The organism is Nocardia sp. NPDC102475, from assembly GCF_055584605.1.
Window position 1 is genome coordinate 54930 of the sequence record NZ_JBVJLS010000019.1, and the last position, 57318, is coordinate 112247.

Sequence of the window (57318 nt, forward strand, 5' to 3'; positions counted from 1 at the left end):
ATCGTGAATATCGACGCGATGCAGCTCTATCGCGGCATGGATGTCGGCACGGCGAAACTCCTGCCCACCGAACGCCGGGACATCCCGCATCACCAACTCGATGTCCTCGAGGTCACCGCAACCGCAACCGTCGCCGCCTATCAGGCCGCGGCCAGCGTGGACGTGCGCGAGATCATGGCGCGTGGCCGTACGCCGATCATCGTCGGCGGCTCGATGATGTATGTCCAAGCGCTGCTGGATGATTGGGAATTTCCGGCCACCGATCCGACGGTCCGCGCACGCTGGGAGACACTGTTGGCCGAGCGCGGCGTCGTTGCGGTGCACGAGGCGTTGAAAGCGGCCGATCCGGCGGCCGCGGCGACCATCCTGCCCACCGACGGCCGCCGCATGGTGCGTGCGCTCGAGGTCGTCGAACTCACCGGGCGCCCCTTCGCGGCCTCGGCGCCGGTAATCGGAAAACCGCGCTGGGACACCGTGATCATCGGAGTGGACCGCGACACCGCCGAACTCGACGAGCGCATCGAACGGCGCACCGCGCTGATGTTCGAGGCCGGTCTCGTCGACGAGGTCCGCGGACTGATCGATAAAGGTCTGCGGGAGGGCGTCACGGCGCGCCGGGCGATCGGCTACGCACAAGTCCTGTCGTACCTGGACAACGAATACGACCTGAACCACGCGCAGGAACGCACCCTGATCGGCACCCGGCGCTATGTCCGGCGGCAGCGCTCGTGGTTCCGCCGCGATCCCAGGGTGCGGTGGGTGGACGGCGCCGATCCCGATCTGGTCGTGAGCGCGTTGTCCCTGCTCGAGAAGGAACGGACCCCGCAGTGACACGTCGTGTGAGTACCCGAAATGCCTCGGTCCAGGTGTGGCAGGCGTATCTGAACAACCGGACCAAGCGCCACCGCGACGGCCGCTTCCTGGTGCAGGGCGTGCGCCCGATCACTCAAGCGATCGCCAACGACTGGCCGCTGGAGACGATGCTCTACCGCCTCGGCGCGCCGGAGCTGTCGAGTTGGGCCCGCGAACTATTGGAGACCAGCGGCGCGCCGCAGGTCGGCCTGGTTCCGGAGCTGATGGCCGAACTCGGCGAAAAGTCCACCGGCATACCGGAATTGGTGGCTGTCGCGATATCCAGGCAACCCGAGCTCGACACCTTCGAGCCCGGCGAACCCGGTGACGCCGTGCCACCTGTCGTGGTGGTTTTCGATCGCCCCAATTCGCCGGGCAATCTCGGCACGCTGATCCGCTCGGCCGACGCCTTCGGTGCCGGCGGCATCATCGTGACCGGGCACGGTGCCGACCAATACGATCCGCAGGCGGTCCGCGCATCCACCGGTTCGCTGTTCGCCATGCCGATCTTCCGTGCCGCCGGCCCCGCGCAGGTGCTCGAATTCCGTGACCGGCAGATCCAGCGCGGCATCCCGACCCGCATTGTCGGCACCGATGAGCACGGCGCGGACGCGGTTTTCGACTATGACTTCACCGAGGCGACGATCCTGGTCGTCGGCAATGAGACCAGCGGCATGAGCGCGGCCTGGCAGGAGGCCTGTGACGATATGGTCTATATCCCGATGGGGGGCACCGCCAGCTCGCTCGGTGCTCCCTCGGCCGCCGCGGTCGCGCTGTACGAAATTTCGCGGCAGCGTCGTACGTTGGTTCGAGGACGATAAGCAGGGAGAATGCGCGACGTGTCGAATATCGAGTTCACCAAGGGCCACGGCACCGAGAACGATTTCGTGGTGCTGCCCGATCCGGAGGTCCGGCTGGACCTGACGCCGGACCGGGTCGCCGCGCTGTGCGACCGTCGCCGCGGACTCGGCGCGGACGGTGTGCTGCGGGTGGCGCGCGCGGGCGCGCTGCGCGACGCGGGTGTGCTCGCCGAAATTCCCGAGGGTATCGCCGATACCGACTGGTTCATGGACTACCGCAATGCCGACGGCTCGATCGCCGAGATGTGCGGCAACGGGGTGCGGGTTTTCGCGCACTACCTGGCGGCGAAGGGACTCGAATCGCGTACGGAGTATGTCGTCGGTAGTCGCGCGGGGGCGCGTCCGGTCACCGTGCATTCCGGTGGGCCTGCCGATGGTGAGGTGACCGTTGGGATGGGGGTCGTTCGCGAGCTCGGTTCCTCGAACGCGACCATCGGTGGTTGGGCGCTGCCCGGCATCGGCATCGACGTCGGCAATCCGCACCTGGCCTGCGTCGATGCGAGCCTGTCCGTGGACGCGCTCGCCAAACTCGACCTCACCGTCGCACCCGGCTTCGACCCGGACCTGTTCCCACACGGCGTGAATGTCGAGATCCTGACCGGATTGGTCGACGGCGCGGTCGATATGCGCGTCTACGAACGCGGTGTCGGCGAAACCCGTTCCTGCGGAACCGGAACCGTCGCCGCCGCGGCGGCCGCTCTGGCCGCCGACGGTTTCCGCATCGCCACCGACACCGGTGAGGTGCGCGTCCGGGTACTCGGTGGTGAGGTCACCGTCCGCCTCGCCGAGGGTGCGGCTTGGTTGCGCGGCCCGTCGGTGCTGGTTGCGACCGGTCGAATTGCCGAAGACTGGTGGTCGTCGCATTCGCCGAGCTGAGCTCGCTGATACCCCTCGCCTGCGCAGCAGCCAGGACCGGCCTCGGCTGTGTCCAGGGATAACCGAATGCGCATTGGTCAGTACTCGTGGCAGCATGGATGGTGTATGACGAAATCGAAGACTTTTGAATTCACTCCGGCCGCCGACGACAACGACCACGTCGAGGCCGTCGAGGACACGACGGAAGACACCGGCGATGTAGTCGCCGAGCACGCCGCGCGGATGCGGCGGTCCGGGTGGACCGCCGACCCCACTGTCGGCGAGATGCAGCTCGACGAGCGCTCCTCGCTGCGGCGTGTCGCGGGTCTGTCGACCGAGCTCACCGATATCACCGAGGTCGAGTACCGGCAGCTGCGACTCGAGCGGGTCGTGCTGGTCGGGGTCTGGACCACGGGCACCGCCACGCAGGCCGAGGCGAGCATGGCCGAGCTGGCCGCACTCGCCGAAACCGCGGGTTCGGAGGTGCTCGAAGGACTGATCCAGCGTCGCGACAAGCCGGACCCGGCCACCTATATCGGTTCCGGCAAGGCCGACGAACTGCGCGCCGTGGTGCTCGAAACCGGCGCGGATACCGTGATCTGCGACGGTGAACTGACCCCGGCGCAGCTGACCGCGCTGGAGAAGGTCGTCAAGGTCAAGGTGATCGACCGGACCGCACTGATCCTGGACATTTTCGCCCAGCACGCCACCTCCAGCGAGGGCAAGGCGCAGGTATCGCTGGCTCAGATGGAATACATGCTGCCGCGACTGCGCGGTTGGGGTGAGTCCATGTCCCGGCAGGCCGGTGGTCGCGCGGGCGGCAACGGCGGCGGTGTGGGTCTGCGTGGTCCCGGTGAGACCAAGATCGAAACCGACCGTCGCCGCATTCGCGAGCGGATGGCCAAGTTGCGCCGTGAGATTCGCGAAATGAAGACCGCGCGCGATACCAAGCGGGCCCGCCGCACCTCCAGCGGCATCCCGTCGGTCGCCATCGTCGGCTACACCAATGCGGGCAAATCCAGCCTGATGAACGCGCTGACCGGCGCGGGCCTGCTGGTCCAGGACGCACTGTTCGCGACCCTGGATCCGACCACCCGCCGTGCCGAACTGGACGACGGCCGCGAGGTCGTCTTCACCGATACCGTCGGATTCGTGCGGCATCTGCCGACCCAGTTGGTCGAGGCGTTCCGGTCCACCCTGGAGGAGGTCACCGGCGCGGATCTGCTGCTGCACGTGGTCGACGGCTCTGACCCGCTACCCGCTGAACAGATCAAGGCGGTCCGCGAGGTGATCACCGATGTGATCAAGCAGTCGGGGGCATCGGCGCCGCCGGAGCTGTTGGTGGTCAACAAGATCGATGCGGTCGACCCGGTCGAGCTCACTCGGCTGCGCGCGATGCTGCCCGACGCGTCCTACGTTTCGGCGCACAAGGGGACCGGCATCACCGAACTGCGTGAGCGCCTCGCCGAGGTGCTCGGCGGCCTCGACGTCGAAATCAGTGTGCTGCTGCCCTACACCCGTGGCGATCTGCTCGCCCGCATCCATGCGGACGGTCGCATCACCACCTCCGAGCACGAGGAGGGCGGCACCCGGGTGCGCGCCCGCGTCCCGCACGCACTGGCGGCGGCGCTGTCGCAGTACGCGCATGCGGGTGGATCGTCCGAGACGAACGGCACGGATTCGTCCGAAGCCAATGGTTCCGCGAACTGAGTCGCTGAACGAAGGGCGGAGTCGGCCGGGTTCGCTTGCGAACCGGCCGGTCGGTAGCGAATGCCCGGCACATCCGGTGCGACACAGGCGAATTCGTTGCGCTATCGTCATCGAATCGACATCAGGAGGGTCAAATGTCGCATGACCACTCCGGTGCGGCTGATTCGGGTGATCGGCGCTCCGGTGATTCGTCGCTCGCCGCCCCGGTACTGAGTGACGGTGCGCCACTGTCGGTTTCGCTCACCGATACCGATGTGCGGGTGCTCGACACGCTGCTCGCGCCGCTGCGCGCGTGGACGAGTCCGCGGTTCTACGGCCTGGAGAACATTCCGGCCGAGGGTCCGGTGCTGCTGGTCGGCAACCATAACCTGATGGGCGGCATCGATGCGCCGCTATTGCTGCCCGAGGTGCTGCGCAGGCGCGGTCGACTGATCCGCGGGCTGGCCGAGAATGTGCTCATCAGTGTGCCCGGCATCCGTCAGTTGCTGCACCACTTCGGCACGGTGCGCGGCAACCGTCGCAACTGCCTGGCGTTGCTGGCCCGCGGCGAGGCCGTGATCGTGTTTCCGGGCGGTGGTCGCGAAGCGGTGCGCCGCAAGAACGAGAAGTATGTCCTCAAGTGGGAGGGCCGCTCCGGCTTCGCGCATATGGCGATCGAGGCGGGCGCGCCGATCGTGCCGGTGGCGATGATCGGTGTCGACGATGCCTACGACATCGTTTTCGACGGCGACCATCCGGTCATGCGACCGCTGCGCTGGGCCGTCGAGGCGCTCGGCCTGAACCGGGACCTGACCCCGCCGCTGATCCGCGGCGTCGGACCGACCGGCATCCCGCGTCCCGAGCGCTTCTACTTCTCCGCCGGTGCGCCGATCGACCCGGCGCCGTGGCGTGACGCGCCGGATAAGCATGCCGCCGCGGTGGAACTGCGTGACGTGGTCCGCAAGGAGCTGGAGGAGGAACTGAAGTTCCTGTTCAGCGAGCGCGATCGTGATCCAGGTCGCACCCTGTTCGGCCGACTGCGCAGTCTGTTCTGAGTCTGCTCTCAGCTATTTGTCAGTAACTCTCCATATTTTGGCTGAATGGCTGGAACGAGAGTACGTATGGCGGCGGTAGCGGGTGTAGCAGCAGTTCTGGTGGGTTTTCCAGCCGCATCGGGTGGCTTTTTCGCGTCCGCGGCTACGGGCGCCGATCCGGTCGTCGCATCCGGCAAAATGCTTACCTCGTCGCGCTCGTCCGATGGCTCGTATGTCGCCGATGTCGCGGTCGAGGACGACCGCAATCTGACGCTGCAGGTGTACTCGGCCGCCATGGGCAAGAACATCGAGATCCAGGTGCAGCGCCCCGCCGACACGTCCGTACCGCGCCCGACCCTGTATCTGCTCAATGGCGCGGGCGGCGGCGAGGATTCGGCGACCTGGCAGGCGCGGACCGATGCCGCGCAGTTCTTCGACGACAAGGATGTGAATGTCGTCACACCGGTCGGCGGCCATTGGAGCTACTACACCGACTGGCGCGCCCCCGATCCTGAGCTCGGCGTGAACATGTGGAAGACCTTCCTCACCGAGGAACTGCCCCCGCTCATCGATAGCGGACTCGGCGCCAACGGCACCAATGCCATCGCGGGCCTATCGATGTCGGGAACTTCGGTACTGCAACTTCCCATCGCCGCACCTGGCCTCTACAAGTCCGTGGCCGCCTACAGTGGTTGCGCGCAGATTTCCGACCCGGTCGGCTACAACTTCGTCAACGCCGTGGTCGCCGTTGGCGGTGGGGATTCGGCGAATATGTATGGGTCGCAAGGTGATCCGATGTGGGCCGCCAATGATCCGTACCTTCACGCCGACCAACTGCGCGGCCTGAACCTTTTCATCTCCGACGGCAGCGGCATCCCCGGCCAATGGGACACTCTCAACGGCGAGCACGCCCTGTCGGGCATGGGCGGTCTTGCGAACCAGGTCGGCCTAGGCGGCGCACTCGAAGCCGCCACCAACTACTGCTCACACAACCTGCAGTCCCGCCTGAACCAACTCGGCATCCCCGCCACCTACGACTTCCAGTCCACCGGCACACACTCCTGGGGCTACTGGGAAGACGCCCTGAAGGCCTCCTGGCCCGTCCTCGCCCAGGGGCTCGGCCTGCCCGCCTGACCGGACGAGCGGTCGCCATGCGATTGTGCGCGAACGTCGACAGCGAATCTCCATGAGCGCATTCTCGCCGCGGCGGGCAGCTGGGGTGGCAGGTGAGGGTGGGATTTCGGGGTGGGAAGTGAACGGGGGTTCTTGTTGCGGGTAACGTATGGGGGAACGACGGGTCGGTGTGGACCGGCCGTGGGGTCACTAGGAGGTTGGCGTGGAGCGCACACTGTTCGAACCCGAACACGAGCTGTTCCGGGAGTCGTTCCGCAAGTTTCTCGATCAGCACGTCGCGCCGAATCATGCGAAGTGGGAAGAGCAGGGCATTGTCGACCGCGAGGTCTGGCTCGAGGCCGGTAAACAGGGATTCCTCGGCATGGCCATGCCGGAGGAGTACGGCGGCGGCGGGGTCAAGGATTTCCGTTACAACGCGATCGTCGCCGAGGAGTCGGTGCGCGGCCAGTACTCCGGCCTCGGCTTCGCCCTGCACAACGATGTGATCGCGCCTTATCTGCTCGAACTCGCCAACGATGAGCAGAAGCAGCGCTGGTTGCCCGGCTTCTGTTCCGGCGAGATCATCACCGCCATCGCGATGACCGAACCGGGCACCGGCTCCGACCTCCAGGGCATCAAGACCCGCGCGGTCCGCGACGGCGACGACTGGATCCTCAACGGCGCCAAGACCTTTATCACCAACGGCATCAACTCCGATATCGTCATCGTGGTCGCCCAGACCGATCCGGACAAGGGCGCGATGGGCTTCAGCCTGCTCGTCGTGGAACGCGGCATGTCCGGTTTCGAACGCGGCCGCAACCTCGACAAGCTCGGCCTCAAGGCGCAGGACACCGCCGAGCTGAGCTTCACCGATGTTCGCGTTCCGGGTAAGAACCTGCTCGGCACCGAGGGTATGGGCTTCATCCACCTGATGAACAATTTGCCGCAGGAACGCATGTCGATCGCCGTCATGGCGGCCGCGGCCATGGAAGCCTGCCTGGAGATGACCATCCAGTACGTGCGCGACCGCAAGGCCTTCGGCAAGCCGATCGGCGCCCTGCAGAACACCCGCTTCGTGCTGGCCGAACTGGCCACCAAGACCACCGCCGTCCGCGTCCTGGTCGACCGCTTCATCGAGGACCTCGATGCGGGCAAGCTGTCGGTCGAGGACGCCGCCATGGCCAAGTGGTGGAGCACCGAGGAGCAGCTCTACCTCATCGACCGCTGCCTGCAGCTGCACGGCGGGTACGGCTACATGAAGGAATACCCGATCGCCAAGGCCTACATGGACGCTCGCGTCCAGACCATCTACGGCGGCACTACCGAAATCATGAAGGAAATCATCGGTCGTTCGCTGAAACTGAGCTGATACCAACCGATTTCGCGCTCCAGCCGCAGGCTCAGGTCTGCGGCTGGGCAATCGAGCCTGTTGCGCCATTGGCCGAAGTTGTCTAGTCCTGTTATCGGGCCACCGCGGCTCGAGGGCGAGCAGAAGGTAGGTTGGGCACAGTGACGGAGCAGGCCCTCGGGCACGAGCACACCTTCGGTACGAGCGCATTCGCGACCACATCCGATGGCCGTCGACTGCACTACATGGTGCGCGGAACCGGCGGGCCGACCGTGGTTTTCGAATCGGGTATGGGCTTTTCGCGGTCGATCTGGGGTTTGGTGCAGCCGGTGGTGGCCGAGCGCGTACGCGCCGTTGTCTACGATCGCGCCGGGAGCGGTCGCAGCGATGACGATCCGAACCCACGCACCCTCACCCGGATGGCCGGCGACCTCGCCGCGGTGCTGGCGGAACTGGGGGACGGCCCCTTCATCCTCGTCGGACACAGCTGGGGCGGTCCCATCGTCCGGGTCGCCGCGACCGCGGATCCGACCCGCATCGAGGGAATCGTGCTGGTCGATCAGAGCGACGAGAACTGCGAACTGTATTTCCTCCCCTCGGCGGAGAAGCGGTACGCGATGACCAGGGTCCTGCTGCCCATATTCGCCCGCTCCGGCCTCTACCGCCTGCTCGGCAGCCGGATCGGCAGTAAACAGCCCGCCGATATCGCCGCCGATCACCGCGCCGAGGATTTCACCCCGCGCGCCGCGCGCACCATGCTCGCCGAACAGGACCAATTCAGCGCAGGCCTGCGAACCCTCCGCGACCAACCGCACGAACTCGGCGCGGTGCACGTCAGCGTCATCACCGGCACGAAACTTCCGCGAACCGACAAGACCACCCGAATCGCACTGACCGCCGCCCACCGCCGCACCGCCGCCGCCTTCCCCAACGGCCGACTGGTCGAGGCCGAGCGCTCGGGTCACCTCATCATGTTCACCGAACCCGACCTGATCGTCGATGAAATCCTCCGCATCGCGGACCACGCCTAGGGTCGGGGTCTCGAGGGCAGCAACGGAATACGCGCTGTCAGATAGCACGAGTGACCGCCCGGGTCAGAGTCGGTAGTAGTCGATACAAGGTCCCTACGGCCCTTTCGGCTTCAGGCGCGAAAACCCTATGGTCAGAGCGTGGTAGGAGGGTGGGCCGGGGGGCTCGATCCCGCGGAAATTCGAACTCGCGAAGAATTCGCCGCTGCGCTGTCGGCCTTGCGCGTCGCGGCGGAGCTGACTGTCCGTCAGACCGTGGAACTTTCGGGATGTCCGCAGGGCACACTCAGCGGATGGTTTGCGGGACAACATGTTCCGACCGACGGCAATGAAAAGATGTTTCGCGCGGTGCTCGCCGTCTGCGGCATCGACACGCGGGCGGAGCAGGAGCCCTGGCTGACCGCGGTCCGTCGGGTGCGCGGCACCACCGGACGTCGCCGCCGCGATGACGAGAGTCCGTATCGGGGGCTGGAGCCGTACCGATTCGATGATGCCGGTTGGTTTTTCGGACGCGCCGAACTCACCTCGGAATTGGTGGTCAAGGTCGATGTACTGCTGCGCGCGCGGGGACGACCGCGCATTCTGTTCGTCATCGGAGCGTCGGGATCCGGCAAATCCTCCTTGCTTTCGGCGGGTCTGCTGCCCGCGCTGCACGAGGAGGGACTTACCGCCGGTGTCGCGCTGCCGGGCACACATCCGCTGGACGCACTGCGCGAACTCGAAGAGACCGAGGTCGTCGTACTCGATCAGTTCGAGGAGACCTGGACCCAGTGCGAGGACGAGGTGCGGCGGGCCGCATTCCTGGAGGCGATCGCCGACCATCAGGGCACCCGAACGGTTTTCGTGCTCGGCCTGCGTGCGGACTTCTACCGCCACGCCGCGGAGGAATCGGTACTGCACGATGCGCTGGCCGCGAATGCGGTGCTGGTCCGGCCGCTGAGCAGTGACGGCGTCCGCGAGGTCATCGTCGAACCGGCGCGCAAAGCGGGCTGGACCGTGGACGAAGACCTGGTGCAGTTGCTGCTGCTCGAACTCGCACCGCACGGCTCCCGCGCGGCACACGATGCGGGTGCCCTGCCACTGCTTTCGCACGCGCTGTTGCAGACCTGGCAGCGCGGCACACGGCGGCGGATGACCGTCCTCGACTACAACGCGGTGGGGCGGATCGGGGGTGCGATCCAGCGCAGCGCCGACGCCGGCTATTCCGATCTCACCACCGCGCAACGTCAGATCGCGCGCCGCACCTTCCTACGGTTGGTGACCATCGACGAGGAGAGCGTGACCCGGCGGCGGGTGCATCGTTCGGAACTGTTCTTCGACGACGACTCCGCAGCCGACGTCAATGCCGTGATCGATCGCTTCTGCGCCCAGCGCCTGCTCACCTGTGAGGAGGAGACCGTCGAGATAACCCACGAGGCCATCATCGGCGCGTGGAACCGATTGTCGGACTGGGTGGACAGCGATCGCGGCGGACTCATCGTGCACCGCAGACTCACCCACGCCGCCCAGGTCTGGCACGACAGTGGTTGCGATCCGGGCGAACTGCTCGGCCCGGCAAGGCTGCCGCTCGTGCGGGAATGGGCGAGCACCGGCGGTCACCAACGCGATCTGAATCAGCGCGAACGCGACTATATCGCCGCCAGCTCCGCCGAACAGCAAGCCGCGATCCTCGCCCAGCGCCGCCGCACCCGCATCCTGCAGCGGCTGGTCGCGGCATTGGCGATGGCCTCGGTGGTTGCCCTCGTGCTTGCACTGGCGGCCTACGCCCAGCAGCAGGGTGCCGTGCAGGCGCGCGATGACGCGATGTCCCGGCAGATCGCACTGCAGGCAGTTCGATTGCGGGACAAGGACCCCGCACTGTCGGCGCAACTGGCCTTGGCGGCCTATCGGGTCGAGCCGACATTGGAAGCGCGTTCGGCGCTGTTGGATTCGAGTGCCGTGCACACGCCGGTGCGGTTCGTCGGGGAACACGCGGGGCGCACGGTCGTCGCCACCGATTCTCGCGGCACGCTGCTGGCCATCGGTGCCGTGGATGCGACGGTCGGCCTGTACCAGGTGAGTGGCGGCACTACCCCGGCGAGCGAGGTCGGTCAGATCCCGGCACCCGCGGGACCGCCGGGGCCGCAGCCGATGGTGTTGGAGATCGGTCCGGGTGACGATGTCCTCGTCAGGATCACCGCCGGTCGGATCGAGCTGTGGAATATCGCGGATCCGCGTGCACCGCATCTGCTTTCGACCGTGCGAAGTCCCGGTGTCACCTACACCGGTGCGGCATTCAGCCCGGATCGACGCCAACTCGCCGTGGGCACCACCGATACCGGCCTGGCCAGATGGGATATCGCCGATCCCGCCCACCCCGTCGCCTTGCCCACGCTCGTCCTGCCCGCCGGTTCCCCGGTGGTGGCATTCAGCCCGGACGGCACAATGCTGGCCGCGGCGGGACCCGAAGCGTCGGTGCGGATCTGGCGTCTCAGCGGAACCAACGCAGAGCAGGACTTCGACCGCGCTCGAGACGGTTCCACCGCGCAGGCGTTGGCGCTACGGTTCAGCCCCGACAGCAAAACCCTTGTCGCGGGCGGCCGATCGCGCGAAGTGCTGCGCTGGCGCCTCGACGATCCGGCCGCACCGACCGAGTTGCCGAGATTGCGCGGATTCGACAGCTACATCAACGATCTGATCTTCAGCCCCGACGGATCCCGACTCGCCGCGGGCAGTTCCGATCACAGCACCCGCATCTGGAATACCACCACCGAATCGACCGAGCCCGAGCTGATCCTGCCGAATCTCGCGATCGTGGTCTCGGTGCGCTACGCACTCGATGGACGCATGGTCGTCACCGGTGACGAGACCGGTGTGGCGCACCTGTGGCCACTGCCCGGCCCGGTGTTGCGTGGTGCGCAGGGCACCATCTACCAGACACCGATCGAGCGCACCGGCACCCGATTCCTCACCGGAACCGGCGCGAGCGACAGTCGTCCCCGCATCTGGGACATCACCGACCCGGCCACACCGATCGACTACCCGCCACTCGGGGTGGGCGATGACGAAAAGACCTGCGGTGCCGTCGCGTTCTCCGCCGACGGCACCCGCGCCGCCATCGGAACCCGCACCGGCCACATCTATCTCTGGGACGTCCGTGATCCCCGTCAGCCGCATCGGCTGGGGCAACCGATCGAAGCGGTCGAGGGCATCGTGGCCGCGATCGCCTTCAGCCCCGACGGATCCGTACTCGCGGTCGTCGGACAGGACAATCCGATCGCAACGATATGGAACCTCGCGGACCCGAACACTCCACAGCCCATCGCCGCCCTCGATCTGAAAGAGGCGTTGCCGAATCTGGTCGCCATCGATTCGACCGGCACCCTGCTCGCCATAGCCACCACCGATGACGTCGTGCGCATATGGGACATTCGCGATCGCGGCCGGCCGCCTCGAGAACTGCCGTCGCTCAAAGGTTTCGACAACGACGTGGCCTCGGTGGCCTTCAGCCCGCAGGGCCGGACGGTCGTCGCGGGCAGCACCGACCACACCGCCCGGCTCTACGACCTGTCCGATCCCGAAAACCCCCGCAACCTCGGCACGCTCGACGGACCACCCGACCCGATCATCACGGTGAACTTCAGTCCCGACGGCCGTTACGTCGTCGGTGGCGGTGAGGGCAGCGATATCTGGATCTGGGATGTCATCGATCCGGATCGGCCACGCCGGGTCGCCGTGCTGACCGCATACACCGGCCGGGTCAACGACGCGGGCTACGCACTCGGCGGCCAACTGCTCATCGGCGCCGGTCCCGATAAGGTCGTGCGGCTGTGGGCGACCGATCCAGGCCGTGTCGCCGATGCGCTGTGCGATAGCGGCAGCGCCGGACTGAGCGAGGCCGAGTGGCAGCGCTACCTGCCCGGCGTGCCGTCCCGACCGCTCTGTTCGACACGCTGACCCGCCGCGCAGCGCCTGTATGGACGTTGTATGGACTGTTCCGCATGGCGTTATCGCAGGTCGGACGATTGCGGAGCACTACTTCCGACTCAGGGACAACCATCATGTCGATACCTCTGCCAACCGTGAAACCGGACCCGACACCGGGATTCCAACGTGCGCTCGGTGTTTTCCACCGTGCTGCTCGGCAGGTTCCCGCGTATGCGGACTTCCTCGCCGCGCACGGCGTCTACCCCGCCGATATCCACACCCTCGCCGATTTCGCCAATGTCCCCGCCATGACGAAAGAGAACTATTTGCACCGATATCCGCTCGACGCGCTCGTCTGGCGCGGCGATATCACCAGGGCCGGAACGTGGTCCACGAGTTCCGGTTCCACCGGCCGTCCGACCTATTGGCCGCGCGATATCGCCTCCCTCGACGAGAGCACCGAACTTTACGCGCGGATCTTCCAGCAGTGCTTCGGGTCCCAGCGCCGTTCGACGCTGCTGGTGATCGGCTTCGCCATGGGCAACTGGATCGGCGGCACCTACACCTACACCGGTGCGCTGATGCTGCGCCGCCGCGGCCATCGACTCTCGGTCATCGCCCCCGGCATCGACGCCGAAGCGATCCTGGACAATATCGCGACGCTCGGGCCGCGTTATGACCAAGTGGTGCTCGCGGGCTATCCGCCGTTCATCAAGGATGTGCTGGACCGGGCGCCCGAAGAGGTGCTGGGTCAGGATCTGCGAATCCTGTTGGCGGGGGAGGCGATCAGCGAGAACTGGCGTGACTGGGTGCTGCGGCGCATCGGCAAATCCGGTGATCCCACCGCAACTTGTCTGATGTACGGGACGGCTGATGCGGGCATCATGGGGCACGAGACCGCGACCACCATCGCCGTGCGCCGGCTGGCCGCGCGAGAGCGCGTCGTCGGCGCGGAACTGTTCGGTGCGGACGAAATCCAGCCCACCCTGGTCGAATACGATACCGACTACCGCTTCGCCGAACTCGATGCCGAGCAGCGCTTCCTGTTCACCAGCGACACCGCGATCCCGTTGGTGCGCTACCGCATCAACGATCAGGGTGCGCTGTTCTCGGCCACCGAACTCGCGGATCTGGTCGGCGACAACGATATTCCGATTACCACCTCGACCGATTCGTGCGGATTCCTGGCTCTACACCGGCGCACCGATATCGCCGCGTCCTTCTACGCGCTGAAGATCTACCCGGACAGCGTGCGAATGGCCCTGGAACATCCGGACATGGCCTCGACGGTGACCGGAAAGTTCGTACTCGCCACCAGCACCGGCAGGCAGTTCGAGCAGACCCTCACCCTGCGGGTCGAATTGCGCGCGGACACGCACCCGATCGAGGGTTTCGCGGTGCGGCTGCGGCGCGCGGTCGTGGACGCGCTGGAACGTACCAACACCGAATACCGCCGACTGCACCGGACGCTGGGCGCGGCCGCCGAGCCCGAGATCAGCCTGCGGCCCTTCGCATCGGCCGGATTCGAAGCCGATATCAAACATCGCTGGACGGAGCGCGCGGCATGATCGAGATACTGCACCCTGAAAAAGATTCCGCACGGATCGCGGAATTGCTCGCGCCCGGTTCCGGGTTCCGCTACGTCGATGCGTGGGACGGCTGCCTGCCCGAACTGGTCGCCCTCGACCATCCCCGGCTCGTTGCCGCCACTGCGCAGGCCCGAGCGGATATGGCGAATCACATTGCGTCGCTGCGCCGTAGTGGACCGGCGGCTCGCTATATCGTCTTTCCCTGGCGTCGAACCGTGGTGAAACTGCCCGATGCCGAACACTTCTGGCGACTGCGCACGGCCCGCAACCGATTCCTGATCGAAACCCACGAGCAGCGGACCTGGTCGGAGGCTTTGATCGGCATCGCCGGGCTGAGTGTCGGCGCGGCGGCGCTCTCGGTCTGCTCGCTGACCGGCGCGCGACGCTTCCGTCTCGCCGAACGCGACACCCTCGGCACGACGAATCTCAACCGCTTGGCCGCCTCGGTCTGCGATCTGGGCGCGCCGAAACTGACACTCGCACAACGCCGCACGCTGGAGGTCGACCCCTACACCCGGATCGATGCTTTCCCGCGCGGCTATGTGCCCGAGTTCGCGGACGACTTCCTCGGCGGGCATGGCACCGAGCGGTTGGCCGTGCTACTCGAGGAAATGGACGATCTGCCGATGAAATTCGATATTCGACGACGCGCGAAGGCAGCCGGAATCCCGGTCGTCATGGTCACCGATAACGGCGACAATGTGCTGCTCGATATCGAACGCTACGACCTCGACCCGGCCTATCCGATCCTGCACGGCCGTGTCGAATTCGCGGCACACTGGTCGCTCGCCGAACTCGGCGATCCGGACCAACGGTCCCGGCTGGTCGGTGCCATAGTCGGCGGCGGACTCACCTCGCGGCTGCGCTATTCGCTGACCCAGGTGGGCCATACGCTGCCGACCTGGCCGCAGCTCGGCACCGCGGCGACCATGGCCGGCGCCGTCGGCGCACTGGCCGCGCGTTTGATCGCGTGCGGTGACGGGCTGCGCTCCGGGCGCTATCGGGTGGATCTCGACGAACTGCTGCTCGGTGTGTCAGCGGTGAGTACGTCGTCGTGACCGTTGCGGCGGCACCAGCTGAGCAGGTAATGCGCGTGCACGCCGCACCACCGGTAGATCGCATTGGCGGTCAGCGGTAATTCGGGATCGTGCTCGCCGCGTTCGAGCACGATCGGCCCGATATAGACGCTGGCCACCTTATTGGCGGTATTGAGACCGACCCGCGCGGCCTTGGCCAGTGAAACGGCGTCGGTGGCACGGCCCGCGGCAATGGCTCCGGCCAGCCGCGCGGCCGTCTCACCGCGCTGCCCCTGGAACAGTCGATACAGCGGGGGCGGCGTGGCCGGCGGCGGCTCGAGATGTGGCCGCCGTCCGGTCGCCGCCGGGGGAATCGCCTCCAACAATGCCGGGACGCCAGAGGATTTCGAATAGAAGCCGGCCAATTCCGAAGACCTGAGCAGTGCTTCGTCCAGATGGTCGCGCTCCATGCTGTGCCCCTGCGCCGCCATCAGCACCGCGGCCTGGCGTTGCGCCGAACCCAGCATATCCAGCACGTCCAAGCCGTCGAAGCCGTACTCCAGCGCCGGATCGTTCCAGATCAGATCGGTGATCACCACATCGAAGCGGACCTGGTGCACGACCTCGCGCCGCACGGCCCGCCGATCCAGCGCCACCGCGACGGTCGAACCAGCGAATGCTTGCTTCAGTACCGGTTCGATGACCCGACCGAGCGGCGAGGCCACCAGTATTCGCAGGTGCCCCATATCCCGTTCGAGCAACATATTGCCCGCACCCAGGCTCATCGGGTGATTCTTACACCCGCCGTGGTCGGGTGCAGGCGAATTGCGGTACAGCTCAGTGAATTTCCGCCCAACCGATCGCGGTGAAATGTTTGGCTACCGGTGTGCAATGCCCAGAGTGTGACCATACGAACCCCGAAGACTACGCATTCTGCGGGAACTGTGGGGCGCCCTCGCGCCGAGTGGATCCTGTGGAGGGGAGGACACAGCCGACCGGACCCGGTTCGCTGCGTCGTGACGAGGCCACCCGGTATCTTTGCGCGGCTGTCCATTTGGACAGTGTGCTCGCCACCGAGGTGGTCGAGAAGGTGTTGGAAGAACCGCTGCGATCGGTCGCTCGTTCACCCGGTGTGGATCTGGTCGCGGTGGCCAAACACGCGGTGGCCGCTCGGACTCGGCATCTGATCCGTGATCTGGCGCTGTTCACCGTGCTGATCCTGCTGATCGGCAACCAATTCCTCGCCGTCGAGCCCGGTGGCGCGCTCAGCTACCTGAACGTCCTCGATCCGTTCGTGCTGTTGTCGAAGCTGGCGATGTCCGCCATCGTGCTCGCCTGGGTGGCGGTCTTCGCCGAGGCGTATGCGGCACGCTGGGGTCGCACGGCACATACGTTGCGGCGCGGCGTCTTTCGGGCTTCGAGCGCACCGGTGCCGCATCTGGCGGCGGTCCGCGACGAAATCGACCACGTAGCGGCGTACGCGGGCGGCAATGTCACGGTGTACCACGGATATCAGCCGTTCCTCGGGCACGGATTTCCGCTCGGCGCGTGGTCGATGGCGCTGGATATCACCAAGGCGCGCAAAGACGATGCGCCGATCCAGGCATTCACCGTCACCGAACTGAATGAACGGCTGCGCAAGCAGATCGCCCAACTCGACGTGCCGAATCTCGACGTCTACAACCGATTGTTCGTCAACGGCAACGATATTCATCACGATCGGCGCTTCCTGCCGGATACGCTGGGTCGCCCGCTCGACCGGGTTCCGGAGTCCACGGTCGAAGCGCTGATGCTCGCGCCGGAGGATCGTGCCCGGCCCTATCTGACCACCGAAATCATCGGCTGGGACGGCGAATTGGCGTGGTCCGGCTTCCTGCGGCTGGCCGCCAGCTCCACCTCGCTGTTCGTGGAGTCCACGTACTGCATGGTGCCGCCGCTGCACAAGGCCTATCACGAAGTCGACGAACTGCTGTTGCGCCCGCGTCCGCGCCAACTGCTCAACCTGCTGTGGCGCAGTCTGCTCCGGCTGCCGCGCATGTGGCTGCGCGCCGTGCCGAATGTCGTATACCAGGCCTTCGCCGACGTGCGCAGGCGCCGGAAGCTGGCGCGTCAGCAGAACGAGATCAGCCAGGTCTTCACCTTCGATCACGGTGCGCTGCTGAGCATTCGGGAGGCGGCCAGTGATCTGCGCGTAGATAAGCGCGGCAGGTCGATCGGCTACCACCGCTACTTCCAACTGCTCGACCAGGAGATGTACACCAAGATCCTGGAGAAGCGGGTCTTCGAGACGCTGGCCGCCTTCCTGGTGGAGAAGAACATCGATCCCGACGAACTGCTGCGGCGCGGCGAACAGATCACCAATAACAGCGTGACCATCAGTGGCGATGCGACGCTGCTCAATTCGTCGATCGGCGGTTCGACCGCGACGACGGTGAACGCGGCGGCCGGCGACGCGGCCGAGCGATGAGACCCACGACCCAGTGGCACAGGAAGGCACCCATGGACAAGAACACCGGAGTCACCATCGGCGGCGATGCGCGGCTGTCCCGATCGGCGATCGGCGGGCACGATGCGACGGTCACCAACACCAATGGTCCGCGCCATGCGGCGGCCCCGACGAATCTGCCCGAACTCCGCGACGCGCTGACCGAACTGCTGAGCGTCATCGGCACGGCCACCGAGGGCCTGGGTGATCGCGACGATATCGTCGCCGCCGTCGAACAGGCCCGCGCCGAGGCCGACAAGGACCGCCCGAACCGGCATCTGCTCGTCGGACTCTTGCATGCCGTCGCCAGGGCGGTGGTCGGCATCGGCTCGCTGGCCGGGGTGGTCACGGCCCTGGAGGCCGCCGCCACCTCGATCCTCGGCGGCTGAGCGACGACGGTGTCCGGCGGTTCTCATGGCGACATGCTGGAAATGCCGGGGCCCGCTCCCCGGGACCTGGCAGCGGCACTGCACCTCATGCGGTGCGCAGGTGTGCTGGAACTGTGGACGCGAACCGGCCGATACCGCACGCCGGTTCTGCACCGGCTGCGGCACCGACCTCGCGCCTGGGCAACCTGAACGGCCCACTCCGAGAACGTCTTTCGTGAGTGCGCCGGTGCTGTTGTCGGCGGCACTCGCCACCACCGTCTCGGTGGTACTGGTACTCATCTCGTCCGACGGCCGGTCGGGGCCGTCCGCGACGCCGAGCGCTGCCACCGTCCCGGTGCTGGAAGCGCTCGGCGCTCGTGCCCCGGTGACGACCACGACCAGTGCACCGCCGGCCACCGTCGCGGCAGTGGTATCCGCCTCCGCCGCAGTCGTTTACGCCTATTTCGACGCGATCAACCGGCGCGACTATCCGCAGGCGTGGGCGCTCGGCGGCCGCAACCTCGACTCCAGCTACGACGATTTCGTGGAAGGCCTGGCCACCACGGACCGCGATGCGGTGACGATCACCTCGGAAGAGGGCGATACCGTCCACATCCGGCTGTCCGCCCGGCAATCCGATGGCACCTACCGCACTTTCGCGGGCTACTACGTCGTTCGGGACGGCGCGATCGTCTCCGCATCCATTCGCGTGGCCTGACCCAGCAGGGTGACGATGGTCGCGGCGGTCCAGCCGAGTTCCGCGCCGGGGCGGGTGGCGATGTAGTCGGCGATCTCTTCGACCGTCCAGGCATGGGATTCGGTCAGGCCCGCGGCGAGGTGGCGTATGTAGGCCGCCGACGGCGGGTTGCCGGGCAGGTCGGTGTAGCGCCACGGGGCGGTGATGGTGAGGACCGGATGTCCCTCGAAAGTGCCGGTGCAGACCAGGGTTTCGTAGCGACCGGGACCGAGTGTCGAGCGGCCGTGGGTGATTGCTTCGCACAGGTCCAAGTCGGTTCCGGGGGTTCGGTACATCTCCTGGGCGGCGATATCGCAGAACTGGTCGATGGTGACCAGATGGGCGCGGGCGGCGGTTTCACCGGAGGCGTCGGGGTCGTAGAAGGCTCGGCCGCCGGTCCAGGTCAGCGATTCGGTGGCGAAATATTGCACGCCGGGCAGCGTCAGCGGTACCGAGCGCAGCGGTTCGGCCCCGTGGCGGCAGCCGGGGAGCGTGATCGCGCCGCCGTCGGGTGTGCCGCCGGCGAGGTAGCAGCGCAGGCGGCTCAGATGCATATTCGAGCCGTACGACGCGTACCACACGGTCTCGGTCATGGCGCTGATTCGGGCATCGCACCCGCCTTTCGTTCGGAAATCACCTATGACACGAGCATGCCACGGGTGGCGGTATCAGCGCCTTGCGACCGTGAGCACGTCCGGTACCAGTGAGTTCGGCAGTGGGCGATGCACCGGCCGCTGTTCGACAACGGTGAATCCGGCCGCCTCCACCAGCGAACGCATCTCCTCCGGCGGCGGAAAGTAGGCGAGCCCCCGCACCGCAGGCGGCTGTAGAGCCATTGCCCACCGGCTGCGCGGATTGTTGATCACGATTGCGAGCAACCCGCCGGGCCCCAGCACCCGATGGAACTCCGCGAGTGCTGCCGCATGATCGAAGAAATGGAAGGCGTGTGTGGACACCACCGCCTCCACCGCAGCGTCGGGCAGGCCGAGATCCTCGGCTTGACGATTGCGCCAGTTCACCCGATCCGACCGCGACCGCGCCCGCATCAACATCCCCAACCGACGCATCGCAGCCGTACACCACATCCGGGTGCAGCTCGCGTTCTATGCGGGCGGCGAGAATACCGGTGCCGCAGCCGATATCGGCGATCCGACGCGCCCGCCGATCCGCAATTGCGCGATGATCTCGTCCTGCGGTGGGCGATAGGCCACCCGCTGCAGCATCGGGAAGTTGTAGAGCTGCGCGGCCCGGTTCCAGCCGTGGGTCACCAATCCGTTGAGTGCGCGCCTCGGCGATTCCGATATGGCAGACATCGCTGTCCCTTCGAAGGTGTCACCACAGCCTAAGTTGTCTGGGACGGAATCGGCACCCCCGGGTCTGTGCGCTGCTGACGGTGTATGGCTGACTCGTGGAGATGCAGATTTCCGTAAAGAGTGATGCATCAGTCCGCCAAGCCGTGCTGTCTCAGGAGGCTATTCGGCGGTGATCTGGAAGTTCAGCGTGCCGTCGGGGGTGGTGGCGTTGAGCGCCACACCCTCTGCGCCGGTGCGTTATTCGCGCGCTGGGAAGTCGAATCCGCGGCGGGCGCGAGCGAAATGCGTACACTGGCCCAGCCGGCAGCAAATCTGAAACAGGTGTCCGTCAGCCGACGTTGGAGGGTAATTGTCAACACGACGCGACGACATTCTGGACGCGGCACGGGACCTGATCGTGCGCGAGGGCTACGCCGGCGCCAGTATGCATGCGATCGCGCGAGCGACAGGTGTTACCCGCCCCGCGCTGTACGCCGAATTCGGTGACAGGGACGACCTATTCGAGGCACTGCTCGATCGCGAGGAAGAACGGGTGCTGGCCATGGCCGCCGAGGCGACCCCGGTATTCCAGGAGGGCGCGGATCTGGCCGCGATCGCGGCGGACGTCTCGGCCGATGCCGTCGATATCTTTCTCGACCTCGTCGCGGCCGCGCCGCAGAGCTGGCGATTCGTGCTGATGCCCGGCGACGGCCTACCCGAAACCGCGCACGAACGGGTGGATCGCGGCCGCGAGGCGCTGCGGGAGCGCAGTCGAGCGGTGCTCGCGCTGATCGCCGCGCTCACCGAGCGAGATATGGACGAAGAGTTGTTGAGCCACGCGGTGATCAGTGCGAGCGAGACCGGTGCGAGGCTGGTGCTCGCCGAGGACGGCGCGCAACGGCGCGAGGCGGTATCCGAGACATTGCGCTGGGTGGCGCGCCGGGCGGTCGCCGCTGCCGGAATCGGGGAGAACTAGCGATGGCCGACGCGAAACAAGCAGCGCCCCATAAGCAATCGGCTAAACGCAAGTACGCCAAGCGACTTCAGCCAGCCGACCGGCGTGAGCAACTACTCGACGCGGCGTTGCGCATTGTGGCGGAGGCGGGGTTCACCAGCGTGAGCATTGCCGCCGTCGCCGAGCGCGGCGGGGTGACCAGGCCGGTCGTCTACGACTCCTTCGGCAGCCGTGACGAACTGCTCGAGGCGCTCATCGAACGCGAGACCGCGCGCATGGCGGCGGCGGTGGCCCGCTCGGTCGCCGAGACCGCCGCGACACCCGAATTCGGCACCGCCGCACCGGAACAGCTGCCCAGGATGCTCGGCCACTTCATGGCCGAGGTCTGCTCGATGCCCGACACCTGGCGGCTGGTGTACTTCCCGATCGATGGTGTGCCGCCGGTATTGCGGGAACGGGTCGCCGCGGCTCGCGACGAATTGCGCGCCCCACTGCGGCATGAACTCGGACTGTGGCTGGCGGAGCAGCCCGATGCCGATGGCGTCGATCCGGATGTCTTGGCCCAGGTCGTACAGGGCACCATCCAAACCGCGGCGCGCCTGGTGCTCGACCATCCCGATGAATTCGGCATCGACCGAATTCTGGCCCTGTTCGACTACCTGTTCTTCCGTGCGGCATAGCGACTTTCGCCGCCGAACGGTTCGCCCATCTCGGTCCAGTGGGCCGTGATTTGACCCTGACGTAGCGTCAGGCTCGACGATGTGGCGGTGAGCGAAACCTATCCAGCATTCGATATCAGTCCGGTTCCCGTACCCGCGCTCGACGCCGTGGCGCCGGAACTTTTCCGCGGCCTCTACGGGATGCCGATGTTCGTCACGGTGCCGACGGCTGATCTGGTCGCGTCGGTGGACTTCTGGACCCGCGGACTCGGCTTCTTCGACCTGTTCTCCATTCCCGGCCGACTCACCCACCTGCGGCGCTGGGCATTCCAGGATGTCCTGCTCGTATCCGCCGACCAGGCCGCGGCGGCAACCGAACTGAGCGTGAGCTTCGCCTGCGTGCTGAGCCAGCTCGACGAGATCGCGGTCGCGTGTGAGCAACTGCTGCCCGATTGCACGTCCGGTCCCCGGCCGATGCCGTGGAATACGGTGGATCTCGAGATCCGAACGCCGGACAACATGCGGGTGATCATGACCGCGGCGCGACCGTACGATGCGAACAGTGCCGAAGCCGAGCTGTTGCAGTCCATCGGGATCGGGGAGCCGCCGGCATGAGCGCGCCTGTCAGACTGGGCGATGTGACTGATCAGGCCGATGCCGGTCGCACCGTCGGTGCGACCGCCGCGTGCACGGGCGTCACGATCCGGACGCTGCACCATTGGGATGCGATCGGGCTCGTGTGCCCGACCGAGCGCACCGACGCCGGGTACCGACTCTACACGAGCGCGGACCTCGCCCGGATCCATCGCGTGCTCATCTACCGTGAGCTGGGCGTACCCCTCGATGAGATCAAGACGGTCCTGGATGCGCCTGCCGCCGATGCGACGTCGTCGCTGCGTCGGCAGCGCGACGAACTCCGCGAACGCGGCACCCGCCTGCAACAGATGGCCGATGGCATGGACCGCTTGATCGAGGCCAGAGAATCCGGAATCCTGCTCTCCGCCGAGGAGCAGGTCGAGATCTTCGGCGAGCACTGGCAACCCATCTGGACCGCCGAGGCTCACGACCGCTGGGGTGACACTGCCGAGTGGGCCCAGTACGCCGAACGCGCCGCGGACCGAACCGCCGCGGACTGGCAACAGATCGCCGACATCGTCGACGCACTCAACGCCGACCTCGCCGCCGCCTACCGTGCCGGAGTGCTCCCCGGCAGCGACGAAGCCAACGCCCTGGCCGAACGCCACCGCGCCTCCATCGACACCTACTTCGACTGCACCCCCGCCATGCACATCTGCATCGCCCGCACCTATCTCACCGACCCGAACTACACCGCCTTCTTCGACACCCTCGCCCCCGGCCTGACCCCCTGGCTATCCGCCATCATCCACGCCAACGCGGGTCAATCGAGAATGGACTGATAAAAGTGTCCTCTCGACGTTTGCGTCAAGGATTCACCTGGTGGTGACGAGCGTCCCGCGGGCTCGGAATTCCTGTGGCGGACAGCCTTGCCAGCGGCGGAAGGCGCGGATGAAGGAGGCGGCCTCGGCGTAGCCCAGGCGGGCGGCCACCTGTTCGGTGGTCATATCGGTGTGGCTGAGCAGTTCCTCGGACATCATCTGGCGTACCTCGTCGAGGAGGTTGCGGAAGGAGGTGCCTTCGTCGCGCAGGCGGCGAGACAGTGTGCGCGGGCTCATGAAAAGCGCTGCGGCGACGGCGATTTGGTCCGGAATCTCACCCGGATTGCGGACCAGCAGGTCACGCACCGAACCGGCGACACCGGTGCGGGCGCGGCGGGCGGTGAGCAGATCGCGGCAGAGTTGTTCGCATGTCCCGCGCGCCCATTCGTTGGCCTGCGGCAGCGCGACATCGAGATACGAACTGTCGAAAGCCAATTCGTTGACCGCCGCGTCGAATTGCGGCTCGACACCGAAGACGGCGCGGTAGTGGGTGGTATCCGCCGGAGCGGGATGGCGGAAGCTGATCCGGGTGGCGGGCACACCCGCGGAGAACCGCTCCCGGCCGATGGACTGGATACCGGTGATGACGCGCTCGGTCAGGAAGGCGCGCACATCCTCCGGAATCTCCGAATCGTCGAAGATGAGCCGCGACTCGGCCGGTCCCTCCTCGAAGGTCAGCCGGCCGAACACGAAGGCCGAATCAACATAGCGCAGCGAGACCTCGATCACCTCGCGCACCGTGCGACTGCTGAGCAGCGCCAGCCCCCACGGTCCGTACAGCGATAAGTGATAGCGGTTCCCGGCCTCGACGCCCAATCCGGGTTCGGTGCCGCATCGCGCGAGCAGATTCCGCACGACGCGCACCTCTTGCCGCGCCGTCACCTCGGCATCGGGATGGCTCACCGCCTCCGGAGACAGCTTCGTGCCCTCGAGACAGAGTTCCGGCGACATGCCGCGTTCCTGTGCCAATTGCATCAGCACATGCACGCTGGATGTACTACGCAGGAGATCCCAATCGAACACTGAACTGCATCCTCGTCGAAGCCGGTCGCGTCTTGCTCTTGGCGGAAGATATCAATCCTTTCTTCTCCATCGCAGGAAAATCGGAACACCCGGTGCCGCGCCGGCGGAAATGCCACGCTGGAGGGTGGGGCACAGCACAGGAGGTGAGCCGGATGAGTACGGCGGAACAGCAGGTCGAGATCGAGGTACACAATCCCGCCGACGGCAGCGTCACCGGCCGGGTGCCCGACGAATCGAGTGCGGCGGTGGCCGCGACGGTGCGCGAATTGCGCCTGTTCCAGCCGGAATGGGAGGCGATCGGTCCGGATGAGCGCGCCGAATGGCTGTTTCGGCTGCAGGATTGGCTGCTCGATAATTCCGACGAGCTCACCGATGTGGTCCAGTCCGAAACCGGTAAGACCCGCTACGACGCGGAGATCGAGGTGCCCGCTGCGGTCAATCTGATCAAATACTGGGCGCGCAATGCCGCGAAATTCCTGCTCGACGAGCATCCGGCTCCGCACAGCCCACTCGGCCGGACCAAGCGGCTGGTCAAGACCTATCGGCCGCATCCGGTGGTCGGGATCATCACGCCGTGGAACTTTCCGCTGCTCAATGTGTGCTTCGATGCGCTGCCCGCGCTGATGGCCGGTGCCGCGGTGCTGGTCAAGCCGTCGGAGGTCACGCCGTTGAGTGCGGTCGCGCTGGCGCGCGGGTGGGCAGAGATCGGTGCGCCGCCGGTCTTCGCGGTGTCGACCGGGCGCGGAGATACCGGACGCGCGGTTGTCGAGGCGGTCGATTATGTCCAGTTCACCGGATCCACCAAGACCGGCAGGGCGATCGCCGCCGCCTGCGGGGCGAGCCTGACTCCGTACAGCCTGGAACTCGGCGGCAAGGATCCGGCGATCGTCCTGGCGGATGCCGATATCGAGCGGGCCGCGGCGGGCATCGCCTATGGCGGACTGTTCAATTCCGGTCAGGTCTGTATCTCGATCGAGCGGGTGTATGTCGAGGCGCCGGTCTACGACGAGTTCGTGACCAGCCTGACCGAACAGGTGCGCAAGCTGCGGCAGGGACACGACGGGCGCGGGTTCGCTTTCGATATCGGCGCGATGGCGACCGAGGCGCAGCGCGATATCGTGGCACGCCATGTCGAGCAGGCGGTGGCCGCGGGCGCGCGGATCACCACCGGTGGCAAAGCGACCGGGGTCGGCACCTTCTTCGAACCGACCGTGCTGGTGGATGTGGACCATTCGATGGCGTGCATCAGCGAGGAGACATTCGGCCCGACCATTCCGGTGCTGAAGGTCGCCGACGAGGACGAGGCGGTGCGCCTGGCCAATGATTCGGTCTACGGGCTCTCGGCCACGGTCTGGACAAGAGACCGCAAGCGCGGCGAGCGGGTGGCGCGGCGGCTGGAGGCCGGTGCGGTCAATATCAACGACGCTTTCGCGAATCTGTTCAGCTTCGCGCTGCCGATGGGCGGGTGGAAGGATTCCGGGATCGGCGCGCGGTGGGGCGGGGCCGCCGGAATCCGGAAATACTGTCGCCAGCAAGCGATTACGGTGCCGCGCGTACCGGCGATGAAGCGTGAGCTGATGTGGTATCCGGCCTCGCGTGGGCGTTTGCGCGTGGTGGCAGGATTGATGCGCGCGCTCGACGGGCGTGGCAGGCGCAAGCTGCCGAAGTTCTCGAGCGGCAGGCGATAAGGTGCCGGATCAGGCGAATATCGAACGCGCGACCCGGAATCCGACATCGTCGATCCGGTAGGTCGGATGGCTGCGCCGTCGCACCGAGGCCCGGCAACTCCACTTCTCGTCGGACCAGCCGCCGCCGCGCAGCACCCGATACGAGTCGTACACTTCGGCGTCGTAAATGTCCCAGCACCAATCCCATACATTGCCGAGCATGTCGTACAAGCCCCAGGCGTTGGGCAGCTTGCCGCCTACCCGGTGCACGTGCTCGCCGGAATTCCCTCGATACCAGGCGATTTGGTCGAGTTCGCCATATCGCGGCCCCGAAGTGCCCGCCCGGCACGCATATTCCCACTCGGCCTCGGTCGGCAGCCGGTACCCGTCGCTGTCGGCGTCCCACTCGACCTCGTCGTCGTGCACGCGATACGCGGGCGGCAAACCCGCCCCCGATGACAAGCTATTGCAGAACCGGATCGCATCGAACCACGAAACTCCCTCGACCGGCAGCCGATCGCCCTGAGCCGCACTCGGCACACCACCGGTGACCTGCTCATACTGCGACTGGGTAATCGAAAACGCCGCGAGCCGAAACTCCGCCACCTCGACCGCCCAACTCCGCTGGGTCCGCCGATCCGACAGCGTCACCCGCCCCTCGGGCAGCGCGACCATCTCGATTTCCGCACGCACAGCTAGCCGATGGTAATGCATGCGTATCGTCTTGCGGCGTCGCGACGACCAGGGCGGGTCATGGATTTCTGATACCTGCCGCGCTGACGAAGCAGAGCGTATCGGCGAAAGCTTTGGCGCGCCGATGACCTCCGGCCTAGCCTTGATTCCCAGCGCGCGAAGAGGAGACGACAGTGCCCGACGTTCGTGAAGTGTGGCAGAGCCGAGTCTGGGGAAATCTCGGGGCTCCGGTCTACGACTTCGTGCTCGACCATCCACAGGTGGCCCGGCCCGCCGGACATGTGATGTGGGGCTGCGACACCCGCCGGATGTATGCGGCGATGGATGTCGTCGATCAACTGCCGGAGGGTGCCGCGGTGCTTGATCTGCCGGTCGGCGGTGGCGTGACCCTGCGTCGACTCGCGCCCGATCGCAAGCTCCGCTATGTGGCCGCGGACATTTCCGATGACCAGTTGGCGGCGGCGCGTCGCACGGCCGAGCGCGCCGGGCTGTCCGATATCGACTATGTACGCGCGGATGTGGTCGACCTGCCCTTCGCCACCGGCGAATTCGATCTGGTGGTGAGTTTCGCGGGCCTGCACTGTATGCCGGATCCGGCCGCTGCGGTCGCCTCGCTCGCCCGGGTGCTCGCGCCGGGTGGACGGCTGGTCGGCAGTTGTGTGGTGCGCGGGGTCCGGCCACGCTTCGACTTGCACATGCGGGTGATGCGCACGATGGGCGTATTCGGTCCGTCCGGAACCGCGGCCGAGCTGTCGGGCTGGATCGCCGCGGCGGGCCTGCGCGAGGTCGAGCTGGTGTGCAACGGCGCGCTGGCGCAGTTCACGGCCGTCAAGGACTAGCCCGGCGGCTCGTAGCGCGGGCCGACCAGGGCGATGGCCGTATCGACCGCGACGTCGATGATGTCACGGATGTCCTTGCCCGCCTCGACTGTGGAGGCGATGAGTTCGCGATAACCGCCGTAGAGGATGGTCGCCATCTGACGCGTCGGCGGATGCAGTCCTGGAGCCTCGAATCCCGGTGTGGCGGTGAGGCTTTGGATCAGATTGATGAAGGCCTCGCCCGCGTCGTGCTGAACCTGGCGGGCGGCGTCGCCGAGCGCGGGGATGTCCCGAATCCAGGCGAGGGTGATCGACGTGTCCTGATCGGATGCGCGGATCCAGGCCTCGATGGCCTGCCGGACCTGGGTGCGCCAGGGCGCGGCCGGATCGACGGCATCGTAGATCTGCTGGATCGTGTCGTTGTTGCGCTCGGCGAGCAGCGCGATGAAACAGTCCTGTTTGCTGTCGAAATGTTCGTAGAAGGTACGACGGGACGTGCGCGCGTTGCGGACCACATCGGCCACGGTCGTTTCGCGATAACCACGATCGCGCACGGCCTCGGCCATCGCATCGAGGAGCCGACGCCGGAATGCGGATTCCGGCGTGCCCTCGGTGGCGATACTGGTGGCGGGCTCGGCACGGGTCACAAGAATCAGGTTAGTTCGCCCCACCGCCACGGCGATCATGACCTCACACGCACCGGAATACGGCCGGGTGCGGCGGCCCGGCTCGCGAACCGGATGGTGCCGTCCTCGATCCGCCCGTGGCGCAGTGCGAGCACGTCGTGGGCGTAGTTCATACCCAATCGCCACGGCCGACGCGATCCGGCACTGGGAAAGTGGTCGATGGAACGCTGGACATAGCCCGACTGGAAGTTCAGCAGGGGCTCCGGGGCGATACTCGGATCCGGCCACGGTGTGCACTGGTCATAGCCGTTGTCGTCCATATGCCGCAGCAACCGGCACACGAATTCACCCACCAGATCCGCCTTCAACGTCCAGGACGCATTGGTGTAGCCGATGGTGAAGGCGAAGTTCGGGACACCACTCAGCATCATCCCCTTGTAGGCCATGGTGTCGGGCAGTGGGATGGCCCGACCGTCGACGCTGAATTCGATCCCGCCGAAGGCGAGCAATTGCAAACCGGTGGCCGTCACCACGATATCGGCGGGAAGGTCGGCGCCCGAGGCCAGGCGCAGGCCCTCGCCGGTGAACTTCTCGATGCGGTCGGTGACCACGGCGGCGCGCCCGGCCCGGATCGCCTGGAAAAGATCCCCGTCCGGCACCAGGCAGAGCCGTTGATCCCACGGGTTGTAGGTCGGTTTGAAGTGGACGTCCACCTCGTATCCGGTCGGCAGTAGCGCGGCCGTCTGCTTGCGGATGAAGTTGCGCATCATGCGAGGACGACGCTGGCTGAGTTGGTAGATGAGCGTGCCGATCAGCACGTTCTTCCAGCGGGTGATCGTGTAGGCCCGGCGGGGGCCGAGCCGTTCGCGCAGGCGGATCGCCACCGCGTCCTCGGTGGGCACGGACATGATGTAGGTGGGGGAGCGCTGCAGCATGGTCACCTGCGCCGCCGCCTCGGCCATGGCCGGAACCAGGGTCACCGCGGTGGCCCCGCTGCCGATCACGACGACTCGCTTACCCGCATAGTCCAGGTCGGCGGGCCACTGCTGCGGATGTACGAGCTGCCCACGGAAATCCTCGATTCCGGCGAACTCGGGGGTGTAGCCGTGGTCGTAGCGGTAGTAGCCGCTGCACACGTACAGGAAGCCGCAGGTGTATGTCGAGGTGGTGCCGTCGTGTTCGGCCGTCACCGTCCACTGCGCCGCTTCGGTCGACCAGGATGCGCCGATGACCTTGTGCCCGAACCGGATTCGGCGGTCGATACCGGCTTCGGACGCGGTATCACGGATGTAGTCGAGGATCGACGGTCCGTCGGCGATGGCCGCGGCCTGCGTCCACGGTCGGAAACGATACCCGAGGGTGTGCATATCGGAATCCGAACGCACCCCCGGATAGCGGAACAGATCCCAGGTGCCGCCGATTGCCGTGCGTGCCTCCAGAATTGCGTAGGTGCGCTTCGGGAAGGCAGTCTGCAGGTGGTGTGCCGCGCCGATGCCGGAGAGACCGGCACCGACGATCAGCACATCGAAATGCTCACTCATACCGTCACTCCCGCCTTGGCGCGAGCCCGCAGCTGCCGTTCCAGCACCGCGAATATGTCGTAGTAGTGAGTCGGCGCGATGCGTGCGAGTGCGTCGAACACGTAGGCATCCGGCCCGACCAGAATGCGGGACTTCCCGCGTTCGACTCCGCGACAGATGATTTCGGCCGCCTTATCCGGTGAGGTCAACGTGACCGCCTCGAACTCCGCCGCCATCTGCTCATGCGAACGGCCGCGCCCCTCGGGATCCTTGCGCACCCGGGCATTGCGCGCGATGTTGGTGGTGATACCACCCGGGTGCACATTCACAGCGGATACGCCGGTGCCCCGAAGTTCCTGGCGCAGTGAGTCGGTGAAGCCGCGCACCGCGAATTTCGCCGCGCAGTAGGCACTTTGATTCGGCATACCGAGCAGTCCGAATACGCTGGAGGTATTCACGATGACGCCCTGGCCCTGTTCGACCAGGATGGGCAGAAACGCGCGGGTGCCATTGACCACGCCGTCGAAGTTGATCTGCCGCAGCCATTCATCGTCTTCCGGAACCGCGTCCAGCACCGACGAGCTCACCGCCACACCGGCATTGTTGAATACCGCAGCCAACGGCTCGGTCAGCCAATCCCCGACCTCGGCGGCGAAGGCGAGTTGGTCGGCGGCATCGCGGACGTCGAGCACGCGCATGAGCACCGGACCGGTCAGGGTGGCGGCCGTCTGCTTCAAACCGACCTCGTCGATATCGGCGATCGCCACGGGCGACCCACGGCGCGAAAGCAATTGGGCGAGACTGCGACCGATGCCGGAGGCGGCGCCGGTGATCATGGCGGGACGGCCGGACAGCGGCCTAGCGGTGCGGGGCATCGGTGCTCCTGGAGGTGCGGATGTGGGTGTCGATGAGGTCGGTGAGCGTCGGCCGGACGCCGACGGGCAGGTCGTGGCCCATGCCGGGCAGGGTGTGCAGGCGCGCGCCCGTGATGGCGCTCGCCGTGACGGTGCCGCCGGTCGGATTCACCATCAGGTCGCGGTCACCGTGCAGGATCAGCGTCGGGGCGACGACGGCGGCGAGTTCCGCGGTGCGGTCACCGGATTTGAGGATGCCTGCGAGTTGACGGCCGACGCCCGGTGCCGGATGGGGATCGCGGTCCCAGGTCGCCCCCGCGGCGGCACGCACCGCCTGCTCGTCGAACGGATAGCCGTGCGAGCAGATGTGGCGGTACATGCGCACCGAGCGGTCGATGTGTTCGGTCCGGGTGCGGGCCGGTCGGGCGAACAACAGCCGCCAGGTCGACAGGGCCGGACGCCCGACCCGCGCCGCGCCCGTGGTCGACATGATCGAGGTCAGCGAGGCGACCCGGGCCGGATAGCGGGCGGCGACCGTCTGTGCGATCATCCCGCCGAGCGACATCCCGACCACATGCGCGGAGCTCAGCTCCAGCGCGTCGAGCAGGCCAACCGTGTCGGCGGCCATATCAGAGAGGTCGTATTGCGCTGTGTGCCAACGCTTTCGCAGGAAATCGAGCGGGCCAGGTGGCGGGAAGCCGAAGTGCGTCGACTTGCCGACATCGCGATTGTCGAAGCGGATGACGTCGTAGCCGCGCGCGACGAGCAGTTCACAGAGACCGTCGGGCCAGTCGTGCAGTTGCTGACCGAGTCCGGCGACCAGCAGCAGCGGAGTTCCGCCCTCACCGAGGCGCTCGTAGGCGAGGGCGACGCCGTGGCCCACATCGGCGAATTGCTCACTCATGCCGTCACCTGTTCGGCCCTGGCCTCGGCCGTGCTGGGCCGGGGCGCGCGGCGGTACACCACGGCGCGGCCCTTCTCGGCGGGCACCAGCGCGACACCACGGAAGTGCGTGCGCTCATCCGGCGCGGCGGTCGGCTCGAGCGTGAAATCTCGTAGCAGCGTGCGCAATACGACATTCATTTCCATGGTGGCGAAGGCCGCACCGATGCAGCGCCGAGCGCCGCCGCCGAACGGAATCCAGCTGAAGGTGCCCGGCCGGACTCCGACGAAACGATCCGGATCGAAGGCGCGGGCCTTCGGGAACAGTTCCTCGTTGTCGTGCATGAGCCGAATGCTGACCAGCACATTCTGCCCCTTGGGCAGCGTCCACCGACCCAGCTGCATCGACTCCGCGCGGATATTGCGGACCGTCGAGTCGATGACCGGACGCACCCGCTGCACCTCCAGCAGGGTGGCCTCGCGCAGTGCCGAACCTCCGTCGTCGACCTCGGCGACCAAGCGCCGCAACACTTCCGGATGTCTGCGCAGCCGCTCGACGGTCCACGACAGGGTGGTCGCCGTGGTCTCGTGGCCGGCCGTGAGCAGGGTGAGCAGTTCGTCGGCGATCTCGCTGCGGGTCATCGCGGTACCGTCGTCGTAGCGGGCCTGCAGCATCATCGCCAGCACATCGTCGCGGTCGGCGAGGTGCTCATCGGCGGCGGCGCGGTCGATGAGCCTGCCGACGATCTCGTCGTAGTTGTGGCGGTGTGCGGCGAAGCGGGCCCATGGACCGTACCGGCCCAAGAACTTTTGCGGGACCGGCAGTGCCGCGAGCGCCGATCCGACCAGCACCAGTTTGGGCAGCAGTTCGCGCAGTTCGTCGAATTCCTTGCCCTCGGCGCCGAATACGGCGCGCAGGATCACATTCAGGGTGATCCGCATCATCGAGTCCATCGTCGCGAACTCCCGGCCCTGCGGCCAGGTGGCCAACTCGCGCACCGTCTCCTCCTCGATCAGCGTCTCGTACACCGCGAGACGACGACCGTGGAACGGCGGAGTGAGCAATTTTCGCTGCTTACGATGTTCGGCGCCGCGCAGCGAGAACAGCGAGCCGGGACCGAGGAACTGCCCGAGATTGACGTCGACGTTATCGGCCACATCGGAGCTCGCGGTGAACAGCGCCTTCACCTCGGCCGGCTCGGACAGCACCACGATCCGCCCGAAGCGCGGTAGGTAGACCGTGAATGCCGAGCCGTACCGCTGGTGCAATCTGCGCCATGCGCGGGTGCGGCTCGCCATCACCTCGATGGCCTGTAAGAAGGCCGGACTCGTCGGCCCGTCGGGCAATTTCACCGTGGTCATGCGGCACCTCCCAGCGTGGTACATCTATGTACCAACAGCACGGTACGCTCACGTACCGCGTGTGGCAAGGGTCACTTTCGGAATTGCCGCCCGCGGCGGCGGTGCAGGTAGTTAGCGTGGGCGCGTGCGCAAGCATCGTTGGGTGACAACGGGAGGCTGGTTTCGCGGCACGGATCCGGGTTGGTTCGCCATCCTCACGGCCGTCATCGTGCTGATCGGTGTGGCCGGACCGGCGCCCGCCGAGCCGGTCGCCGCCGATCTCGTCACCGTCGAGACCGGTGAGTTGCGCGGCCTCGTGGCCCCGGAGCATCGACTGTTCGAGGGCATTCCCTATGCGGACCCCCCGGTCGGTGAATCGCGGTGGCGGCCCCCTGCTCCGGCCGCACCTTGGCCCGGTATTCGGGATGCCACGGTGGCCGGGCCGAGCTGCCCGCAGGAAAACGACTTCTACGGGGTATTCGCTGCGAACCCGACGAAGTCGGAAGACTGTCTGTATCTGAATGTTTCGACGCCGCACAACCTGCCCGCCGACGGCGGTGGTCTACCGGTGCTGGTCTGGATCCACGGCGGCAGTTTCGTCACCGGCTCCGGCGATATCTACGGGGCCGAGCCGCTGATCGCGCACGGTGACGGCGACCTGATCGTGGTCACGATCAATTACCGGCTCGGCACGCTCGGCTACCTCGCCGCCTCGGCGCTCGACGACGGTTCCGGCCCCGGTAATTACGGCTATCTGGATCAGCAGGCAGCATTGCGCTGGGTGCAGCGCAATATCGCGGCATTCGGCGGTGATCCGGAGCGCGTGACGCTGGCGGGCGAGTCGGCCGGTGCGACGTCGGTATGCACTCAGATGGTCGCGCCGAGCTCGCGTGGGCTGTTCCGTGCCGCGATCATGGAGAGCGGACCGTGCAGTCCGGGTGTGCCCACCGCGACGGCGGTGGCCGATGGTGACGCGTACGCCGCACGTCTCGGGTGCGCCGGACCCGAGACCGCGGCGTGCCTGCGCGCACTGCCGGTCGATACGCTGGTGAACGATCCCATCACCGCAACGGTGTTCGGGGGCCGGTTCCTGCCGTCCGGGCCACAGGCGGCCGTGCGCAACGGCGCCTTCGCCGATGTGCCCACGCTCGTCGGTGCGAACAATGACGAGATGTCGCTGTGGGTGTACATGAAATACGGTGTGCCCCTTGGCAGGCCGCTGACCGCCGCCGGATACCGCGACGCACTGGCCGCCGCCATGCCCGACCTGACGCCGGAGCAACTCGACCGCGTCGAACAGACTTATCCGGTCGCCGCCTACCCGCAGCCCGCGCTCGCACTGTCGCGCGCCTGGACCGATCGCATTCTCGCCATGCTGGTTGTCGAATACGACGGGCTCAGCCCGCGCACGCCCACCTACACCTACTCCTTCGACGACCCGGCGCCGCTCGGCCCACCGAATACCTTCCCGCTGGGCGCGTATCACGCCAGCGAATTGGCGTCGCTGTGGAGCCTGCGTGACCTCGGCTGGCTCTACGGCGCCGTCCAGACGCCGGACCAACAGCGCCTCGCCGCCGAAATGCGAAGGTACTGGACCCGATTCACCATCGAAGCCGACCCGGATCCGGCCGGTCTCGAACCGATCCCGGCCTATGACCCGGCCGCACCGCTGGTCATGTCCTTCCGGCCCAGCGGAAACCGGCTCATCGACTCTTACGCCACCGACCACCGAGCCGACTTCTGGAAACCTATGCTTCCGCGCTGAACTCGGGTCAGATCTTGCGGATGACCGTGACGACCTTGCCGAGGATCTGCGCGTCATTACCCAGAATCGGTTCGAACAGCGGATTGTGCGGCATGAGCCAGACATCCTTGCCGGTGCGCTTGAACGTCTTCACCGTCGCCTCACCCTCGATCATCGCGGCCACGATATCGCCGTTATCGGCGACGTTCTGCTGGCGCACGACCACCCAGTCGCCATCGCAGATCGCGGCGTCGATCATCGATTCACCGACGACCTTGAGCAGGAACAGCGATCCGTCGCCGACCAGTTCGCGCGGCAGCGGGAAGACATCCTCCACCGCCTGCTCGGCCAGGATCGGGCCACCGGCGGCGATCCGGCCCAGGACGGGCACGAAGGTCGGGACCGGCCTGCCGGTCTCGGCATCCTCGGTGGTGGGCAGGCTGGTCACCGCGCGCACCGCCTCGTCGAGACCGCGAACGTCAACGGCGCGTGGGCGATTCGGGTCGCGGCGCAGATAGCCCTTGCGCTCGAGGGTGCGCAGCTGATGGGCGACCGACGAGGTGGAGGTCAGTCCGACCGCATCGCCGATCTCGCGGATGCTCGGCGGGTAGCCGCGCTCGCTCACCGAGGTGCGGATGACCTCCAGGACTCTGCGCTGACGCACGGTGAGATCCGCCCCGGTACCGGACGGGCCGGTGCCGACTCCGCTCTCGTCGCCCGTGTCGTCTGTGTGGCTCACCGCAACCGCCCTTCTGTGTTCAACTTGCGCCGTTCGCGGGGCCCTTCGTGGTTACGCAAGCTGCCGCCTCCGTGCCCGTCGCTCTCGTCGCCTGTCCATTGATTTCGTTTAACGAATCTAGTCCGGTACCGCCGATGTATCAAACATCTGTTCGAGGCATGTCGGCGTTTTCTGCTGACTTTGTCGGTGGGGCGTGGTAGAAATCTTTCGAACACTTGATCGAATAGCTACCCCCATCGTCTCGCGACATACCTGAGCACCCACCAACACCCCTTCACGGAGGTTTGTCCGATGAGCACAGCGATCAGCGCCCTGAGCACCGACCTCGAGGACGAGGCCGACGTCGATCTCGGCTTCGAATCCGTTCCGCGCGTGCAGCTCCCGCATCGCGGTGGCGTGCGCGCCCTGGAGTCCGCGCGCGTCGTGGCGGATCGGCGTCCGCGCGACAGTCGGCCCGGCGGTGCGGTGGTGCTGTACGACCGCGGTCCCGTTCGAACGCCCGCACTACGTCAGGCGCGGGGACCGCATCCGATGGAGCGGGTCGAACAGGCGCAGGTCGGTTTCGCGGTGCTCGCGGTGTCCGCGCTGCTGAGCGCGCTGGCGGTGACGGCTTTGATCGGGTTGGCGCATTGGCGCGCAGGAACTTTCGGCGGCGAGACCCCGACGACCGTGCCCGCCGTCGTCGAGCAGCAGCCGGTTCTGGACGGTGTGGGAGTCGGTGTGCCGCGGTAGCTCGTCGAAAGCCGGTGCGGCGGATGGCGACCGGTCGATCCGCCACGAAGCGTGGCCGAAATTGTCGATTGCAAACTAGAACATGTTGTTACTGTGCCTAAAAACGTGACCTAGGCAACTCTTGCCGACGAACGATTTCGGGACACCACGCAATGACGCATCGCTCCACCGCTGCACTCGCCGCCCGTCTGCTCGCCCGGATCGCCGGGCTGCTGGCCTGTCTTATCTTCGGGCTCACCATGATTCCGGCCGCACAGGCAGAACCCGCATACGAGGCGTACCTGGATTTACCCGCGCTCAACGGAGACGGAGCAGGCGGCGGAGGTCTGAATCCAGCACTGCCACTGGACGAGTCGACGTTGCGTGTGGCGCTCGACCAGGCCAGGGCCGACGGGGTGGCGCCGAGCCGCTATGCCACACTGCTGCACCAGTATTGGCTGGTGGTCTCGACCCGCAATGCCGATATCGACCTCGCGGCCTGGGATCCGGCGCTCGGCGTGCGTGCCAACCAGCGCACCTTCAGCCAGGTGTACGTCAACTACTTCCGGCTGGCGAATCAGCATCAGGAGTACTGGTGGGCGGGCCTTGCTGGAATCGCGGGCGGCTCCTTCGCCTCGGGGTTCTTCGACCTCAGCGACGTCGGGCTGGTGCTCGACGTACCGGGCATCCATCAACTCGGGGACACGGTCGCCGACCTGTTGCGCGGCACTCCACCGGAATTGGTGGCCGAGTTGCCCTCCGATATCCGGCTGCTCGCCACCGAGGGCTCGCGGTTGAGCGCCGAGGATGTCGCCTGGTACCAGACCCGACTGATGATCATGCAGAAGCACATCTTCACCGATCTGGTCCCGATGCACGAGGCGTATGCCGCACTGGGTATGGCCGGAATCGACGAAATGTATGCGGCCGGGGTGATCGATGCCGATATCCGCACCGCCTGGCAGTCGATCGATTCGCATACCCGCGACGGATATGTGGACGCGCTCATCCGGATGACCGATCGTGAGCAGAACCGTGTCATCGCCGACCAATGGGATGCCACCTCGGCGGGCCGTGGCGCGATGGGCCGGGTCATGACCTATGTGAGCACGGTGGCCGGCAAGCCCGCCGTCCCCGGCGTGCGCGCACCCGGTGTTTTCGCGCCCGCCACCGTCAGCGCGGATATCGCAGGCCACACCGTCTCACTGCGCACCCCGCTGCCGGGCTTCAACTGGGCCGACCGCGATACCCGCTGGGCCTACATCACCGGCGATCTGGTGCTGCGCCACATCGATATGGAGAGCAACCGGCCATTCGCCGAGGTGGTGCTCGGTGAGTCGTTCTGGAGCAAGCTCGCGCACGGACGGATGATCGCGCGCATTCCGGATCTGATCGCCGATCTGACCACGCAGTGGCAACTCGGCTGAGCGTCGGTCGACGGGGTAGTTGGGACGTGTGAGACGGTTGGTGACCCCTCCCGGGTATCCTGGACCTGATATGGACGTATCGGTCTAGACCCCTGTACACGTGCTCGCCGGATCGGGACTGGCGAACCGGAGCCGATTCGGCCGCGGGCGCGCGCATCGACGAAGGATCTCTCGGATGCATTGCCCCTACTGCCGACACCCCGACTCGCGGGTCGTCGACTCGCGTGAGGCCGAGGAAGGCGCGGCCATCCGCCGCCGGCGTTCCTGCCCGCAGTGTGGGAGACGATTCACCACCGTCGAGACCGCGATCCTATCCGTGGTCAAACGCAGCGGCGTCACCGAACCGTTCTCCCGGGAGAAGGTGATCCGCGGTGTTCGGCGCGCCTGCCAGGGCCGCGAGGTCGCCGAAGACGCCCTGAACCTGCTGGCCCAGCAGGTGGAGGACGCGGTGCGCGCCAAGGGGTCGCCCGAGGTGCCCAGCCACGAGGTCGGCCTGGCCATCCTCGGCCCGCTGCGCGATCTGGACGAGGTGGCCTACCTGCGTTTCGCATCGGTATACCGCTCCTTCACCTCCGCCGGCGATTTCGAACGCGAAATCGCCGACCTGCGCAAGCATCGCGAGGAAGCGACGGTCGCCGCCTCCGCCGACTGATCCGGCGGTCAGAGGCAGATCCCCGGCGGGCAGGAGCAGCCGAAGCTGCCCATCGCCTGCCCGGGGCAGATGGTGACCGATCCGGTGTCGAGCAGCCGAACCAGCTGCCGGAGCAGATCGGTGTCGGTGCGCACCGGCGCGGGCTGTGGTGGCACGGTTGCTGAAGCGGTTGCCATCGGCATCGGGGCGAGTGCGACGGCGCAGGCGGCGAGAATCGGCGTGAGGGATTTCCGCATAGGGAGCACCTCTTTCGAGAATTCGCGCCGAACTGCTGAACGACGCGCGGTGCGGATACTGTGAGCGGCCGCAATACTCTTGCGCGCCACCATGCTTCGGCGACTGTATCGCCGTACCGCGGCTCCGGTCGCGCCCCTAGAACTACCGTTGCGAGCTCGGTCAGCGCTTCGGTTGTACTGGGTCGGACGCGATCGCGGCAGCCGCACGGCTGATGGGTCAGCGGCGGATGGCGGCGATGGCTTTTTCGATGCGTTTGGTGGAGATCGGGTACGGCGTGCCGAGTTTCTGGGCGAAAAGGCTGACGCGGAATTCCTCGATCATCCACCAGATTTCGGTGACACCCGGGGCGTGCTTGCGGGTTTCGGGCAGGGCATTGACGAGGCGGTCGTAGGCGGCGAGTGCGCGGTCGATTTCGACCATGCCCTGTCGGTCGCGGACCGCGGAGCCGGGTAGCGCCTCCAGGCGGGTGCGGGCAGCCGCCAGGTAGCGGGGGAGCTCGCGCAGCCGAGCGCTGCCCCACTCCGAGATGAACCCGGGGAAGATCAGGTCGTCGAGTTGGTGGCGGACATCGTCGGCGATATCGCGTTCGGTGGTATCGGCGAGGGCGGACGAAACCTGGTGTGCCCCAGCCAGCACCGGCACCACCAGGCGCACGATGTGGGCCACGGCGGACACGAAGTCGGGGCGGATCTTCGTGACCAAAGTGTCGAACTGCTTCGGACTGCGCACCGGCCCACCGGCGGCGGCGATCAGTTCGTCCGCGGCGGCGGCTCGGCAGTCCTCGATGAGCGCGTCCAGCGAGCCGTACGGATTCTGGCTCAGCGCAAGCCGATCCCGCGGTGGCAGACTGGCCGTGACGGTGCGGACCGAGGTGGGAATGGCGCTCAACACCAGTGCGCGCGTGCCCGCCCGCATGGCGACGGCCTGCTCGGCGGGGGAGCTCAGGACGCGCACCGCGACGCCCTCGCCCTCGGGGACCAGCGCGGGGTAGCCCGTGACGGTCTGTCCGGCCACTTCGCTGCGCACCGTCGGCTCGACCGTCCCCAGCGATTCCGACGTCCACACGGTAGCGGGAGCACGTTCCGCGCCTGCGGTCGCACGGGCGACCGAGGACGAAACCTGTTCGGACAGCTGGGTTTTCAACTGAGCGAGATTCTTCTCGCGCGCCAGCACCTGACCGCTGGCAGCGATCGCGGCGAAGGTCATGCGCAGATGGTCCGGAAGCGCGGCGGGGTCGAGATCGCTCGGTGCGATGGTGACCGAACCGAGCCGCGACAGCTCCCTGGCCAGGCCGATGCGCAGGGGTTCGGCGCGCGGCGTGAGCACGGCGAGCGCCGCCGCGGCGAAGTCCGGTGCGGGAACGACGGTGCGGCGCAGAGCCTTCGGCAGCGTTTTGATCAGCGCGGTGGCCAACTCGTCGCGCATACCGGGCACCAGCCAGTCGAAGCCGACGGCACGCACATGCGCCAACTGCTCGACCGGGATCCGCACGGTGACACCGTCATCGTCATTGCCGGGCTCGAATTGATAGGTGAGTGGGAAGCTCAACTCGCCCTGGCGCCAGGCGTCCGGGAAATCGGTCGGGTCGAGCGTGGCCGCGGCGTCATTGACCACGGTATCGGTCGAGAAGTCCAGCAGCGCGGGATCTTTGCGCTTCGCGGTGCGCCACCAGCTGTCGAAGTGGCGCACCGAAACGATGTCGGCCGGGACACGCTTGTCGTAGAACTCGAACAGCACCTCATCGTCGACGAGGATGTCGCGGCGACGGGCGCGGTGCTCCAAATCGGCGACATCGTCGAGGAGTTCGCGGTTGCGGTTGAAGAATTCGTGCCGGGTCTGCCACTCACCCTGTACGAGGGCATGCCGGATGAACAGCTCACGCGACAGTTCCGGATCGATCCGGCCGTAATCGACGGCGCGGCTGACCACCAGTGGTACGCCGTACAGCGTGACCCGCTCGTAGGCGCGCGCCGCGCCGCGCTTGGACGACCAATGCGGTTCGGAGTAGGTGCGTTTCACCAGATCCCCGGCCAGGCTCTCGGCCCACTCCGGCTCCACCCTGGCCGCCATCCGGCCCCAGAGCCGGGAGGTCTCGACCAGTTCGGCCGCCATCACCCACCGGGGTGGCTTCTTCGCCAGCGAGGATCCGGGGAAGATCATGAATTTGGCGTTGCGGGCACCGAGGAATTCGCGGGTCTCGGCCTCGCGGACGCCGATGTGGGACAGCATGCCCGCCAGTAGGGCCTGGTGGATGGCGGTCGAATCCCATGGTGTGCCATCGTCTTCGGCGGGCTGTGGCTTCGAAGCGGCGGTGCTGTCGCGACCGCGGTTCGCTTTCGCGCGAGATGAATCGGACTTGCGTTGTCCACGTTCCGAATCGCGACCATCCGCCGCGGATCGCCCACGGCGCGAACCGCTTTCGGTGCCGTCCGAACCGTCGCCGTTCGCCGACCACCCGAGCCCTCGAGTGATCGTCCGCAGTTGCCCGTGCAGATCCTGCCACTCCCGGATCCGTAGATAGTGCAGGAACTCGTCACGACACATGCGCCGGAACTGATTGGACGACAGCGACTTCCGTTGCTCGGTCAGGTACTCCCACAACCGCAGGTAGGCCAGGAAATCCGAGCCTTCGACCACGAAGCGGGCGTGTTTGGTGTCCGCGGCCTGCTGATGGTCCGCGGGACGTTCGCGCACATCCTGAATGGACAGTGCGGCAACGATGATCAGCACATCGGCGAGCACGCCATTGCGGTGGGCTTCGACCAGCATGCGCGCCATTCGCGGATCCACCGGTATCTGTGCCATTTCGCGGCCGGTAGGCGTAAGCGTCAGTGTCGCGTCCGACACCTGGTCCGCTCGCCCCTCGGTGGCGGTAACTTCTTGCGTCGAATCAGCCTGCTGCCGAGCGGGTTTCGCGGTGGCGCGCGGTGCAAGCGCGCCCAATTCCTCGAGGAGTGCGACACCGTCGCGAATAGCCCTGCGGTCGGGCGCCTCCACGAAGGGGAACTTCTCGATATCGCCGAGTCCGAGCGCGGTCATCTGCAGGATGACTGCGGCCAGATTCGTCCGCAGGATCTCCGGTTCGGTGAAGGCGGGCCGGGATTCGAAATCTTCCTCGGAGTACAGGCGGATGCAGATGCCGTCGGCGACGCGGCCGCAGCGTCCCGCGCGCTGGCGTGCCGAGGCCTGCGAGACCTCTTCGATGGGCAGGCGCTGCACCTTGGTGCGCATCGAATAGCGCGAGATGCGCGCGGTGCCGGGATCGACGACGTAGCGGATGCCGGGGACGGTCAGCGAGGTCTCGGCGACATTGGTGGCCAGCACAACTCTTCGCCCCGGATGCGGGGCGAAGACGCGATGCTGTTCGGCCGTGGACAGGCGCGCGTAGAGCGGCAGTATCTCGGTGCGCGGAATCCGCAAGTCGCGCAACGCATCGGCGGCGTCGCGGATCTCGCGTTCGCCGGATAGGAAGACCAGCACGTCACCGTCGCCCTCGGCGAAAAGTTCGCGCACCGCGTCACCGATGGCGTCGACCGGGTCGCGGTCCACGATCCGGGTGTCCTCGTCGTCGTCATCGGTGGCGACGGGTAGCTCCAGCGATAGCGGCCGGTACCGGATTTCGACCGGATAGGAACGGCCGGATACTTCGACAATCGGTGCGGGAGTACCTGATTCGTCGGCGAAGTGCCTGGCGAACAATTCCGGATCGATGGTCGCCGAGGTGATGATCACCTTGAGATCCGGTCGGCGCGGCAGCAATTGCTTCAGGTAGCCGAGCAGGAAGTCGATATTGAGGCTGCGTTCGTGCGCCTCGTCGATGATGATCGTGTCGTAGCGGCGCAGCAGCCGGTCGCGCTGGATTTCGGCGAGCAGGATGCCGTCGGTCATCAGCTTGACGAGTGTGCGATCCGAGGCCTGGTCGGTGAAACGCACGGTGTAGCCGACGACATCGCCCAGTTCGGTGCCCAACTCCTCGGCGATGCGCTCGGCAACCGTGCGCGCGGCCAGACGGCGCGGCTGGGTGTGGCCGATGGTGCCGCGGATGCCGCGGCCGAGTTCCAGGCAGATCTTCGGAATCTGGGTGGTCTTACCCGATCCGGTCTCACCGGCGACGATGACGACCTGGTTGTCCAGGATCGTCTTGGCGATATCGTCGCGGCGCGCGGAGACCGGTAGCTGCTCCGGATAGCGGATTTCGGGTACAGCGGCGCGGCGGGCCTCGACGCGCTGCTCGGCCGCCGCGATCTCGGCCGTGATGCCGGTGAGATCGCCGCCGCGGGCCCGGTCCAGGTTGCGGCGCAACCGGTGTTCATCGCGGAGGGTTACGGCGGCCAGGCGGGTCCGAAGCTCGCGGAGATTCGCGTCGGCTGTCCTGGTCATTGCGCTCACCAGGGTAGCGAAACTGGCGCGTCGAATCGGACTCGGGCATCGGCATCAGGGTGAGCGCACCGGTGGTCCGGGCGCCGACACTGTGCTGACGTGCGCCCATCGAATCCAATGTGTTCGGCGTCATAGTGCTGCTGATCGGCGCGATCCGCGACCCCGTGACCAACGCCGACACGTGATCCGCGCCGCCACCACCGGCCTACCTTCTGAACTCCGGCGTCTTCGTCCGCCGGCGGACTTCGGGAGTCGAGCAGACCGGCCATCCACGCGGTGCCGACCACACCTCCCGCTCCCGGTACCGACACGCGACTCGGAAACTGTTCCACCACATCGACATTAGTGCCGCAGCGATAGTCCGGCGCTATTGCAAGGTCATGGCCCGCACAGAAAGCGTGTGCAACAATCGGCAGCGTGCGCGCCGTCGCTGTTTCTCCTCGGTGGATCCGGTGGCTTCGGCTCGCGTTCGCGGTGCTCGGCCTGGTGGCGCTGATCGTCGGACCGCTGCAATGCGGCTCGGTCCAGGCCGGTGATATGAACTTCTTCACCGATCAGGCGAATATTCTCGGTGTGCTCGTCCTGTTGGTCGGGGCGCTGTTCGATCCGCCCGATCGGCGCTGGCAGTTGGTGCGCGGTGCGGCCACGCTGTATCTGCTCGTCACCGGCATCGTCTACGCGGTGCTGCTGGCGTACATCTCCGTGCGAGACGGACAGGGGTGGGTGGATGACGTACTGCAGCGCATCATGCCTATCGTGATGATCGTGGACTGGGTGCTGGCGCCGGTCGCGCTGGGTATTTCCGGGCGGCTGGTCGCGGGCTGGCTGGTCTACCCGCTCGGCTACGGCGCGTACACCCTCATTCGTGGGCCGATCGTCGACTGGTATCCGTACCCGTTCCTCGATCCACGGCATCAGGGCTATGTGTCGATGACGATGGGCCTGGTGGTCCTGGTCATCGGATTCGCGCTGCTCGCCGTCGCGGTGGCCGGCCTCGGTGCGCCGTGCGGCCATCGGCGCGGTGCGGACCAGCCGGGGAGCGAAGTGACGTGGTTGTCGAGTAGAGGTGGTTGACATGGGCGCGCTATGGCATGGATTCGCCGATATGGGTGCTGTCGAACGCGATGGCGCGTTCGTCGTGGCACGTGGTGAGGGTGCCTACATCTACGACCAGGCGGGCGCCAGGTATCTGGACGCGACGGCCGGGCTGTGGTTCACCAATGTCGGGCACGGACGCGCCGAGATCGCGGATGCGGTCGCCGCACAGCTGCGCACGGTCGCGCACTATTCGAACTTCGGTGATTTCGCCGAACCCGCGACCCAGGAGTTGGCGGAGAAGTTGGCGAGCATCGCACCGGTGCCGGGCAGCAAGATCTTCTTCACCTCCGGCGGCTCGGATTCGGTGGACACCGCGGCCAAGCTCGCTCGCCGCTACTGGCACGAGCTGGGGCGGCCGGACAAGACCATTGTGGTCGGCAGACAGCGCGCCTATCACGGAATGCATATCGCGGGAACGGCTTTGGCGGGGATCCCGGTCAACCGCGAGGGCTACGGCGAACTGATGGCCGATGCCCGCACCGTCGAATGGGACGATGCGAAGGCGCTGCTCGCGCTCATCGAGGAGATCGGCGCGGAGCGCATCGCGGCCTTCTTCTGCGAACCCATCATCGGCGCGGGCGGGATCTACCTGCCGCCGGACGGCTACCTCACCGAGGTCCGCCGCATCTGCCGCGATCACGACATCCTCTTCGTCGTCGACGAGGTCGTCACCGGCTTCGGCCGCATCGGCGGATCCTGGTTCGCCGCAACCCGTTTCGCGCTCGAACCCGACCTCATGACCACCGCCAAGGGCCTCACCTCCGGCTATGTCCCCATGGGCGCGGTCTTCATCGCACCCCATATCGCCGATCCCTTCTTCCGCGGTGGCGTCTGGTGGCGCCACGGCTACACCTACGGCGGCCACGCCGGAGCCGCCGCCGCGGCCCTCGCCAACCTCGCCATCGTCGAACGCGAGGGTCTACTCGGCGAGGCGAAGCGCCTGGAATCCACTTTGCACGCCAAACTCGCTCCGCTCGCGGAGCACCCGCGCGTAGCCGAGGTACGCAGCGGTCTCGGAGCGGTCGCCGCGATCCAGCTCGCCGATCCCGCCGAGGGCCTACCCTTCGTGAAAACCCTACGGGAGCACGGCATCTCAGGACGTGCGGCGGGCCAGGGCGCAATGCAGATCTCGCCGTCGTTCGTGATGACCGACGACCAGGTCGACGAACTCGTCGAGGGATTCACCCGCGCGCTGGGCTGAGCCCTCGCGACACTTAGTAGATCTTGGCCATCACATGCTTGACGCGGGTGTAGTCCTCGAGCCCGTACATCGACAGGTCCTTACCGTGTCCGGACGACTTGAACCCGCCGTGCGGCATCTCGGCGATCAGCGCGGTGTGGGTGTTGATCCACACGCAGCCGAAGTCGAGCGCGGCCGATACGCGCAGCGCCCTCGACACATCCTTGGTCCACAACGAGGACGCCAGCCCGTATTCGACACCATTGGCCCACCGGATCGCGTCGTCTTCGTCGGTGAACGACTGCACGGTGATCACCGGGCCGAAGATCTCGTGCCGGCTCAGCCGATCATGCTGGAGCAGCCCGCCGATGACCGTCGGCTCGACGTAATACCCGCGGTCGCCCTGTCGGTGCCCGCCGACCACGACCGAAGCGTGATCGGGCACATCATCGAGGAAGCCGAGCACCCGCTCTAGTTGGTCGGCGTTATTGACAGGTGGTACCCAGGCGTCTTCGTCATCGACGGCCTTGCCGAATGTCGTTGTGGCACTGCCTGCCTGCTCGGCCAGCGCCGCAGTCAAATCATCGGCCACCGACGCGTGACCGAGCACCCGGGTGGCCGCCGTGCAATCCTGCCCGGCGTTGAAATAACCCGAGGCCGCGATGCCCTGGGCGGTAGCGGCGATATCGGCGTCGGGAAACACGATTACCGGCGCTTTGCCGCCCAACTCCAGATGTGTGCGCTTCAGGCGGGCTCCGGCCGACTCCGCGACAGCACGGCCCGCTGCCACCGAACCGGTGATCGACACCATCTGCGGGGTCGGATGCGCCACCACCGCGGCACCGGTCACCCGGTCACCGGTGACCACGTTGAGCACGCCTGGCGGCAGGTGCTCGGAAGCCAGCTCGGCCAGCATCACCGTGGTCACCGGGGTGGTGTCGCTCGGCTTGATCACCACGGTGTTGCCTGCCGCGATCGCGGGAACAAATTTCCAGATTGCCATCATCATCGGGTAATTCCATGGCGTCACCTGCCCGATGACACCGACCGGCTCCCGGCGGATCCACGATGTATAGTCCGCCAGGTATTCGCAGGCCGACTTGCCCTCGAGTACCCGTGCCGCGCCCGCGAAGAATCGGGTCTGGTCCAGCATCTGCGGGATCTCCACGGCCGAGGTGATGTGGTTCGGCTTGCCGGTGTTGCGACCCTCGGCCGCGACAAGCGCGGCAGCGGCGTTCTCCAACTCGTCGGCGAAATCCAACAGCGCCTTCTGCCGGTGCGACGGCGTCGTGCGCTTCCAGTCCTCGAACGCCCTCGCCGCAGCTGCGTACGCGTTGTCGATGTCCTGTTCGTTGGACGCCGGGGCGGTGCCGTACCGGTCACCGGTGGCAGGGTCGACCAGTGCCATCGTCGCACCATCGACCGAGTCGACGAGCTTGCCGTCGATGAAGTTCTGGACCACTGTCATGCTGCCTCCTCGGTTGCTCTGTTGAGTCGACAAATCTCTGGCGTGGGACGTTCGGTCGACTTGGCATCCGGTGCCGTCGCCTACTTGTCGATCATGAATATTTCGATGTCAACGACACCGAATGGATCGAGCTTACGCCTTTTGTTGCTGTCGAGGACGACAAAGTCGAAGCCCTATTCATTTGTATTGCACAGCATTGTTTCTCCTTGCTTTGCAACGACTTTCGGCTGCGCTGCAATATTGTCATTCGAGTTCCCGGAAAATCGGTGCGTCATTGCCCCTGTGTCCGGGTTTTCGGCAATTCAGGTACGAGCCCATGTTCCGCCGTCACATCGGTGTCGGTGGAAAGCGTCTCGAAAACAGGTTTTTGCGGCGCAGAGCCGCTCGATCGCAGGTTCCACTCGCACCGCATCGACGAGTGGCACACAATGGTCGCGCCTACTCGGACACTTGCCGCATCCGTGTGCCACTCGTCGGCCATGCCCGCTGCTTACACCGTCGTCACGACCTCGTCGTAGGTCAGGCGGGGTGAGCGGGGGAACCAGGCGTCTGCTCCCGGGGTGCCGATATTGACCACGACGAGTGAATTGTGGGTGCCATCGGGGAAGAAGTCCTTGTCCAAGCCCTCGGCGTCGAATCCGTTCATCGGGCCGGCGGCCAGGCCTGCGGCGCGGATGCCGAGAATGAAGTAGCCGGTTTGGATGAGGGCGTTGAAGCGGGCCGATTCGGCGCGGTAGTCCCGGTCGGCGAAGTATTCCTTGGCATCGGGGGCATGCGGGAAGACCTTCGGCAGATTTTCGTGGAAGTTCAAGTCGGCGGCCAGGATTGCGGTCAGGGGCGCGGCCGCGGTCTTGGGCTTGTTGTTGTCGATCATGTGGGTGACCAAGCGGGCCCGCGCCTCGGGGCTGCGGACCAGGACGATGCGCAGCGGTTGCTGGTTCATCGATGTCGGGCCGTATTTGATCAGTTCGTAGATATCGCGGATCTGGTCGTCGGTGACCGGTGTGTCGGTGAAGGTGTTCGCGGTGCGCGCCTCCCGGAACAACAGGTCCTGGGATTCGGCGGCAAGGGGCAACAGGGTTGCCGGCTGCACGGTGTTCACGTGGTTCTCCTCGAAATATGGTCGGGGACAGCGGATTCAGTCATGGGCGACACGCCGGGACCGGGTCAGCAGATTGCCGTCGACGCGGACGAGCACGTCGTGCACGACGCAGCTCGGCGCGATTTCCGGCTGGCTGTTCGGCCGGATCTTGACCACGAGACAGTAGGCGATGGAGACGATGGTTCCATCGTCCTGCGGCTGCAGGTTGATCATGTTGAACCAGTGCCTGCGCTGCATCGGATCGGCCTCGAAGCGCTTGTGGAATTCGACCAGGTCCGAGACGATGCCCGCTCTGGTCCGGGCCGGTGGCCGGCCCGGTGTGTGTTCGAATTCCGCGTCATCGGTGAAGGTTTCGGCGTAACCCGGGATGTCGCGGTTGTCCAGCCGCTGCATCTGATCGGCGTAGAACTGCTGGACCTCGGCGTACAACTCGGTGCGGCTGGCGACGGTGGTCATGGTGGCTCCTTGGTTGCGGCGGGGCGCGGCTGCACGCAACGGTCGCCGATGCCGCTAGAGGCTGGCTCGAGCCGTGCGCGGGTTGACCGGGGCTATAGGACCCGCGACGAGTCTGGAGGTCGATATGCCCGGCGAGTACGGAAAGACCGATGGAGGAGTCATGGCGGAAACTCAGCGCGTCGCGCTGGTCACCGGAGCGACCAGCGGTATGGGCCTCGAGATCACCAAAAGCCTTGCAGCACAGGGGATCGCGGTTTTCATTTGCGCCCGCGATCAGCAGCGGGTGACCGATACGGTCAAGAGCCTGCAGGACGACGGTCACGAGGTCGACGGCACGGTCTGCGATGTCGTCGATGCCGCGCAGATCCGTGAATACGTCGACGCGGGCGTGCGGCGCTACGGCCCGATCGACATCCTGGTCAACAATGCGGGCCGCAGCGGCGGCGGTGTCACCGCGCAGGTCACCGACGACCTGTGGTTCGACGTCATCAATACCAACCTCAACAGCGTCTTCCTGATGACCAAGGCGGTACTGACCGCAGGCGGCATGCTCGAGCGCGGCAGCGGTCGTATCGTGAATATCGCCTCCACCGGCGGTAAACAGGGTGTCGTACACGGTGCGCCGTATTCGGCCTCCAAACACGGTGTCGTCGGCTTCACCAAAGCGCTCGGACTGGAACTGGCCAAGACGGGGATCACGGTGAACGCGGTGTGCCCCGGCTTCGTGGAAACTCCGATGGCAGAACGCGTTCGGGAGGTCTACTCCGGTCTGTGGGGCGTGGACACCGACGAGGTGCACGCCAGGGTCAGCGCGCGCGTCCCGATCGGACGTTACGTGCAGCCGTTCGAGGTCGCGGCGATGGTCGACTATCTGATCGGCCCCGGCGCGGGTGCTGTCACCGCACAGGCGCTGAATGTCTGTGGCGGACTGGGTAATTACTGAGAGGCCTGAGCAATGACCGCAGTGGAGGAGAACATAACCGGGCATGACGAGTATCTGCGGGTACTCGAAGCCATCCAGACCGGCGCGCTGCAACTGCTCGCGGGCTTCCCGCAGCAGCCCAGCGCGCTGCGTGTCCAGGTGGGCGAGGTGACGATCGAAGCCGAATGGCAGGTCTCGGGGGCGCCGGTGGCCCCAGCGCCAGCGACAGTGGAAACCGTTGGAGCACAGGATGACCCGCCGGTCGGTGCGGTATTCCGCGCGCCCAGTGTCGGGGTCTTCTACCGCAGCCCGGAACCTGGCACGGACCCGTTCGTCCAAGTGGGCGACCGCGTCACGGCCGGACAGCAGATCGCCATAGTGGAGGCGATGAAGTTGATGATCCCGGTGACCGCGCAGACCAGCGGTGTGATCACCGGCATACTCGTGGAAGACAACGAACCGGTCCAATTCGATCAGTCTCTATTTTCGTATTCTCCGGAATGACAAGGTATTTCAGGCGGGCGGGCAGGAGCGGCGCCAGGTCAGCACCCGGCGCTGCATCCGCCCGCCGACCTCGGCGGCCCCGATCAGCGTGAGAATGTCGCCGCTGAGCGACATCTGGCGAACCTGTTCGGTATCGGCCCAGGCCGGGTTCGAGCACACGGTGATCGCGTGCACGATCTCCGTGCCGCGCCTGCGCCAGGTTCCCGCATAACCCATGAAGGGCGGTGCGTCCGTGGCCGCGTCGGTACGCATCATGCTGACCGACATGTAGCCGTGTGCGCCGTAGATCAGCAGGCCGCGCGGTGCGGCACCCAGTGGCCCGGTGCTGGTCGCATCGTGTTCGTCGATATCGAAGTAGGACAGCAATTCCCAGGTTCCGACGAGATCGGTCGCGTTCATAGCTCCCACGATGGCGGCCGCCGCTCTAATCACGCTGTAGCCGCCCCGCGTGCGAAGCCGTGGCTGACCCGTACCAGCCGCCAGACAACCTCGAGTTCGTCGAGATCGCGTGGCCCGTAGACCATTACCAGCGTCTGCGGCAGGAAACGCTGACGCGCCATCGGGTGCAACTCCGCCCACCCCTGCGCGATCGCCTCGGCCGCAATATCTTTCGGTAGGCATATGTGCAGGCTGCCGTCGTCGTATCCGTGTAGATGGGCGAACTCGGTGCCGACCAGATATGCCTCGCCCGGTCCCTTGGCGATGGTCGGGCGCAGGTGCAGCGCCCGGGTATCGGGTAGCGAAACGCCGCTCCGGCCGAGCAGCACGCCGTTCAGCGTGGTCATTCGCGACCACAGGGCTTCCTGCAGATCCGGTGGCGCGAGCTGACTGAGCTGCTGATGTGGATTGACTGCCCGGGTGTGCGGCCGGTCGCCGGAGCGGCGTGGCAGATCGATGCGTCCGTCCACGGATGTCGATGTCATGACTGTGTTCCCTTCGGCTTTCGTTCGCGGTGATGCTCGCTCACGACCACTGGTCTCACAGTACTTTCCAAAGTATAGTACTTACCAAGTGGAAAGTGAGGGCTAATGAGGCCGACATCGCGTGGCGATTCGACGAGGGGTGGGCCGGCCACTGTCGATCCGTGTCCGATCACGCCGGTGATCGACCTGGTTTTCGGCCGCTGGTCCACCCAGGTGCTCTGGGTGCTGACCCATGACGGCCGCCTGCGCTTCACCGAACTCGATCAGCGCATTCCGGGCCTCACCCCCAAAGTGCTGACCCAGCGCCTGCGTCAGTTGGAACGCGACGGACTGGTGTCGCGCACCTACCACGCCGAGGTGCCGCCCCGCGTCGAGTACGAAGCAACCCCGCTCGCGGTCACCCTGACCCCGGTCTTCGCGAGCATCGTCGACTGGTCGAGCGTGCATCTCAGCGAAGTACTCGCCGCCCGCGCCGCCTACGACGCGGCCGAATCCTGACCCGATCCGGCTGGTCGGCATCAAGCAAGACTGGTCCGTGGCGCCAATGTCAGGAGGTGCCCGGCCAATTCGCGTGGCATGGTGATCATGCAGTCGTGTCCGGTCGGCAGCACGTGCAGGCGGCCGGGCGGCAGATCGGCCGGCGGCAGGGTGCGCGGCATGGCGGCGCGCATGGCCTTGTAGGCTTCGCCGCCCTCGCTGCAATACACATGTGTCACCGGAATATCGGCCAGTGCAACGGGATTCGTGAGCAGCATGCGCTGCTGGAACGTCTCGAGGGACTGGGCGGTCATCAGTGAGGCGGCCCAGCTCAGATCGGACTCCTCGGTAATGCCGTACAGGCCGCCGTCGCCCATCGGCTCGGTCTGCGGCGGTACGCGCCAGCCGTCACCGTATTCGGCCGCCGCGGCGGCGAAGGCATCGACCATGCCGGGCATGATGTCGGCGACCGCCTCGCCGTCGCGCGGGACGAAGGTGTCGATATAGACGAGTTCGGCGATACGGTCGGGGACGGCGTCGGCGAGCGCGGTCACCACGATGCTCGCGTAGCTGTGCCCGACCAGGACGACGTCCGTGAGATCCGCGGAGGTGAGCAGGTCGACCAGATCCTCGACATGGGTATCCAGGCCGACCGCTGGAGTCAGTAGGTCGGCTCGGTCGCCCAGGCCGACCAGGGACGGTGCCAGCACGCGGTGTCCGGCGTCCGCGAGCAGGGGCGCCACTCGCTGCCAGGCCCAGCCGCCGTGGAATGCGCCATGGACGAGCAGATATGTCGACACGATCAGTTCTCCCTGAATTTCGTTAGGGCAGTGACGGTTCCGGCGATATCGGCCGCCGGTGGCACGTGTTCGGGCCGGATGCCGAGCCCGATCACCCGGGCCACCAAACGGGGGAGGCGGGGAAAGCGCCGCAGCAGACGCACCAGCAGTGGCTTATCGGTGCCCGGCCGCCCGGCATTCGGATAGAGATCCGACAGCAGCCGCAGCTGCGCGAATTGCACTACCCGCATGGGGAATTCACGCCTGGCCTGTACGGCGCGCAATTGCGCGACGCTCGGTCGAGCACCCGTGCCGAGGATGGGCGCGAGCAGCCGGGCGGCCGCGATCGCGTCCTGCACCGCGAGATTGATGCCGACTCCGCCCGCTGGTGACATGGCATGGGCCGCATCGCCGATCGCGAGCAGACCGGGTCGGTACCAGCGGCGCAGCCGGTCCACGCGCACATCAAGGGGTTTCACGTCATCCCAGGTGCGGATCTCGGCGGCAAGATGCTCGGTGAGGCTGGGATAGATCGCGGCGAGGTCGGCGCGGAAGTCGGCGAGTCCGGCGGCGCGCACGGTCGCGAATCCGCCCTTCGGGATCATGTAGGCGACCTGCAGGTAGTCGCCGCGGTCGATGCAGACGATGAAGAAACCATTGCCGCTGCGCACGGTAGGCAGCCGTTCGCCGTCGGGTTTGCCGACCCGGAACCACAGCACGTCCATCGGCGCCGCGCTGGCCGCGACCTCGAGCAGGCCGCCGCGCACCATCGAATTGCGTCCATCCGCGGCGATCACCAGCTGGGACCGGACCTCCAGAGGTCCCTCGGGCGTGCGTACCCGTGCGCCGACCACGGTGTCGTGCTCCTGGATGAGTTCGGTGACCTCGGCCCGCTGGATCAGTCGGAAGCCCGGATACCGCCCACCCGCCGCGGCCAGGAAGTTCAGCACATCCCACTGCGGCATGAATGCCACGAACGGAAAACCGCCTGGGAGAGTGCGGAAGTCGGCGAAGATCACCGGCCCGCTCGCAGTGGCCATCGGCAGCTGCGGCAGTTCGACGTGGGGCAGCGCGAGGAATTCGGTGGCGAGCCCGAGTTCGTCCATCGCCCGGAGAGTGGATGGGTGCACGGTGTCACCGCGAAAGTCCCGCAGGAAGTCCGGATGCTTCTCCAGCACAAGCACTTCCACGCCCGATCGGGCCAGCAGTAGACCGGTCATCAGCCCTGCGGGACCGCCGCCGACCACACAGACCGGCACCGATACGGTTGTCACGCCAGACATGTCGGCACCTGCCCGTGGTTGTACACGATCATCTCGCCGAAAATTGACAGCACATCCAGCGGTTCGCCGATCGGACCGCCCGCCGACTCCGCATCGGCGCGGTACAGATTGCCGACTATGCGCTCCTCGTCGACCAGATCGGCGAATTCACCGTGATCGGCCTCGAGCGCGATGGCCAGCGGGGTGAGTCCGAGGGCGCGGCCCTCGGCGGCCAACTCCTGCACCCACCGCAGATACCGCAGCGTCTGCTCGAAGATCTCGGGCCCGGTCACCGGACCGTGCCCGGAAACCACGGTTTCCGCGCCCAGCTCGGCGAGCCTTTTGATCGCGGTTATCGACCCGCTCACCGATCCCATCAGGCAGAACGGCGCGGCCCCCGACATCACCAGGTCTCCGGCGAAGAGCACCTTCTCCTCGGGAAGCCACGCCACCACATCATTGGTGGTGTGCGCGGCCGGTCCGAGGTGGATGAGTTCGACACGCCGGTCACCGATGTGCAGGGTCATGCGGCTGCTGAAGGTGATGCTGGGCAGGGTGACTCGCACATCGCCCCACTGCACCTGCGGCCACAGTTCGGTCAACGCGAGTCCGGTCTCGATCATTTCCGGCCGGATCCGATCGTGGCCGATGACGACGGCGGTGGGTCCGAAGAGATGATTGCCGAAATTGTGGTCGCCGTGGTGGTGGGTGTTGACAATCGTTCTGGCCGGACCGATACCGAGCCCGTCGACGAATTCGACCAGCGCGCGGGTGCGTCCCTCGGTCGCCAGAGTGTCGATCACGACCGCGCCGTCCGGACCCGCCAGCACGCCCGCATTGCTGACACACCAGCCGCCTCGACTGTGCGTGTACGCATAGACCCGGTCGGCGATTTCGTGCACTACCGGGCCCCCGGCCACGTGTGGTAGTTCGGTGGCGGTCATGTCGGTGACTTCACGGATTCGGCGTACCGCACCGCGCACAGCAGGGTGTTGCGACTGTTGGTCGACAGCGCGTCGGTGAGATATGCACGCGCATCGGCGAGATCGGTATCGGCCCCGAGGATTTCGCGGGCGGCGACCGGATTGATCGCAACGGTATGCCGCGCCGTCACCACCGCGCCGTCCGGAGCGTCCGCGAATTCCCATGCGCCGCTGTGCCCGAAGAGCATGTCAGGCGGCAGCAGCTGCTTGTAATCGATGCGTTCGTCGGTGACACAGACGCGCACGGATTTGGTGGTGTGCGCAATGCCGCCCGCGGTAACGGTATCCATCTCCATCAGCTGCACGCCATCGGCATCCTCGTCGAGTTCGATGCGGCCGACGTGCGGGACGTGTTCGGGCCAGCGCTCACTGTGGTAGATGAAGTCGTATGCTTCGGCCGCCGAAATATCCAGCGGAACAGCGTCTTCGAAGGTGTGCACCACATCGTCCACCGGATGTCCAAGCTCTGCGATGCGAGCCAGCGCCGCCAACTCGGTCTCGCTATTGCGATCCACCGCGCCCGCGACCAGATCCGGATCCGCCCCGTCCACCACGGTGAAGCGGTGGTCGAGGGTGACCTTCGTCGTGCCGGAATCGATTTCGCGGAATGACCAGCCGCCGCCCATGGACGCGATCGGCGCCTGACTACGCTCCTGTTCGAAGACGATGCGCCGCTGCGCCGCATCCAGTACTCGCCGCGAGGTCCAGTTCTTCACCTCACCGTTGACGGTGGCCCACAACCGGAACCGCTCCTCATCGGGTCCACGGTGCAGATGGCGAACCAGCACGCTCGGCGCGAAGATCACCGGCCATTTGGTCACATCGGCCACCAGGTCGTAGACCACCTCTGGCGGCGCCTGCACCACCTTGGTGTGGCTCATCACCTGAACGTTCATGCCGCACCGCGCAATTGGCTGTTGACGATATCGATCAGCTCCTGCGGTGTCTTGACATCGACGAGCTGCTCCTCCGGGATCAGCACGCCGAAATCGCGTTGGATCCGTGCGGCCGTTTCGATGAGCGCCAGCGAGTCGTAGCCGAGCTGTTCGAAATCGAGTCCGGCGATATCTTCGGCGATATCGTCGCCGCCGGCGCACTCCACGAGGATCCGGCGCAATTCGGTGATGGTCATGGTCATGATCGGCTCCCTTAGGTTTGGTCGACAGCGCGCACGACGACCGCGGAGTTGAATCCCCAACGGCCACGGGCCAGGACGAGGGCGCCGCCGACGGTGGCGGGCCGTGGTGCGCCGAGCACCAGATCGATCCGATAGTCCTCGGCGAGGGTGGTGGTGTAGGCGGTCGGCGGAATCACCGAATCGCGAATGGACAGCAGCGCGGTCACGATGTCGAGCGGGCCCGCACCCGAGAACAGCCGCCCGGTCAGCGGTTTCGACGCCGTGACCGGCACACCGTCGGCACCGAAGACGGCCTCGATGGCCGCCGCCTCGTCCCGGTCGCGGTCGGGTACGCCCGCCGCGTCGGCGAAGACGATATCGATGTCGCCCGGCCCCATACCGGCGTCGGCGAGTGCCAGTTCCGCGGCGCGGCGTAGACCCGATGGCCTTCCCGTCTCCGGTGCGGGATCGAATGTCGAGGCGTACCCGGCGATTTCGCCGTGCACCTTCGGCACGCCGCGGGCGCGGGCCGCCGTGGCGTCCTCGACCACCAGCATCGCACCGCCCTCACCTGGCACATATCCGGCGGCCGCGATGTCGAACGGCAGATAGGCGCGCTCCGGGGTAGCCGACGTGCTGACCTCGCCGCTCGCCAGATGCGAGGCCCAGCCCCAGGGATCGAGCGCGGAATCCACCCCGCCGGTGACCACCAGCGGGGTGCCGCGTTCGACGGTCCGCCGGGCATGCCCGACCGCGTCCAAACCGCCCGCCTGTTCGGCGACCAGCGCGCTGCTCGGTCCGCGCATACCGTGCCGGATCGAGATCTGCCCGGTATTGACCGCGTAGAACCAGGCGAACGATTCGTAGACGCTGACATGCTCGGAACCGCGCGACCACAGCTTATTGAACTCGCGATGGGTGAATTCGAAACCGCCGGAGGCATTTCCGGTTACCACACCCATGTCGTAGTCGGTCAACGCCGCGGTATCGACCTTGGCGTCGTCCAGTGCCCACTGCGCCGCCACCAATGCCATCCGCGTAGAAATATCGGTCTGTGGCAGCAGTCGGCTCGGCAGATGTTCGGCCGCATCGAAATCGGCGACCTGTCCGGCCGATCGCGCGGTGCCGCGACCGGTGTCGAACCGGGTCAGCGGTGCGATACCAGTGCGGCCGTCCAATACCGCATCCCAGAAGCGTTCGACGCCGAGGCCGTTCGGCGCGACCACGCCCATACCGGTTACCAGGATCATGCCGCCACCGCCTCGGGCTTACGTAACACCATCGCGCTCTGGAAGCCACCGAATCCACTGCCGACGGTGAGCACGGTGTCCATCCGGTGCCCGCGCGCGGTGAGCGGCACATAGTCCAGATCGCATTCCGGATCGGCCTCGTGCAGATTCGCCGTCGGCGGCACCACCTGGTATTCCAGCGCAAGCAGGGAGGCGGCGATCTCGACCGAGCCGATGGCGCCCAGCGAGTGGCCGACCATCGATTTGATGGAGCTCATCGGTGTGGCGTAGGCGTGCCTGCCGAGACTGCGCTTCACGGCGGCGGTTTCGTGCCGGTCGTTCTGCCGGGTGCCCGAGCCGTGCGCGTTGATGTAATCCACGCCGGTGGGGTCGATGCGCGACTCGTCCAGTGCGACCCGGATCGCCTCGGCCAACTCCCGGCCGTCGGCCTTGAGCCCGGTCATGTGGTACGCATTGCATCGCGTGGCATAGCCGGTGATCTCGGCGTAGATACGTGCGCCCCGCTTGCGCGCGCTCTCGTACTCCTCCAGCACGAACATCGCCGCGCCCTCCGCGAGCACGAAGCCGTTGCGCGAGTTGTCGAACGGCCGGGAGGCGTGTTCGGCATCGTCATTGCGGGAGGTGGTGGCCTTGATCGCATCGAAGCAGGCCACCACGATGGGCGTGATCGGGGTATCCGCCGCCCCGGCGAGCATCACATCGGCCGAACCCTCACGGATCAACTGCACGGCGTGGCCGACCGAATCCAACCCGGAGGTGCAGCCGTTGGAAACCATGGCGACCGGCCCCTCCGCGCCCACACTCCAGGCCACCTCGGCGGGCATCACGCTGGGCACCATGTAGTCGAACATGTGCGGGGACAGGTAGGTCTGGTCGACCAGCCAGTTCTTACCGGAATCCGACAGCACCAGATATTCCTGCTCCAGGCTGGTTGCCGCGGCGACCGCGCTGCCGAGACTGACGCCGAGCCGGTGCGGATCCAGCGATCCGATATCGATGCCGCTATCGGCCACCGCCTCCCGTCCACACACCACGGCGAACTGCACCGCTCGGTCCATGCGGCGAATTTCCCTGGGCGACAGCCCTTCCTGAATCGGGTCGAAATCGGCTTCGCCCGCCACCTGGGACCGGTAGGGCGTGGGGTCGAAGAATGAAATCCGGCGCGTCGCGGTGCGGCCCTCGGACAGCAGTTTCCAGAACTCGTCCTTACCCGAACCGCCGGGCGCGCGGACACCGAGTCC

The 57318-nt window shown here is 66.4% G+C and carries 53 protein-coding genes and 1 pseudogene (2 of these 54 running past the window's edge); 29 read left to right on the forward strand and 25 right to left on the reverse strand.

What is annotated here, in order from left to right:
- The 11 genes from miaA to ACZ60G_RS30280 form a co-directional block, all read left to right on the forward strand.
- Positions 1–831 carry the 3' portion of a tRNA (adenosine(37)-N6)-dimethylallyltransferase MiaA gene (gene miaA / locus ACZ60G_RS30230; protein WP_465814279.1) on the forward strand. Its footprint begins 87 nt before the window's first position, so only the last 831 of its 918 coding nucleotides appear in the window; the start codon falls outside the window, past its left edge; the stop codon is at positions 829–831.
- The gene (locus ACZ60G_RS30235) at positions 828–1673 is read left to right on the forward strand and encodes a TrmH family RNA methyltransferase (RefSeq protein ID WP_465814280.1); all 846 of its coding nucleotides are present in this window, start codon (positions 828–830) and stop codon (positions 1671–1673) included. Before miaA ends, ACZ60G_RS30235 begins: the two co-directional genes overlap by 4 nt.
- Positions 1674–1700: 27 nt before the next feature.
- Complete coding sequence (gene dapF, locus ACZ60G_RS30240) at positions 1701–2588, forward strand: diaminopimelate epimerase (RefSeq protein WP_465814484.1); 888 nt, start codon at positions 1701–1703, stop codon at positions 2586–2588.
- Between the two features lie 222 nt (positions 2589–2810).
- Positions 2811–4277 (forward strand): GTPase HflX, encoded by a 1467-nt coding sequence (gene hflX / locus ACZ60G_RS30245; RefSeq protein WP_465814485.1) that lies wholly within the window; start codon positions 2811–2813, stop codon positions 4275–4277.
- A 134-nt stretch (positions 4278–4411) separates the two neighbouring features.
- On the forward strand, positions 4412–5311 hold the full coding sequence (locus ACZ60G_RS30250) for a lysophospholipid acyltransferase family protein (protein WP_387285030.1): 900 nt from the start codon (positions 4412–4414) through the stop codon (positions 5309–5311).
- Positions 5312–5356: 45 nt separating this feature from the next.
- Positions 5357–6424: an alpha/beta hydrolase gene (locus tag ACZ60G_RS30255; RefSeq protein WP_465814282.1), complete on the forward strand. Its 1068-nt coding sequence runs from the start codon at positions 5357–5359 to the stop codon at positions 6422–6424.
- 202 nt (positions 6425–6626) lie between these two features.
- Complete coding sequence (locus ACZ60G_RS30260) at positions 6627–7772, forward strand: acyl-CoA dehydrogenase family protein (protein ID WP_465814283.1); 1146 nt, start codon at positions 6627–6629, stop codon at positions 7770–7772.
- A 224-nt stretch (positions 7773–7996) separates the two neighbouring features.
- Positions 7997–8782: an alpha/beta fold hydrolase gene (locus ACZ60G_RS30265; RefSeq protein ID WP_465814487.1), complete on the forward strand. Its 786-nt coding sequence runs from the start codon at positions 7997–7999 to the stop codon at positions 8780–8782.
- Positions 8783–8920: 138 nt separating this feature from the next.
- Positions 8921–12715 carry a WD40 repeat domain-containing protein gene (locus ACZ60G_RS30270; protein ID WP_465814285.1) on the forward strand — a complete coding sequence of 1265 codons (3795 nt, stop codon included), beginning with the start codon at positions 8921–8923 and terminating at the stop codon, positions 12713–12715.
- 104 nt (positions 12716–12819) lie between these two features.
- Positions 12820–14253 (forward strand): phenylacetate--CoA ligase family protein, encoded by a 1434-nt coding sequence (locus ACZ60G_RS30275; RefSeq protein WP_465814287.1) that lies wholly within the window; start codon positions 12820–12822, stop codon positions 14251–14253.
- Entirely contained in the window at positions 14250–15332 is a 1083-nt protein-coding gene (locus ACZ60G_RS30280; RefSeq protein WP_465814289.1) for a ThiF family adenylyltransferase, read from the forward strand. Before ACZ60G_RS30275 ends, ACZ60G_RS30280 begins: the two co-directional genes overlap by 4 nt.
- Here the strand turns inward: ACZ60G_RS30280 and ACZ60G_RS30285 are convergent.
- Positions 15272–16075 carry an MSMEG_1198 family transcriptional regulator gene (locus tag ACZ60G_RS30285; protein WP_465814290.1) on the reverse strand — a complete coding sequence of 268 codons (804 nt, stop codon included), beginning with the start codon at positions 16073–16075 and terminating at the stop codon, positions 15272–15274. The genes ACZ60G_RS30280 and ACZ60G_RS30285 overlap by 61 nt on opposite strands.
- A gap of 188 nt (positions 16076–16263) precedes the next feature.
- Between ACZ60G_RS30285 and ACZ60G_RS30290 the strand changes: the two genes are divergently transcribed.
- The 3 genes from ACZ60G_RS30290 to ACZ60G_RS30300 all read left to right on the forward strand — a co-directional run bounded on the left by ACZ60G_RS30290 (position 16264) and on the right by ACZ60G_RS30300 (position 18861).
- Positions 16264–17757: a hypothetical protein gene (locus ACZ60G_RS30290; protein ID WP_465814292.1), complete on the forward strand. Its 1494-nt coding sequence runs from the start codon at positions 16264–16266 to the stop codon at positions 17755–17757.
- A 32-nt stretch (positions 17758–17789) separates the two neighbouring features.
- The gene (locus tag ACZ60G_RS30295; RefSeq protein ID WP_465814294.1) at positions 17790–18164 is read left to right on the forward strand and encodes a hypothetical protein; all 375 of its coding nucleotides are present in this window, start codon (positions 17790–17792) and stop codon (positions 18162–18164) included.
- A 214-nt stretch (positions 18165–18378) separates the two neighbouring features.
- On the forward strand, positions 18379–18861 hold the full coding sequence (locus ACZ60G_RS30300) for a hypothetical protein (RefSeq protein ID WP_465814296.1): 483 nt from the start codon (positions 18379–18381) through the stop codon (positions 18859–18861).
- On the opposite strand, the gene ACZ60G_RS30305 is transcribed toward ACZ60G_RS30300, so the two are convergent.
- Positions 18810–19472 (reverse strand): histone deacetylase, encoded by a 663-nt coding sequence (locus ACZ60G_RS30305; RefSeq protein WP_465814298.1) that lies wholly within the window; start codon positions 19470–19472, stop codon positions 18810–18812. The genes ACZ60G_RS30300 and ACZ60G_RS30305 overlap by 52 nt on opposite strands.
- A gap of 75 nt (positions 19473–19547) precedes the next feature.
- Positions 19548–20192 (reverse strand): annotated as a pseudogene (locus ACZ60G_RS30310) (class I SAM-dependent methyltransferase).
- Positions 20193–20541: 349 nt separating this feature from the next.
- Here ACZ60G_RS30310 and ACZ60G_RS30315 point away from each other — a divergent pair.
- The 4 genes from ACZ60G_RS30315 to ACZ60G_RS30330 all read left to right on the forward strand — a co-directional run bounded on the left by ACZ60G_RS30315 (position 20542) and on the right by ACZ60G_RS30330 (position 23203).
- The gene (locus ACZ60G_RS30315; protein ID WP_465814300.1) at positions 20542–21147 is read left to right on the forward strand and encodes a TetR/AcrR family transcriptional regulator; all 606 of its coding nucleotides are present in this window, start codon (positions 20542–20544) and stop codon (positions 21145–21147) included.
- 2 nt (positions 21148–21149) lie between these two features.
- Entirely contained in the window at positions 21150–21806 is a 657-nt protein-coding gene (locus ACZ60G_RS30320) for a TetR/AcrR family transcriptional regulator (RefSeq protein WP_465814302.1), read from the forward strand.
- A gap of 87 nt (positions 21807–21893) precedes the next feature.
- Positions 21894–22400 (forward strand): VOC family protein, encoded by a 507-nt coding sequence (locus tag ACZ60G_RS30325; RefSeq protein ID WP_465814304.1) that lies wholly within the window; start codon positions 21894–21896, stop codon positions 22398–22400.
- Between the two features lie 23 nt (positions 22401–22423).
- Positions 22424–23203, forward strand: coding sequence for a MerR family transcriptional regulator (locus tag ACZ60G_RS30330; RefSeq protein ID WP_465814305.1), 780 nt, complete (start codon positions 22424–22426; stop codon positions 23201–23203).
- A 33-nt stretch (positions 23204–23236) separates the two neighbouring features.
- Here the strand turns inward: ACZ60G_RS30330 and ACZ60G_RS30335 are convergent, their stop codons facing one another.
- Positions 23237–24265, reverse strand: a complete 1029-nt coding sequence (locus ACZ60G_RS30335; protein WP_465814306.1) for an AraC family transcriptional regulator — start codon at positions 24263–24265, stop codon at positions 23237–23239.
- 152 nt (positions 24266–24417) lie between these two features.
- On the opposite strand from ACZ60G_RS30335, the gene ACZ60G_RS30340 reads away from it, so the two are divergent.
- Positions 24418–25953 carry an aldehyde dehydrogenase family protein gene (locus ACZ60G_RS30340; protein ID WP_465814308.1) on the forward strand — a complete coding sequence of 512 codons (1536 nt, stop codon included), beginning with the start codon at positions 24418–24420 and terminating at the stop codon, positions 25951–25953.
- A 9-nt stretch (positions 25954–25962) separates the two neighbouring features.
- Here the strand turns inward: ACZ60G_RS30340 and ACZ60G_RS30345 are convergent, their stop codons facing one another.
- Entirely contained in the window at positions 25963–26607 is a 645-nt protein-coding gene (locus tag ACZ60G_RS30345) for a formylglycine-generating enzyme family protein (RefSeq protein WP_465814489.1), read from the reverse strand.
- Between the two features lie 191 nt (positions 26608–26798).
- On the opposite strand from ACZ60G_RS30345, the gene ACZ60G_RS30350 reads away from it, so the two are divergent.
- Positions 26799–27464 (forward strand): class I SAM-dependent methyltransferase, encoded by a 666-nt coding sequence (locus ACZ60G_RS30350; RefSeq protein WP_465814310.1) that lies wholly within the window; start codon positions 26799–26801, stop codon positions 27462–27464.
- On the opposite strand, the gene ACZ60G_RS30355 is transcribed toward ACZ60G_RS30350, so the two are convergent.
- The 5 genes from ACZ60G_RS30355 to ACZ60G_RS30375 are packed head-to-tail and all read right to left on the reverse strand — an operon-like array spanning position 27461 to position 32687.
- Positions 27461–28090 (reverse strand): TetR/AcrR family transcriptional regulator, encoded by a 630-nt coding sequence (locus tag ACZ60G_RS30355; protein ID WP_465814312.1) that lies wholly within the window; start codon positions 28088–28090, stop codon positions 27461–27463. The two genes, ACZ60G_RS30350 and ACZ60G_RS30355, sit on opposite strands and share 4 nt — an antisense overlap.
- A gap of 35 nt (positions 28091–28125) precedes the next feature.
- Positions 28126–29610, reverse strand: coding sequence for a flavin-containing monooxygenase (locus tag ACZ60G_RS30360; protein ID WP_465814314.1), 1485 nt, complete (start codon positions 29608–29610; stop codon positions 28126–28128).
- Positions 29607–30464: an SDR family NAD(P)-dependent oxidoreductase gene (locus ACZ60G_RS30365; RefSeq protein WP_465814316.1), complete on the reverse strand. Its 858-nt coding sequence runs from the start codon at positions 30462–30464 to the stop codon at positions 29607–29609. Before ACZ60G_RS30365 ends, ACZ60G_RS30360 begins: the two co-directional genes overlap by 4 nt.
- Positions 30448–31347, reverse strand: coding sequence for an alpha/beta fold hydrolase (locus tag ACZ60G_RS30370; RefSeq protein ID WP_465814318.1), 900 nt, complete (start codon positions 31345–31347; stop codon positions 30448–30450). The genes ACZ60G_RS30365 and ACZ60G_RS30370 overlap by 17 nt, the downstream gene beginning before the upstream one ends.
- The gene (locus tag ACZ60G_RS30375) at positions 31344–32687 is read right to left on the reverse strand and encodes a cytochrome P450 (RefSeq protein WP_465814320.1); all 1344 of its coding nucleotides are present in this window, start codon (positions 32685–32687) and stop codon (positions 31344–31346) included. The genes ACZ60G_RS30370 and ACZ60G_RS30375 overlap by 4 nt, the downstream gene beginning before the upstream one ends.
- A gap of 124 nt (positions 32688–32811) precedes the next feature.
- Here ACZ60G_RS30375 and ACZ60G_RS30380 point away from each other — a divergent pair, with 124 nt between their 5' ends.
- Positions 32812–34431 (forward strand): carboxylesterase/lipase family protein, encoded by a 1620-nt coding sequence (locus tag ACZ60G_RS30380; protein WP_465814322.1) that lies wholly within the window; start codon positions 32812–32814, stop codon positions 34429–34431.
- Positions 34432–34438: 7 nt separating this feature from the next.
- Here the strand turns inward: ACZ60G_RS30380 and lexA are convergent, their stop codons facing one another.
- Entirely contained in the window at positions 34439–35149 is a 711-nt protein-coding gene (gene lexA / locus ACZ60G_RS30385; protein WP_465814324.1) for a transcriptional repressor LexA, read from the reverse strand.
- A 291-nt stretch (positions 35150–35440) separates the two neighbouring features.
- On the opposite strand from lexA, the gene ACZ60G_RS30390 reads away from it, so the two are divergent.
- The 3 genes from ACZ60G_RS30390 to nrdR all read left to right on the forward strand — a co-directional run bounded on the left by ACZ60G_RS30390 (position 35441) and on the right by nrdR (position 37939).
- On the forward strand, positions 35441–35881 hold the full coding sequence (locus ACZ60G_RS30390) for a hypothetical protein (protein WP_465814326.1): 441 nt from the start codon (positions 35441–35443) through the stop codon (positions 35879–35881).
- A 152-nt stretch (positions 35882–36033) separates the two neighbouring features.
- Positions 36034–37287: a hypothetical protein gene (locus ACZ60G_RS30395; RefSeq protein WP_465814328.1), complete on the forward strand. Its 1254-nt coding sequence runs from the start codon at positions 36034–36036 to the stop codon at positions 37285–37287.
- Between the two features lie 175 nt (positions 37288–37462).
- Complete coding sequence (gene nrdR / locus ACZ60G_RS30400) at positions 37463–37939, forward strand: transcriptional regulator NrdR (RefSeq protein ID WP_465814330.1); 477 nt, start codon at positions 37463–37465, stop codon at positions 37937–37939.
- A gap of 8 nt (positions 37940–37947) precedes the next feature.
- Here nrdR and ACZ60G_RS30405 read toward each other — a convergent pair whose 3' ends face one another.
- A complete protein-coding gene (locus ACZ60G_RS30405; RefSeq protein WP_465814332.1) occupies positions 37948–38175 on the reverse strand; it encodes a hypothetical protein in 228 nt (75 codons plus the stop codon).
- Positions 38176–38392: 217 nt separating this feature from the next.
- Positions 38393–42556 carry an ATP-dependent RNA helicase HrpA gene (hrpA, locus tag ACZ60G_RS30410; RefSeq protein ID WP_465814334.1) on the reverse strand — a complete coding sequence of 1388 codons (4164 nt, stop codon included), beginning with the start codon at positions 42554–42556 and terminating at the stop codon, positions 38393–38395.
- A gap of 417 nt (positions 42557–42973) precedes the next feature.
- On the opposite strand from hrpA, the gene ACZ60G_RS30415 reads away from it, so the two are divergent.
- Positions 42974–43630: a Pr6Pr family membrane protein gene (locus ACZ60G_RS30415; RefSeq protein ID WP_465814336.1), complete on the forward strand. Its 657-nt coding sequence runs from the start codon at positions 42974–42976 to the stop codon at positions 43628–43630.
- A 1-nt stretch (position 43631) separates the two neighbouring features.
- Positions 43632–44855, forward strand: coding sequence for an aminotransferase family protein (locus tag ACZ60G_RS30420; RefSeq protein WP_465814338.1), 1224 nt, complete (start codon positions 43632–43634; stop codon positions 44853–44855).
- A 13-nt stretch (positions 44856–44868) separates the two neighbouring features.
- Here the strand turns inward: ACZ60G_RS30420 and ACZ60G_RS30425 are convergent, their stop codons facing one another.
- From ACZ60G_RS30425 to ACZ60G_RS30435, 3 genes are all read right to left on the reverse strand, one after another.
- Positions 44869–46302: an aminobutyraldehyde dehydrogenase gene (locus ACZ60G_RS30425; protein WP_465814340.1), complete on the reverse strand. Its 1434-nt coding sequence runs from the start codon at positions 46300–46302 to the stop codon at positions 44869–44871.
- Between the two features lie 490 nt (positions 46303–46792).
- Entirely contained in the window at positions 46793–47404 is a 612-nt protein-coding gene (locus ACZ60G_RS30430; protein ID WP_465814342.1) for a malonic semialdehyde reductase, read from the reverse strand.
- A gap of 36 nt (positions 47405–47440) precedes the next feature.
- The gene (locus ACZ60G_RS30435; protein WP_465814344.1) at positions 47441–47860 is read right to left on the reverse strand and encodes a nuclear transport factor 2 family protein; all 420 of its coding nucleotides are present in this window, start codon (positions 47858–47860) and stop codon (positions 47441–47443) included.
- A 160-nt stretch (positions 47861–48020) separates the two neighbouring features.
- On the opposite strand from ACZ60G_RS30435, the gene ACZ60G_RS30440 reads away from it, so the two are divergent.
- Together ACZ60G_RS30440 and ACZ60G_RS30445 are read left to right on the forward strand one after the other, a co-directional pair.
- On the forward strand, positions 48021–48803 hold the full coding sequence (locus ACZ60G_RS30440; RefSeq protein WP_465814346.1) for an SDR family NAD(P)-dependent oxidoreductase: 783 nt from the start codon (positions 48021–48023) through the stop codon (positions 48801–48803).
- Positions 48804–48815: 12 nt separating this feature from the next.
- Positions 48816–49286: an acetyl-CoA carboxylase biotin carboxyl carrier protein gene (locus ACZ60G_RS30445; RefSeq protein ID WP_465814348.1), complete on the forward strand. Its 471-nt coding sequence runs from the start codon at positions 48816–48818 to the stop codon at positions 49284–49286.
- A 9-nt stretch (positions 49287–49295) separates the two neighbouring features.
- Here the strand turns inward: ACZ60G_RS30445 and ACZ60G_RS30450 are convergent, their stop codons facing one another.
- Together ACZ60G_RS30450 and ACZ60G_RS30455 are read right to left on the reverse strand one after the other, a co-directional pair.
- Positions 49296–49685: a lipocalin-like domain-containing protein gene (locus ACZ60G_RS30450; RefSeq protein ID WP_465814350.1), complete on the reverse strand. Its 390-nt coding sequence runs from the start codon at positions 49683–49685 to the stop codon at positions 49296–49298.
- Positions 49686–49714: 29 nt separating this feature from the next.
- Positions 49715–50209, reverse strand: a complete 495-nt coding sequence (locus ACZ60G_RS30455; protein WP_465814352.1) for a luciferase domain-containing protein — start codon at positions 50207–50209, stop codon at positions 49715–49717.
- A 177-nt stretch (positions 50210–50386) separates the two neighbouring features.
- Here ACZ60G_RS30455 and ACZ60G_RS30460 point away from each other — a divergent pair, with 177 nt between their 5' ends.
- Positions 50387–50707, forward strand: coding sequence for a winged helix-turn-helix transcriptional regulator (locus ACZ60G_RS30460; protein WP_465814354.1), 321 nt, complete (start codon positions 50387–50389; stop codon positions 50705–50707).
- 20 nt (positions 50708–50727) lie between these two features.
- Here the strand turns inward: ACZ60G_RS30460 and ACZ60G_RS30465 are convergent, their stop codons facing one another.
- The 7 genes in view from ACZ60G_RS30465 to ACZ60G_RS30495 are tightly spaced (at most 11 nt apart) and all read right to left on the reverse strand, a layout consistent with a single transcriptional unit that may run on beyond the window.
- Entirely contained in the window at positions 50728–51486 is a 759-nt protein-coding gene (locus ACZ60G_RS30465) for an alpha/beta fold hydrolase (RefSeq protein WP_465814356.1), read from the reverse strand.
- A gap of 2 nt (positions 51487–51488) precedes the next feature.
- A complete protein-coding gene (locus ACZ60G_RS30470; RefSeq protein ID WP_465814358.1) occupies positions 51489–52748 on the reverse strand; it encodes an FAD-dependent oxidoreductase in 1260 nt (419 codons plus the stop codon).
- Positions 52736–53671: an MBL fold metallo-hydrolase gene (locus ACZ60G_RS30475; protein ID WP_465814360.1), complete on the reverse strand. Its 936-nt coding sequence runs from the start codon at positions 53669–53671 to the stop codon at positions 52736–52738. Before ACZ60G_RS30475 ends, ACZ60G_RS30470 begins: the two co-directional genes overlap by 13 nt.
- Positions 53668–54591, reverse strand: coding sequence for an aromatase/cyclase (locus ACZ60G_RS30480; RefSeq protein ID WP_465814361.1), 924 nt, complete (start codon positions 54589–54591; stop codon positions 53668–53670). Before ACZ60G_RS30480 ends, ACZ60G_RS30475 begins: the two co-directional genes overlap by 4 nt.
- A gap of 11 nt (positions 54592–54602) precedes the next feature.
- Entirely contained in the window at positions 54603–54848 is a 246-nt protein-coding gene (locus ACZ60G_RS30485; RefSeq protein WP_465814363.1) for an acyl carrier protein, read from the reverse strand.
- Positions 54849–54859: 11 nt separating this feature from the next.
- On the reverse strand, positions 54860–56077 hold the full coding sequence (locus ACZ60G_RS30490) for a ketosynthase chain-length factor (RefSeq protein WP_465814364.1): 1218 nt from the start codon (positions 56075–56077) through the stop codon (positions 54860–54862).
- Positions 56074–57318 carry the 3' portion of a beta-ketoacyl-[acyl-carrier-protein] synthase family protein gene (locus ACZ60G_RS30495; RefSeq protein ID WP_465814366.1) on the reverse strand. 24 nt of this gene lie beyond the right edge of the window, so only the last 1245 of its 1269 coding nucleotides appear in the window; the start codon falls outside the window, past its right edge; it ends in the stop codon at positions 56074–56076. Before ACZ60G_RS30495 ends, ACZ60G_RS30490 begins: the two co-directional genes overlap by 4 nt.

Coding starts and splice junctions, on each gene's coding strand:
- ACZ60G_RS30255 (WP_465814282.1), top strand. CDS start 5,357: ATGGCTGGAACGAGAGTACGTATGGCGGCGGTAGCGGGTGTAGCAGCA.
- ACZ60G_RS30265 (WP_465814487.1), top strand. CDS start 7,997: ATGGTGCGCGGAACCGGCGGGCCGACCGTGGTTTTCGAATCGGGTATG.
- ACZ60G_RS30320 (WP_465814302.1), top strand. CDS start 21,150: ATGGCCGACGCGAAACAAGCAGCGCCCCATAAGCAATCGGCTAAACGC.
- ACZ60G_RS30455 (WP_465814352.1), bottom strand. CDS start 50,209: ATGACATCGACATCCGTGGACGGACGCATCGATCTGCCACGCCGCTCC.
- ACZ60G_RS30365 (WP_465814316.1), bottom strand. CDS start 30,464: ATGCCCCGCACCGCTAGGCCGCTGTCCGGCCGTCCCGCCATGATCACC.
- ACZ60G_RS30390 (WP_465814326.1), top strand. CDS start 35,441: ATGAGCACAGCGATCAGCGCCCTGAGCACCGACCTCGAGGACGAGGCC.
- ACZ60G_RS30485 (WP_465814363.1), bottom strand. CDS start 54,848: ATGACCATGACCATCACCGAATTGCGCCGGATCCTCGTGGAGTGCGCC.
- ACZ60G_RS30420 (WP_465814338.1), top strand. CDS start 43,632: ATGGGCGCGCTATGGCATGGATTCGCCGATATGGGTGCTGTCGAACGC.
- ACZ60G_RS30490 (WP_465814364.1), bottom strand. CDS start 56,077: ATGATCCTGGTAACCGGTATGGGCGTGGTCGCGCCGAACGGCCTCGGC.
- ACZ60G_RS30450 (WP_465814350.1), bottom strand. CDS start 49,685: ATGAACGCGACCGATCTCGTCGGAACCTGGGAATTGCTGTCCTACTTC.
- nrdR (WP_465814330.1), top strand. CDS start 37,463: ATGCATTGCCCCTACTGCCGACACCCCGACTCGCGGGTCGTCGACTCG.
- ACZ60G_RS30395 (WP_465814328.1), top strand. CDS start 36,034: ATGACGCATCGCTCCACCGCTGCACTCGCCGCCCGTCTGCTCGCCCGG.
- ACZ60G_RS30285 (WP_465814290.1), bottom strand. CDS start 16,075: ATGAGCCTGGGTGCGGGCAATATGTTGCTCGAACGGGATATGGGGCAC.
- ACZ60G_RS30440 (WP_465814346.1), top strand. CDS start 48,021: ATGGCGGAAACTCAGCGCGTCGCGCTGGTCACCGGAGCGACCAGCGGT.
- ACZ60G_RS30250 (WP_387285030.1), top strand. CDS start 4,412: ATGTCGCATGACCACTCCGGTGCGGCTGATTCGGGTGATCGGCGCTCC.
- ACZ60G_RS30375 (WP_465814320.1), bottom strand. CDS start 32,687: ATGACCACGGTGAAATTGCCCGACGGGCCGACGAGTCCGGCCTTCTTA.
- ACZ60G_RS30280 (WP_465814289.1), top strand. CDS start 14,250: ATGATCGAGATACTGCACCCTGAAAAAGATTCCGCACGGATCGCGGAA.
- ACZ60G_RS30305 (WP_465814298.1), bottom strand. CDS start 19,472: ATGACCGAGACCGTGTGGTACGCGTCGTACGGCTCGAATATGCATCTG.
- ACZ60G_RS30340 (WP_465814308.1), top strand. CDS start 24,418: ATGAGTACGGCGGAACAGCAGGTCGAGATCGAGGTACACAATCCCGCC.
- hrpA (WP_465814334.1), bottom strand. CDS start 42,556: ATGACCAGGACAGCCGACGCGAATCTCCGCGAGCTTCGGACCCGCCTG.
- ACZ60G_RS30275 (WP_465814287.1), top strand. CDS start 12,820: ATGTCGATACCTCTGCCAACCGTGAAACCGGACCCGACACCGGGATTC.
- ACZ60G_RS30480 (WP_465814361.1), bottom strand. CDS start 54,591: ATGAGCCACACCAAGGTGGTGCAGGCGCCGCCAGAGGTGGTCTACGAC.
- ACZ60G_RS30370 (WP_465814318.1), bottom strand. CDS start 31,347: ATGAGTGAGCAATTCGCCGATGTGGGCCACGGCGTCGCCCTCGCCTAC.
- ACZ60G_RS30360 (WP_465814314.1), bottom strand. CDS start 29,610: ATGAGTGAGCATTTCGATGTGCTGATCGTCGGTGCCGGTCTCTCCGGC.
- ACZ60G_RS30435 (WP_465814344.1), bottom strand. CDS start 47,860: ATGACCACCGTCGCCAGCCGCACCGAGTTGTACGCCGAGGTCCAGCAG.
- ACZ60G_RS30475 (WP_465814360.1), bottom strand. CDS start 53,671: ATGACCGCCACCGAACTACCACACGTGGCCGGGGGCCCGGTAGTGCAC.
- ACZ60G_RS30295 (WP_465814294.1), top strand. CDS start 17,790: ATGGACAAGAACACCGGAGTCACCATCGGCGGCGATGCGCGGCTGTCC.
- ACZ60G_RS30470 (WP_465814358.1), bottom strand. CDS start 52,748: ATGTCTGGCGTGACAACCGTATCGGTGCCGGTCTGTGTGGTCGGCGGC.
- ACZ60G_RS30425 (WP_465814340.1), bottom strand. CDS start 46,302: ATGACAGTGGTCCAGAACTTCATCGACGGCAAGCTCGTCGACTCGGTC.
- hflX (WP_465814485.1), top strand. CDS start 2,811: ATGCGGCGGTCCGGGTGGACCGCCGACCCCACTGTCGGCGAGATGCAG.
- ACZ60G_RS30405 (WP_465814332.1), bottom strand. CDS start 38,175: ATGCGGAAATCCCTCACGCCGATTCTCGCCGCCTGCGCCGTCGCACTC.
- ACZ60G_RS30445 (WP_465814348.1), top strand. CDS start 48,816: ATGACCGCAGTGGAGGAGAACATAACCGGGCATGACGAGTATCTGCGG.
- ACZ60G_RS30345 (WP_465814489.1), bottom strand. CDS start 26,607: ATGGTCGCGCTGCCCGAGGGGCGGGTGACGCTGTCGGATCGGCGGACC.